We start from the raw sequence: 55251 nt of genomic DNA, 5'->3' as shown, positions 1-55251 counted from the left end.
GCGGCGGCAAGATCCGGCACGAACGCCAGTGCCCGGATCGACCAGGCCGCCGGACGGCCCAGAAGTCGACATTGCGCGTTGTAGAGGTCGAGCGAGACACCCTGCGGCGTCGTTGCCGCAGCAAGGCGAAAATCACCGCGCGCAATTGCGCTGACCGCCTCCACGACAGGATCGGGCCTGGCGCCCGAGGCCAGCGCCTTGCGCAGCGCGATGTCCCCGGCGCGCATCGAAGTCAGCACCTTGGGATCCGCACGAAAATCGTTGCACGCGGCCACAGCCTCGCCCTCGGGGACAAGGCCTCCGTCAGAACCAGGCGGATCTGCGCTACATGCGCCCAGACCAAGCACCACTGCACCCGCCAACGCACATCGGCGCGCAGAAACCGATCCCAGCAGGCCACGTAACATCGATGCAGGCTTTACCATCTGAAAGACATCCCGGGAGGACGAGTGGAAGGCATGAGCGCATAGCACAGGTGCCCCTGAATGAAAGGTACATCGCGCCCCTACCCGACAAGCCCATGCGAAAAGGGCCCCGATGCCAAGCACCGGAGCCCTTTCAATCTTCAACTCGCGGCTCCCGAAGGAGCGGCAGCCAGGTCAGTCGACCACGGCTACCATGTGCGGGAGCTTGGCAATCGCGCCACGAACCTCGGGGGTGTCCTCGAGCTCGACAACGCGGTGCATCTTGCCGAGGCCGAGACCGATGAGGATCTTCTTCTGGCTCTCGGGGCGACGGATCGGCGAACCGATCTGCTTGATCTTGATCTTGGCCATTGTCGCTTACTCCACGATGGCTTCAGCTGCGGCCTCGGCCTCAGCTTCGCTCGCACCGCCACGACCCAGGAGGTCGGAGACCTTCTTGCCACGACGCTGAGCCACCGCCTTCGGCGAGGACTGGTCGGTCAGGGCGTCGAAGGTGGCGCGGATCATGTTGTACGGGTTCGAGGTGCCGACCGACTTGGTCACGACGTCAGCGACGCCCAGGCTCTCGAACACGGCGCGCATCGGACCGCCGGCGATGATGCCGGTACCGGCCGGAGCCGTACGGACATTGACGCGGCCCGCACCGAAGTGGCCCTTGCCGTCATGATGGAGGGTACGACCCTCCTTCAGAGCGACGCGGATCATCTTCTTCTTGGCCGAAGCGGTTGCCTTGGTGATTGCCTCGGGAACCTCGCGAGCCTTGGCATGGCCAAAGCCGACGCGGCCCTTGCCGTCACCCACGACGACGAGTGCGGCAAAACCGAAGCGCTTACCGCCCTTGACGGTCTTCGAGACGCGGTTGATGTGAACCAGCTTCTCGATCAGCTCTTCGCCCTGCTCCTCGTCATCGCGACGGCCACGACGGTCGTCACGACGGCCACGGCCACCGCGCTCGCCACGGCCACGGCCGCCACGACCACGACCGCCATCACGGCTCTCGCGCTGCTCCTGGGGAGCACCGCCCTGCGGGTTGTCAGCCGCGATGGGCTGCTCACTGCTGGTGGTGTTGGTGTTTTCGTCAGCCATGCTCAGAACTCCAGCCCGCCTTCGCGGGCGGCATCGGCCAGCGCCTTGACGCGACCATGATAGAGGAAGCCGCCGCGATCGAACACGACCGAAGTGATGCCCGCCTTCTTGGCGGCCTCGGCGAGTTCCTTGCCCACGCGGATGGCGGCATCGGTGTCAGCGCCCTTGCCGCCAAGCGTGTTGGCAGCAGCGACCGTACGGCCCTGCGCATCGTCGATGATCTGGGCGTAGATGTGACGTCCGGTGCGGTGCACCGAAAGACGCGGACGGCCCGAAGCCGACGCGCGAAGGGCGGTGCGCACGCGCTGACGGCGGCGCTGGAAAAGGGAAAGCTTTGCCATTACTTCTTCTTCCCTTCCTTGCGGAAGATGTACTCGCCGCGGTACTTGATGCCCTTGCCCTTGTAGGGTTCGGGCTTGCGCCAGCGACGAATCTCGGCCGCGATCTGGCCGACCTTCTGCTTGTCGATGCCCGAGATCTCGACGGTGGTGTTATCCGGCGCCTTGATCTCGATACCTTCCGGGATGTCGATGTCGACATCGTGCGAGTAGCCGAGCTGAAGCTTGAGCTTCTTGCCCTGGACCTGTGCGCGGTAGCCGACGCCCTTGAGTTCAAGGACCTTCGAGTAACCTTCGGTCACGCCGCCAACGAGGTTGGCGACGAGCGTGCGCTGCATGCCCCAGTGGCTGCGAGCCACCTTCGACTGGTTGATCGGCGAAACGCCAACCGAACCTTCTTCGACGGTGTAGGTCACCTGGTCGGACACGCCCATTTCAAGCGTACCCTTGGGGCCCTTCACGGTCAGCACGTCGCCTTCGAGCTTGGCGGTAACGCCGGCCGGAATAGCAACCGCCCTCTTACCAATGCGGCTCATCAGAACACCTCCGCCAGCACTTCGCCACCGACGTTGTCGGCACGTGCTTCGGCATCCGAGAGCACGCCCTTGGGCGTCGAGACGATGGTGATGCCAAGGCCATTGCGCACAACCGGGAGTTCCTTGGAACCCGAGTAGACGCGGCGGCCAGGCTTGGAGACGCGAGCGATGTGCTTGATAGCGGGCTCGCCTTCGAAGTACTTCAGCTCGATGCGCAGCTGCGGGTGAGCACCGGTGGTGTCATCGCTGTAGCCGCGGATATAGCCCTCACGCTGGAGAACTTCGAGCACGCGCGCACGCAGCTTGCTGGCGGGGGAAAGGACGGAGTCCTTCTTCGCCTGCTGGCCGTTGCGGATGCGGGTGAGCATATCACCCAGGGGATCGGTCATAGCCATTGCTTATGTATCCCTTACCAGCTCGACTTGGTCACGCCGGGGATCATGCCCTTGTTGGCAAGATCACGCAGCTCAACGCGGCACAGGCCGAACTTGCGGTAGTAACCACGCGGACGACCGGTCGTGGCGCAGCGGTTGCGAACCCGGGTCGGGTTGCCGTTGCGCGGGATCTCGGCCAGCTTCAGGCGGGCGATGAGACGCTCGGTTTCGTCGAGCGAGGTGTCATCGGCAATCGCCTTGAGGCGTTCGTACTTACCAGCGTACTTCTTGACGAGCTTCTTACGACGCTCGTTCTTGTTCACGGAACTCAGTTTCGCCATGGACTTAAGCTCTCTTCCTCAGCGGCGGCTCACGCCGCCTCCTTCTCTTCCGCGGCTTCTTCAACCGGGAACGGGAAACCGAAAAGACGCAGCAGTTCGCGTGCTTCTTCGTCGGTCTTGGCGGTGGTGGTGACGATGATGTCCATGCCACGCACCTTCTCGATCTGATCGTAGCTGATCTCGGGGAAGATGATCTGCTCCTTCAGGCCCATCGCGTAGTTGCCGCGGCCGTCGAACGACTTGGCGTTCAGACCACGGAAGTCGCGGATGCGGGGCATCGCGATCGTGATGAGGCGATCGAGGAATTCGAACATGCGTTCGCGGCGCAGGGTAACCTTGCAACCGATGGGCATGCCTTCACGCAGCTTGAACTGCGCGATCGACTTGCGGGCCTTGGTGATCACGGGCTTCTGGCCGGCAATCTTTTCCATTTCGGCCGCGGCGGTCTGGACCTTCTTCTTGTCCTGGCTCGCCTCGCCCACGCCCATGTTGAGCGTGATCTTCTCGATCGAAGGCACTTCCATCACGTTCTTGTAGCCGAACTTTTCGGTCATCGCCTTGACGATTTCCGCATCGTACTTCGAACGCATACGCGGGGTGTACTTATCAGCCATCGATGGTCTCCCCGGTCTTCACAGCCACACGGACCTTCTTGCCGTCCTTCTCTTCGAAGCGAACGCGGGTCGGCTTGCCGTCAACGGCAACCGCGACCTTGCTGATCGCCATCGGAGCGGGATTGCGCTCGATGCCGCCCTGCGGGTTCTGCTGGGTCGGCTTGCGGTGGCGGGTGGCGACGTTCACGCCCTCGACCACGACCTTGCCGTCCTTGGGCATGACCTGGAGAACAGCGCCGGTACGGCCCTTATCCTTGCCCGACAGAACGACGACCTGGTCACCCTTCTTGATCTTCGCGGCAGCCATTACAGCACCTCCGGAGCAAGCGAGATGATCTTCATGAAGCCCTTGCCGCGAAGCTCGCGAACCACGGGGCCGAAGATACGGGTGCCGATCGGCTCCTCGCTCTTGTTGATGAGCACGGCAGCGTTGCTGTCGAAGCGGATGACGCTGCCGTCGGGACGACGAACGTCCTTACGGGTGCGCACGATGACAGCACGGTGCACGTCGCCCTTCTTGACGCGCGCGCGCGGCTGCGCTTCCTTTACCGACACCACGATGATGTCGCCGACGCCTGCGAAACGACGCTTCGAGCCACCCAGCACCTTGATGCACTGGACGCGCTTCGCGCCGCTGTTGTCCGCGACGTCGAGATTGGATTGCATCTGGATCATTGATCCGGTTCCTTCTCAACGGCTTGCCGGAACCAGTCCGGCAGTTCCAAAAAAGCTCCCCCGGCGGTTAAGCCGGGGGCGTCTCAAATCAGTTGGCGGCCTCTACGTCGAGATTAGCCTCGATGGCAACACCCTTTCCGGCCTGCAACGTGTCGAGAACCTTCCAGGTCTTCGACTTTGAGATCGGTTTGGTTTCCTCGATGCGGACGCGATCACCAATGTGGTACGCGTTCTCTTCGTCGTGGGCGGCATACTTCTTCGAGCGACGAATGATCTTGCCGTAAAGCGGGTGCTTCACGCGGCGCTCGACGAGTACGGTAACGGTCTTGTCGGTCTTGTCGGAAACGACGGTACCGATCAGAATACGCTTGGGCATCGTGTTTCCTCCTTACTTCGCCGCAGCCGAACGCTCAGCCTGGAGCGTCTTGATGCGGGCGATGTTGCGACGGACCTCCTTGATCCGGGCCGGTGCCTCGAGCTGGCTCGTGGCGGCCTGGAAACGAAGGTTGAACTGCTCGCGCTTCAGAGCGACCAGCTCTTCAGTGAGCTGGTCGTCGGTCTTGGCGCGGAAGTCTTCAGTCTTGGCAGCCATGAATTAACCCTCCAGGTGCGAGGTGTCGCCGAGACGGGCAACGACCTTGGTCTTGATGGGAAGCTTCATCGCAGCGCGGCTGAAAGCCTCAGCGGCGAGCGGGCCGGCAACGCCGTCCAGCTCGAACAGGATACGGCCCGGCTTCACACGCGCGGCCCAGTATTCCACCGAACCCTTGCCCTTACCCTGACGGACTTCAGCAGGCTTCTTCGAAACCGGCACGTCGGGGAAGACGCGGATCCAGAGGCGACCCTGGCGCTTGATGTGACGCGTGATCGCGCGGCGAGCCGCTTCGATCTGGCGGGCGGTGATGCGTTCCGGCTCGAGAGCCTTGAGGCCGTAGGAGCCAAAGTTCAGATCGGTGCCGCCCTTGGCAGCGCCCTTGATCTTGCCCTTGAAAGCCTTGCGGAACTTGGTCTTTTTCGGTTGCAGCATGGTGCTTACTCTATCCTAAGCCTCAGCGCGCCGGGCGGACGCCGGAGGTCTGAGCCTCCATCATCAGCCGGTCCTGCGCCGTCGGGTCGTGGCCCAGGATCTCACCCTTGAAGACCCAGACCTTGATGCCGATGATACCGTAGGCGGTCAGCGCCTCGGCTTCGGCATAGTCGATATTCGCACGCAGGGTGTGAAGCGGCACGCGACCTTCGCGGTACTGCTCGACGCGAGCGATTTCGGCGCCGCCCAGACGGCCACCGCACATGATCTTGATGCCTTCGGCACCCAGACGCATGGCCGACTGCATCGCGCGCTTCATCGCACGACGGAAGGCAACGCGGCGGATCAGCTGGTCCGCAATGCCCTGAGCGATCAGCTTGGCGTCGACTTCCGGCTTGCGGATTTCAACGATGTTCAGCTTCACTTCGCTCGAGGTCATGATCGAGAGCTTCTTGCGCAGCTTCTCGATGTCCGCGCCCTTCTTGCCGATGATCACACCGGGACGAGCCGCGTAAATCGAGATGCGGCACAGCTTGGCCGGACGCTCGATGACCACCTTCGAGATCGCAGCCTGGGGCGCGTTCTCAAGGATGAACTTGCGGATCTTGAGGTCTTCCTCAAGCAGCTTGCCGTAGTCCCGGCCTTCCGCAAACCAGCGGCTGTCCCAGGTACGGTTGATCTGCAGACGCAGACCGATCGGATTGCTCTTATGACCCATGGATCAGGCCTCCTCGACTTCGCGAACGACGATCCGCAGACGTGAGAACGGCTTGAGGATCCGGGTGCTCTTGCCACGACCACGGGTGTGGAAGCGCTTCATGGTGATCGACTTGCCGACCGACGCCTCGGCGACGACGAGAGCGTCGACGTCGAGGTTGTGGTTGTTCTCCGCGTTGGCGATCGCCGAAGCGAGAACCTTGCGGGCGTCCACGGCCATGGCCTTCTTCGAGAAAGCGAGGATGTTCATCGCTTCCTCAGCCTTCTTGCCACGGATCAGGGCGGCGACGAGATTGAGCTTCTGCGCCGAACCACGGATCGTGGTGCCGACCGACAGGGCTTCCTTTTCGCCGACGCGGCGGGGTGCTGCCTGCTTGCTCATTAGCGCTTGCCCTTCTTGTCGGCAGCGTGGCCCGGGAACGAGCGCGTGGGCGCGAATTCACCGAACTTGTGGCCGACCATGTCCTCGTTGACCGAGACCGGGATGAACTTGTGCCCGTTGTAGACGTTGAACGTCAGACCAACGAACTGCGGAAGGATGGTGCTGCGACGCGACCAGGTCTTGATCGGAGCAGCGCGGTTGCCGGCATCCTGCGCGACCTCGGCCTTCTTGAGAAGGTACAGGTCGACGAAGGGGCCTTTCCAGACGGAACGTGCCATCGTGTCTTACCTCTTCTTCTTGGCGTGGCGCGAACGGATGATCATCTTGTCCGTCTGCTTGTTGTTGCGAGTGCGGGCACCCTTGGTCGGCTTGCCCCACGGAGTAACCGGATGACGGCCACCCGAGGTGCGGCCTTCACCACCACCGTGCGGGTGGTCGACCGGGTTCTTGGCAACACCACGCGTCAGCGGGCGACGGCCCATCCAGCGCTTGCGGCCTGCCTTGGCGAGGGTCTGGTTCTGGTTGTCGGGGTTCGACACCGCACCGACCGTGCCCATGCAGTCGCCACGCAGGTAGCGCTGCTCGCCCGAGTTGAGGCGCACGATGACCAGGCCGCGGTCACGACCGACGACCTGGACGTAGGCACCGGCCGAACGGGCGATCTGGCCACCCTTGCCCGGCTTCATCTCGACGTTGTGGCAGATCGTGCCGACCGGCATCTGCGACAGGAGCATGGCATTGCCCGGCTTCGTGTCGCACTTCTCGGCGGCGATGACCTTGTCGCCAGCAGCAAGGCGCTGCGGAGCGATGATGTAGGCCTGTTCGCCATCGGCGTAGTTCACGAGCGCGATGAAGGCGGTGCGGTTGGGATCGTATTCGATCCGCTCGACAGTGCCTTCAACGTCCCACTTGCGACGCTTGAAGTCGATGTAACGGTACTTCTGCTTGTGACCACCGGCGATGCCACGCGACGTGACATGACCCTTGTTGTTGCGGCCACCGGTCTTGCGCTTGCCTTCGGTCAGAGCCTTGACAGGCTTGCCCTTCCACAGCGCCGACTTGTCGACGAGGACCAGGCCGCGGCGGGCGGGGCTGGTCGGGTTGTAATGCTTGAGTGCCATCGGATCAGCCCTGTACGCCTTCGGTGATGTCAATCGGCTGCTGACCTTCGGCCAGCGTGACAATCGCCTTCTTCACGTCGCTGCGGCGGTAGTCCTTACCGCGCCAGCGCTTGGTCTTGCCCTTGGTCACCAGCGTGTTGACGCTCTTGACCTTGCGGTCAAACAGCGCCTCGACGGCAGCCTTGATCTCGGGCTTGGTCGCATCGCCGGCCACCTTGAAGACGACCGCGTTGTTCTCGGAGAGAAGCGTCGCCTTTTCGGTGATGTGCGGTGCAAGGATCACGTCGTAGTGACGGATTTCTGCAGCGGTCTTAGCCATTGAAGCGCGCCTCCAGCTTTTCGACAGCGGCGCGGGTGAGCACCAGCGTGTCGTGCTTCAGGATGTCGTAGACGTTCGCGCCCTGGGCGGGGAGAACGTTCACGCCGATGAGGTTGCGAGCGGCCTTGGCGAAGTTGTCGTTGACGGCTTCACCGTCGATCACGAGCACCTTCTTGCCGAAGTTCGCCTTGGCGAGCTGACCGGCGAGGACCTTGGTCTTGGCGTCGGCAACGTCGAGCGTGTCGACGATGACGAGACCGGCCTTGGCCTTCGAGGAGAGCGCCATCTTGAGACCCAGCGCGCGCAGCTTCTTGTTCAGCGACTGGCCGAACTCACGGCGACGGGCACCATGGGCCTTACCACCGCCGATGAACACGGGAGCTGCACGGTCACCGTGACGAGCCGTGCCGCCGCCCTTCTGGCGACCCCACTTCTTGCCGGTGCGCGCAACGTCCGAACGTTCGCGGGTGGCGCGGGCGATGCCGCGGCGGTTTTCCATCTGCCAGGTAACGACACGGTGCAGGATGTCCGCGCGCGGCTCGAGGCCGAACACGTCATCCGACAGCTCGATGTCGCCGTTACCGGCGGAACCGTCGATATTGAGGACCTGAACCTTCACGACTTAGCCCTCCTGGCCTTCGGTCGCTTCGACAGCCGCGGTATCTTCCGCGGGGGTGTCAGCAGCCGAATCGTTGCTGTTGGCGGCCGTCTTGAGGCCGGCGGGGTACGGAGCCTCGGCGTGACGGGCGACCTTGACGGCGTCCGAAACGGTGAGCCAGGCATTCTTCGCGCCCGGGACCGAGCCCTTGACGAAGATCAGGCCGCGCTCGTCGTCCACACGGACGATCTCGAGGTTCTGCTGGGTGCGCTGACGGTCGCCCATGTGGCCGGCCATCTTCTTGTTCTTGAACACCTTGCCCGGATCCTGACGGTTACCCGTCGAACCGTGCGAACGGTGCGAGAGCGACACACCGTGGGTGGCGCGCAGACCGCCGAAGCCCCAACGCTTCATGGCGCCTGCAAAGCCCTTGCCCTGGGTGTGGCCGGCAACGTCGACGAGCTGGCCGGGCACGAAGTGCGAGGCCGCGATGGTCGAGCCGACTTCGAGCAGCGCGTCGTCGGCGACGCGGAACTCGGCAACGCGCATCTTGAGCGAAACTTCCGCCTTGGCGAAGTGCTCGCGCTGCGGCTTGGCAACGTTCTTCTGCTTGGCTTCGCCGGCACCGAGCTGAACCGCGACGTAGCCGTCACGATCGTTGGTGCGGACCGAAACCACCTGGCAATCTTCCAGCGCCAGAACGGTCACGGGCACATGCCGGCCGTCCTCCTGGAAAAGGCGGGTCATCCCGACTTTCTTGGCGATCACGCCAGTACGCATGATCTGTCTCCTCAACAGAGGCCTGCCCGGGCCCATCCCGAACAGGCGTGTCCAGCCCAATGATGTGATGCATGCCCCGTCCGGGCTGGAATGTTCCCTGCTCAAGGCCCGAATGGCCCGGCGGAAACGAGACGGGGGACGCATTCCCAGCTTCATCCCGAAGGAGGAAGCCAGAGGTATCCCTTGTGTCCTCTCGGGCCGAAGGCGCTGGAGGCTCTGTCTCTGCGCGTCTTGCCGCGCAAAGCCGATCTCGGTGGATCGACAAGGTTATCTGAACCCGAAGGCCCGAATTTCGCCCGATCGTTTAGCGTCCGATCAGAAAGACGGACGGGGTCACCTGAGGCGACCCCGAGCTGGATCAGGCCAGCTTGATCTCGACGTTCACGCCGGCCGCGAGGTCCAGCTTCATCAGAGCGTCGACGGTGGCAGCGTTCGGCTGCACGATGTCAAGCAGGCGCTTGTACGTGCGGACTTCGAACTGCTCACGCGACTTCTTGTCGATGTGCGGACCGCGGTTCACGGTGAACTTCTCGATCTTCGTCGGCAGCGGAATGGGGCCCCGAATGAGCGCGCCGGTGCGGCGGGCCGTGTCAGCGATTTCGCCAGTCGCCTGGTCGAGCACGCGGTGGTCAAACGCCTTGAGGCGAATGCGGATGTTCTGAGCTTCCATGTACCTGCTACCGATGAGAAAGAGCCAAAGGGCGCGAAGCCCTGTTAAATTCGAGCCGCGCAACTACACGCTGATGCGCGCTCTAGCAAGCCCTGATTTGCGATTTTCTGCGCCCTGCCCGGCCCATATCCAACAAGGCCATGGCGGCGCACGATTCTATCACGGGCAAGCCCCGCTGCGAAGCGATCACACCAGGCGCACCTGGGCGGCCCGGCCATCCACTCACGAAGCCTCAAGAGCTGCCCGCGACTCGCAGCCACAGCCCCGCAAACGCGAAGGCCCGGCCCTGCTTGCGCAGGACCGGGCCAATCACGTTAGTCGTCAAAGACCTGCGGATTAGGCAGTGATCTTGGCAACAACGCCCGAGCCGACGGTGCGGCCGCCTTCGCGGATTGCGAAGCGCAGACCTTCGTCCATGGCGATCGGCGCGATCAGCTTGACCGAGATGGTCACGTTGTCGCCCGGCATCACCATTTCGGTGCCCTCGGGAAGGATCACTTCGCCGGTGACGTCGGTGGTGCGGAAGTAGAACTGCGGACGGTAGTTCGCGAAGAACGGGGTGTGACGGCCACCTTCGTCCTTCGAGAGCACGTAGACCTCAGCCGAGAACTCGGTGTGCGGGGTCACGGTGCCCGGCTTGGCGAGAACCTGGCCACGCTCGACTTCGTCGCGCTTCAGGCCACGGATCAGGGCGCCGATGTTGTCGCCAGCTTCGCCCTGGTCGAGCAGCTTGCGGAACATTTCCACGCCGGTGACGGTGGTCTTCTGGGTGTCGCGGATGCCGACGATCTCGACTTCTTCGCCAACCTTGATGATGCCGGTTTCAACGCGGCCGGTGACAACCGTACCACGACCCGAGATCGAGAACACGTCTTCGACGGGCATCAGGAAGTTCTGGTCGGTCGGACGCGGGGGCTGCGGGATGAACTCGTCGACGGCAGCCATGAGCTCAAGGATCTTGTCCTTGCCGATTTCGTCGTCACGGCCTTCGAGAGCGGCCAGAGCCGAACCCTTGACGATGGGAATATCGTCACCCGGGAAGTCGTACGAGGAGAGAAGCTCACGGACTTCCATTTCGACGAGCTCGAGGAGCTCTTCGTCGTCGACCTGGTCAACCTTGTTGAGGAACACGACGAGAGCCGGAACGCCAACCTGACGGGCGAGCAGGATGTGCTCACGGGTCTGGGGCATCGGGCCGTCAGCAGCGTTCACCACGAGGATGGCGCCGTCCATCTGAGCCGCACCGGTGATCATGTTCTTGACGTAGTCAGCGTGACCCGGGCAATCGACGTGCGCGTAGTGACGGTTGGCGGTCTCGTACTCGACGTGCGCGGTCGAGATGGTGATGCCGCGCTCGCGCTCTTCGGGAGCCTTGTCGATGTTGGCGAAGTCGACGGCTTCACCGAAGCCGGCTTCTGCCAGAACCTTGGTGATCGCCGCGGTGAGGGTGGTCTTGCCATGGTCGACGTGACCGATGGTGCCGATGTTGCAGTGCGGCTTGTTCCGCTCGAATTTTGCCTTGGCCATCTTACAAACCTTCTTTCACAATGAACTTGAATCTGGGGAATTCGAGGCGGCTCCCACAGAATCGCAGGCGCCGCCCCTAGAACCATTCTTGCTCTTAAGCAAGCTTCTCCTTCACTTCTGCCGCGACGTTGGCCGGAACCTCGTCGTAGTGGCTGAAGATCATCGAGTACTGAGCGCGTCCCTGGGTGAACGAACGCAGCTGGTTCACGTAGCCGAACATGTTGGCGAGCGGCACGTGGGCCTCGACAACCTGCGCGTTACCACGGCTGTCGGTGCCCTGGATCTGACCACGGCGGCTGTTCATGTCGCCGATAACGTCGCCCATGAACTCTTCCGGGGTCACAACCTCGACCTTCATGATCGGCTCGAGGATCTTGATGCCCGACTTCTGCGCGGCTTCGCGCATGCAGCCACGGCCGGCGATTTCGAAGGCCAGGGCCGACGAGTCGACGTCGTGGTACTTACCGTCGATCAGCTCGATGTCGAAGTCGACGATCGGGAAGCCGATGAGCGCGCCGGTCTCGGCGGTCTCGCGCATGCCCTTCTCGACCGACGGGATGTATTCGCGCGGAATGTTACCGCCCTTCACCGAGTCGACGAAGTTGATGCCGGCACCACGCTCACCCGGGGTGAGCTTGACCTTCACTTCTGCGAACTGACCCGAACCACCCGACTGCTTCTTGTGGGTGTAGACCAGCTCGACGGGCTTGCCGAGGTATTCGCGGTACGCCACCTGCGGCGCGCCGACGTTGGCCTCGACCTTGAACTCGCGCTTCATGCGATCGACGATGATGTCGAGGTGAAGCTCGCCCATGCCCTTGATGATGGTCTGGCCCGATTCGTGGTCGGTCGAGACGCGGAAGCTGGGATCCTCGGCAGCCAGGCGCGACAGGGCGAGGCCCATCTTTTCCTGGTCGGCCTTGGTCTTGGGCTCCACCGACAGCTCGATGACGGGCTCGGGGAATTCCATGCGCTCGAGGATGATCGGAGCCTTCTCGGCGCACAGCGTGTCACCGGTCGTGGTCTCCTTCAGACCCGCAACAGCGACGATATCGCCGGCGTAAGCCTGATCGATGTCTTCACGGTTGTTCGAGTGCATGAGCAGCATGCGGCCGATCTTTTCCTTCTTGTCCTTCACCGAGTTCAGGTACGAACCCTTGGTGAGCATGCCGGAATAGATACGGCAGAAGGTGAGCGAGCCGACGAACGGGTCGTTCATGATCTTGAACGCCAGCGCCGAGAACGGAGCATCGTCGCTCGAGGGACGGGTCTGCTCTTCCTCGCTGTCGGGCAGGACGCCCTTGATCGCGGGAACGTCGATCGGGCTCGGCATGTAGTCGACAACGGCGTCGAGCAGGGGCTGCACGCCCTTGTTCTTGAACGCCGAGCCGCACAGCACGGGCACGAAGGCGCGCTCGAGCGTACCCTTGCGGATCAGCTTCTTGAGCGTGTCGACATCGGGCTCGGTGCCTTCGAGGTAAGCTTCCATGACATCGTCGTCCTGCTCGACGGCGGTCTCAAGGAGCTTCTCGCGGTATTCGGCAGCCTTGTCGGCCAGGTCCGCGGGGATGTCGGTGTACTTGAACGACGCGCCAAGGCCGTCGTTTTCCCACACGATGCCGCGCATCTTGACGAGGTCGACGACGCCCGACAGGTCGGCTTCGGCGCCGATCGGCAGGGTCAGGACCAGCGGGGTCGCGCCGAGGCGGTCGATGATCGACTGGACGCAGTAGTAGAAGTCGGCGCCGGTGCGGTCGAGCTTGTTCACGAAGCACATGCGCGGAACGCCGTACTTGTCAGCCTGACGCCACACGGTTTCCGACTGCGGCTCAACGCCGGCAACGCCGTCGAACACGGCGACCGCGCCGTCGAGGACGCGCAGCGAACGCTCAACTTCAATGGTGAAGTCGACGTGGCCCGGGGTGTCGATGATGTTGATGCGGTGCTCTTCACCTTCGCCGTCTTCCGCCTTCCACATGGTGGTGGTGGCAGCCGAGGTAATGGTGATGCCGCGTTCCTGCTCCTGCTCCATCCAGTCCATGGTGGCGGCGCCGTCGTGCACTTCGCCGATCTTGTAGGACTTGCCGGTGTAGTAGAGGATACGCTCGGTCGTGGTGGTCTTGCCGGCGTCGATGTGCGCCATGATACCGATATTGCGGTAGCGTTCGATCGGATGGCTACGTGCCATGGTGCAGGTTCCTTAGCAGGAGGGTTTGGAGGCGGATGCGGGCCCAAATAAACCCGTGCCTCCTGAATTGAAAGTGTGACGCGCCCATGACGCCGCCGAAACGGTGCCAAGGCGCGTCACGAAGCGTCTTACCAGCGGTAGTGCGAGAAGGCGCGGTTCGCGTCCGCCATGCGGTGCGTGTCTTCGCGCTTCTTCACGGCGTTGCCGCGGTTGTTCGCCGCATCCATGAGCTCACCCGAAAGGCGTGCCGACATGGTGGTCTCGGGACGGCCGCGGGCGGCCGAGATGAGCCAACGGATGGCCAGGGCCTGGGCGCGCTCGGGACGCACTTCGACGGGGACCTGGTAGGTCGCACCACCGACGCGGCGGCTGCGGACCTCGATCTGCGGCTTCACGTTGTTCAGGGCATCGTGGAACAGCTGGACCGGATCGGCCTTGGCGCGGGTTTCCATGGTGTCGAGCGCGCCATATACGATACGCTCGGCAGCCGACTTCTTGCCGTCGTACATGAGGTTGTTCATGAACTTCGACAGGACCAGATCACCAAACTTCGGATCCGGCAGGATTTCCCGCTTCTCGGGACGACGACGACGTGACATCGTTTTGAATTCCTTGTTCTTGCGGTCGGGCGCCGAAGCGCACCACCGACCGTGAAATGTCATGGAGCGATGCGCGATACGCACCGCTGCCGGATCACTTGGGACGCTTGGCGCCGTACTTCGAGCGCGACTGCTTGCGGTCCTTGACGCCCTGCGTGTCGAGCACGCCGCGCAGGATGTGGTAACGCACACCGGGAAGGTCGCGCACACGGCCGCCGCGGATGAGCACAACCGAGTGCTCCTGCAGGTTGTGGCCTTCGCCCGGGATGTACGAAATGACTTCACGGCTGTTGGTGAGACGCACCTTGGCGACCTTGCGAAGTGCCGAGTTCGGCTTCTTCGGGGTCGTGGTGTACACGCGGGTGCAGACGCCACGCTTCTGCGGGTTCTGCTCCATGGCCGGGACCTTGGACTTGGCCTTCTGCGGCTCGCGACCCTTGCGGATCAGCTGGTTGATAGTGGGCATCTATACTCTTCTTTCAAATGGGAGTGCGATGGATCCGGCCCGCACCGTGGCGCAAACCGGGCCACGGGACGGACCCTTCGCACCCCGGGTCTCAGGGCCGATGCAAGGCTGGAAAGGAAGAGTGTAAGCGCGTCGCGCGGAATATCGGCAAATTGCGCGCCAGCCTCTGAACCGAGACACCTGCGCGCTTCGCCGCATCCAGCGCGAGCCGAAAAACACTCCACCCGGCCCAGTTGGCACCGGATTACTCTGCTCGCGGGCTTCATGGCGGCTTGCGGACCGAATCGGACCATAAGGCAATCCGGAAGGATCCCGGCTTCCACCATCAAGAGGCTGGAAACCCACCAAAAACCACACACGTGCAGTGTTCAGCTCTATGCTGTTCCCCCGAACCGTGTCCGGAGGAGATGGGCGCCCTTACGCAAAAGCGGCGGTTCGGTCAAGGTCGGCATGGGCCAAGGCGCGCCGAAAACACGCATGGCCTGCAAGGGAGGCGCAGTCTACACGCCCTCCCCGCCCCCGTACGAAACAGCCCGGACCATCACGGCGTGAGCCAGATGACATACCTTCTGACAGCGTGACGGCAACTGGCGACAGCGACCCGGCCAAACCTGCGTTCATCACCAATTATTTCGCTTAATCTGTAATTTATCGAATTCTTTACAAATGGAGAATTAACCACGCGTCACTAGTGAAGCCGGAGTCCCGAAGCATGGCAATGCCGCCGTTCCTCAAACGCCTTATCGCCGAGCGCGACGGCAACACCATTCTGATGGTGGCGGCCGCGCTTCTGCCCCTGATCGCGATCATCGGAGGCGGGCTTGACATGAGCGTGGCCTATCTGGTCCGCGGCAAGCTGCAGAACGCATGCGATGCCGGGGTGCTCGCGGGACGCCAGATCATGGAAGGCTCGCGCTGGAACCGCACGGCCGAGGACGAAGCTGACCGTTTCTTCGATTTCAACTTCGAAGAGGGCTTGCTGGGGACGCGCGCGGTTGCCTTCGAGGCGAACCCGAACCCGGACGATAGCAACGAGATTCTGGGGACAGCGCAGGCAACCGTGCCGATGTCGCTCATGCGCATTTTTGGCTACAGCCAGACCGAGGTCACCGTCGACTGCAACGCCAAGCGCGACATGGGCCACAACGACGTCATGCTCGTGCTCGACGTCACCGGCTCGATGAACGATGCACCCAGCTCGGGCGGCTCGACTAAGATCCGGCGCCTGCGCTCGGGCGCCATGGGCCTTTACCGTGCGCTCGATGAAGATAACGGCTCGGTCACGCGCTTTGGCATCATGCCCTATTCGCACACGGTGAATGTCGGGCGTTCGCTGATGAACAAGGATATCCTCAAGGACCAGCCCTACGTCCACGTCGAGCGCGTGTGCAATTATTACGGCTACAACTGCTACAATCGCGCGGTCACGAAATGGGTCGACATCAACGAATCCTCCTGGAACATCGGGCGCGGTGGCGGCAACACGGGCGGCAACACGCAGAACTTCCGGACCAGCGGCGACGGCTGTATCGAGGAGCGCCCGTCGATCGGCAACACGCTCGATCCTTTCGAGATCGAGACAAGCGTCTCGCGCGCCGACATCGACACCCGTGCGGGCAACGCGGGCAATGAGCCCGAACTCCAGTTCGGACGCTACGACCCCGCCGTACAGGAAGCCGAGACCCAGTCGGGCTGCCCCTCCGAGGCGACGACGTTGCGCGAATACAGTTCCGAAAGCAGCTTCCAGACCGCCATCAACGACGCGACGGCCCGCGTCACGGGCGGCACCTATCACGACATCGGCATGCTCTGGGGTGCCCGCTTCATCTCGCGCACGGGCTTCTTCTCCAGCGACAACCCGACCGAGCGCGATGACGTGCCGGTACGCCAGCACATCGTCTTCATGACCGATGGCCGCCTCGACACCGACAAGGCCGATGGCTCGAATGACCTCTACAGCGCCTATGGCCTGCAACGCTTCCAGCAGCGCGTCCAGGGTTCTGGCGCGATGCGCAACCGCCATATCAGCCGCTTCGATTCGGCCTGCACGGTAGCCAAGTCGATGGGCATCACGATCTGGGTCATTGCGCTCGACGTGACCGACACCGGCGACATCGAATCGTGCGCCACCAGTTCCTCGCAGTTCTACACCAGCGACGGCTCTGACCTCGAACAGATCTTCGAGGACATCGGCCGCGGCATCGGCAACCTGAGGCTCACGCGATGAGACTGCCTCCCCTCCTGCGCCGCCTGAGGCGGGATCGCAGCGGCGTCACCGCCGTCGAGTTCGGACTTCTCATCGGCCCGCTCATGGTGCTCCTGACGGGCGCCTTTGATCTGGGCTACCAGTCCTACGTGCTCTCGGTCCTACAGGGCACGCTCTCGGACGCAGCGCGGCGCGCCTCGGTTGAAGAGCCCGAGTTCATGACCGAGGGGGACACGACCGAGGAGCGCGTGGCCGCACAGATCCGCCAGCAGCTCGCCAGCATTGCCCCCAATGCCAATCCGCAGATCACGATTAAGAACTACTACGAGTTCAGCGGCATCGGGAATGCCGAGAAGCTGATGACCGACGTCAACGGCAACGGCCGCTTCGATTACTACGACGGCGACTGCTGGCTCGACAGCAACGGGAACGGTGAATACGACCTCGATGCCGGGCGCGGCGGCATCGGCGGCGCGAACGACATCGCGTTCTACGAAGCCACGATCGAGGTCGACCGCCTGCTTCCCGTCCATCTTTTCACAGGCGGCGACGCGGCGGTTTCCCTCACCGCCAAGAGCGCCTTCCGAAACCAGCCCTACAGCGCCCAGGCCGTACCACCGGTCCTGTGCGGGGAGCGGCGCCGATGAGCCCCCTCCCGCCCCGCCTGCAGGAACTCGAAGCCGATGAGAGCGGCGTCGCGATCATCGAATTCGCCCTCATTGCGCCGCTCTTCCTGATGGTCCTGTGTACCGGCCTCGAACTCGCCAACTACGCCCGCGCGCAGCTGCGCGTGAGCGAGATCGCGATGAGCGTGGCCGACAACGCCGGGCGCGTCATGGGCGGGATCGACGAGGCCAACGTCCAGGAGGTCTTCGCCGGAGCCGCTTCCATCGGCGAGAGCATCGATTTCGAGGCGAATGGCCGCATCGTCCTCTCCTCGCTGGAGACCAACGGCCGCAGCGGACGCAATGCCGGCCAGATGATCCGCTGGCAACGCTGCTGGGGCGAGGGCGACTTCGATCCCGCCTATGGCACCCAGGGCACGGGCCGCACCAACGATGCGCTGTCACAAGGCATGGGCCGTAACGGGCACCGCATTGCCGCTTCCTCGAACACGGCGATCATGTTCGTGGAAGCCAGCTACACCTACCAGCCGCTGATCGTCGCCGCCTTGTTCGATACCGGCACGATCCGGTACGAAAGCGCCTTCAACGTGCGCGGGCGGCAGAACCAGGAGCTGAGCAACGCACAAGGCCTGACCGTCGCCCGCTGCGACTGACGCCTCATCGAGGCTTCGCATGAAAAAGGGGCGCCCCGATGCCGGGACGCCCCTTTTGTCTGTTCAGGCTCTTGTCTAGCGGGCGATCACGCCATGGCTGCGGCCGCTTCCTTGCTGGACGTCATCTTGCTGACAGCGAAGATGGCGAGCGTGGACGCGATGACACCCGGAATGATTTCATAGACGCCGGGTCCGCCCAGGAAGCTCGCGTTCCATTCCATGGCGATCCAGACGATCACGACCAGCGCGCCCACGATGAGGCCCGAGACAGCGCCCGCACCCGACATACCGCGCCAGGTCAGCGCAAGCAGGATCATCGGCCCGAATGCCGCACCAAAGCCGGCCCAGGCGTTCGAGACGAGCTGGAGCACCTCGCTCTCGGGATCTCCCGCGATGGCGATGGCCGCCAGCGAGACGATCAGGACCGCCACGCGCCCGACGTTCACGATCTCGCGCTCGGAGGCGTCCTTGCGCAGGAAGAGGCGGTAGAAGTCCTCGGCCAGCGAGCTGGACGAGACCAGCAGCTGCGAGGAGATCGTGCTCATGATCGCGGCAAGGAGCGCGGCAAGCAGGAAGCCGGTGATGAGCGGGTGGAAGAGCAGGTGCGCAAGCGCGATGAAGATCGTTTCGGGATCATCGAGTGGAATACCGTTGCGCTGCATGTAGGCACGGCCCGCAAGGCCCACGCCGAGCGCGCCGATCAGCGAGACCAGCATCCAGCCCATGCCGATGTTGCGCGCAACCTTGACGTCCTCGACACTGCGCACGGCCATGAAACGCACGATGATGTGCGGCTGCCCGAAGTAGCCAAGGCCCCAGGTCACCGCCGAAAGCCAGCCAATGAAGGTCAGGCCATGGGTAAGGCTAAGGAAGTTGGGGTCGATTTCGGTCAGCGTCACTTCCATCTGCGCAAAGCCATCGCCCTGCCCGCCCCAGAGCACCACGATCGGCATCAGGATCAGCGCGACGACCATGATGCAGCCCTGGCAGAAATCGGTGAGCGAAACGGCCAGGAAGCCGCCGATCATCGTGTAGGCCAGCACCACGCCCGCGGTCATCCAGATCCCGAACATGTAGTCACTCATGCCGACATCGCCGAAAAGCCCGGCAAAGCTGGTGACGAAGAGCTTGCCGCCGCCGACGAGTCCGGCCGCGGTATAGACGGTGAAGAACACGACGATGATGACCGCCGACACCACGCGCAGCAGCGTCGCCTTGTCGGGGAAGCGATTGGCGAGGAATTCGGGGATGGTCAGCGCGTTGCCGTAGGAGACCGTCTGCTCGCGCAGGCGCGGAGCCACCACTACCCAGTTGACCAGTGCGCCGAGGAAAAGGCCAATGCCGATCCAGGCTTCGACCAGCCCTGAAGCGTAAAGTGCGCCCGGCAGGCCCATAAGGAGCCAGCCCGACATGTCCGAGGCCCCGGCGGAGAGCGCCGCGACGGCTGGGTGCAGGTTGCGCCCGCCCAGCAGATAGCCTTCAGAGTCCTCGGTGGACTTCTTCCAAGCATAGAGACCGATGCCGAGCATCAGGACAAAGTAGAGGGTTAACGATATCAAGGTTCCTGTCTGCATAGGCCGAGGACATAGCCACCCGAGTCGCAAAACCCAAGGCGTGCACGGGAGAAAGCCCGAAATTGACAGGATCGCATCGTGGCAGACGACGATGCTTGCCGGATCGGCCCTACCCGCGACATATCCTTAGGCCGCACATACAATGCGTTTCATCGCGCTCCTTGTGAATTTTCTATTTTCCACTCGGAACTTGGCGCAGGCGCGAACGCGAACCAATCGCAATATTGCTGAAACTTTTCCAATTTGATCGGCACAATCGATCACACTTATCTGGCCTCCCCGTTTGGGCCCGCCCGCGCACGGGCCTACCCTTCCTCCAGCGCGCTGACACCAGCGCCGCGTTCGTCGCAACAGGTGGAGAGGCTCCATGCCCAAGAACACAAAGATGACCCTTCGCGCCGCCCTTCTGGGCAGTGCGCTCACCCTTCTGGCCCCGCAAGGCGCATTGGCCGCAGTCGAGAACGAAACCGTGATGGAAGAGGACACCTCGGTTCGTGCCAAGATCCACGGCATGACCAACGAGGACTGGTGGCCCCAGCGGCTCGACCTCGCCCAGTTGCGCCAGCACGAGGCGATGTCCAACCCCTACGGCGCCGACTTCGACTACGCCGCCGAATTCGCCAGCCTCGACCTGGCCGCGGTCAAGGAGGACATCCGCAAGGTCCTCACCACCTCCCAGCCCTGGTGGCCGGCCGACTACGGACACTACGGCCCGTTCTTCATCCGCATGGCCTGGCACTCGGCCGGAACCTACCGCGTCGGCGATGGCCGGGGCGGCTCGGACGGCGGCGAGCAGCGCTTCGATCCGCTGAACTCCTGGCCCGACAATGTCAGCCTCGACAAGGCCCGCCGCCTCGTCTGGCCGATCAAGCAGAAGTACGGGCGCAAGCTCTCCTGGGGTGACCTCATGGTGCTCTCGGGCACGGTGGCCCTGGAAGACATGGGCTTCAAGACGCTTGGCTTTGCCGGTGGCCGCGTCGATGCCTGGCAGCCCGACCTCGTCTACTGGGGCCCGGAAACCGAGATGATGGGCTCCGAGCGCTACACCAAGGACGGCAAGCTGCAGAAGTCTCTCGCAGCGACCACGATGGGCCTCATCTACGTCAACCCGGAAGGACCCGGCGGCAACCACGACCCGGTTTCGGCCGCGCAGGCCATCCGCGTCGCCTTCGGCCAGATGGCGATGGACGACGAGGAGACGCTTGCGCTCATCGCAGGCGGCCACACCTTCGGCAAGGCGCACGGCGCGCACAAGCCAGAGGACTGCCTGGGTGACGAGCCCACCGCGGCGGGTGTCGAGAGCCAAGGCCTTGGCTGGAAGAACTCCTGCGGCAAGGGCAACGCCGAGGACACGCTGACCTCCGGACTTGAAGGCGCCTGGTCAGCCGCCCCCACCCGGTTCACCACCCAGTACATCGACAACCTCCTCAACTTCGAGTGGAAGACGACCAAGAGCCCGGCCGGTGCCACGCAGTGGATCCCGACCGACCCGGCCGCCGCCAGCCTCGTCCCCGACGCCCATGTCGAGGGCAAGTTCCACGCGCCGATCATGTTCACCACCGACATCGCCCTCAAGCGCGATCCGGGTTTTCGTGCGGTACTCGAACGCTGGCAGCAGGACCCGAGCCTCTTCGCCAAGGCCTTCGCGCGCGCCTGGTTCAAGCTGACCCACCGTGACCTCGGCCCCGAGGCCCGCTACCTGGGCGCCGATGTGCCGGGTGAAACCTTCGTGTGGCAGGACCCGCTGCCCGAGCCCAGCTTCGCCCCGCTCAGCGACGCGCAGGCCGATGCGCTCAAGTCGACGATCCTGTCCTCAGGGCTCACCGTACCGCAGCTCGTGCGCACCGCCTGGGCCTCGGCCGCGACGTACCGGGGCACCGACATGCGCGGCGGCGCGAATGGCGCGCGCCTGCGGCTCGATCCGCAGACCTCCTGGGCGGTCAACGACCCGGCCGAACTGAAGATGGTTCTGGGCCAGTTGGAGAAGATCCGCGCAAGCGCGGCCGATGCAGGCTCGCCGATTTCGATGGCCGACCTCATCGTTCTGGGCGGTGCGGCCGCGATCGAAAAGGCCGCCAGCGACGCCGGACACCCGGTCAAGGTGCCCTTCGCGCCCGGCCGTGTCGATGCCACGCAGGACATGACCGACGCGGCGTCCTTCGCCTATCTGGAGCCCAAGGCCGATGCCTTCCGCAACTATTACAGCGAAGGTGCCAACTACGCGCCGGCCGATGCCATGGTCGACAAGTCCGACATGCTCGGCCTGACCGTTCCCGAAATGACCGTTCTTGTCGGCGGCATGCGCGCGCTCGGCGCCAACGCAGGCGGGTCCACGGCGGGGGTCTTCACCAGCCGTCCCGGCCAGCTTACCAACGACTTCTTCGTCAACCTGCTGACGATGGACACCGTCTGGTCGAAGTCGGCCACCCCCGGCCTCTATGAGGGCAAGGACCGCGCGAGCGGCGAGGCCAGGTGGACCGCGACCCCGGTCGATCTGATCTACGGTTCGAACTCGGAGCTGCGCGCGGTGTCGGAAGTCTATGCTTCGGCAGACGCTCAGGACCTGTTCGTGTCCGACTTCGTCGCGGCCTGGACCAAGGTGATGAACGCGGACCGCTACTGATCCCGTTTGGGCGGCGGGCAGATACGCCCGCCGCCCCCCTTTTGCACCGAGCAGATGCAGCGCCCGTCCACTCAGGCTCAGGCCTGAATAGAAAAAAATGCCCCACGATGGCGCACAAGGTGCAAACGAATGCTTTCTCGCAAATGCGGGGGTCGCGTTCCTATGCATGCATCGGGCAACGCCACGTCACGCTTCACGAACACCTTGAACAGTAGGGGCCTCGCAACTACGACGCGCCACCGTAATCTTCCAGGCTGTTCGGGAAACTTTTCAATGCGCTATCTTGCCCGCCCGCTTCTCCTTGCCGGTCTTGCCAGCTCCCTGCTGCTGACAACGGCCCCGGCCTCCGCACAGTTCGGAGACGTCTTCGGCGCGATCAAGAACCAGGTCGAGCAGGAAGTCGAGCGGCAAGTGCGCGGCACCGGCGGCAACACATCGGACGTGCAGGACAGTGCCGCAGGCAGCCAAAGCCTGCAGATCAACGAAGGCTTCGCCTTCACCCCTGGCAGCCGGACCATCGTCGCCACCGACTTTGCAGATGCACCGCTCGGCACGATGCCCGATGCCTGGAAGACCAACGGCTCGGGCGCCGTCGTCTCGGTCGGCGGGATCGCAGGCAACTGGCTCAAGCTCCAGCCCTTCGCCACCTACAAGCTGAACGAGAGCAAGGCCCTGCCCGAAAGCTTCACGGTCGAATTCGACGTGCTCACAGCGGCGGACACTGCGCGCGATGCTTCGGGATTCTATTTCGGCTTCGCGCGGGACAACAGCGTTGCCGATTACATCATGGACGCCCACAACCACGGCGCCATCGCGTCGGTCCACGTGAACTACACGGGCAGCAGCAACGTCTCCAGCAGCGCAACCGACTACTACCACGCCGAGCGCCTCGACCTGCGCCACTACGCCAACCAAGTCATGCACGTCTCCATCGCGGTCGAGGGCGAGATGCTACGGGTCTATCTCGACGATCAGAAGATTGCCGACACCCGCGCCTTCACAGGCCAGCTTCCGCGCTACTTCTTCATCAGCGCCCCCACCCGCACGCGCAACAACGCCCAGTTGCTGTTCGGCAACTTCCGCGCCGCGCACTAGCCGATCCTCCACCGCGAGAGCGAAAAGTGACAAGTTGCGTCAGATAAAATACCAATCACAATTGCGGGAACCGCCCCCCAAGGAATACAACAAGCCATTGATTTAATTACCCATCGCCACACCAGCATGACCAAATTGCAACACCCTTCGGCAAATACTTAGACACTACCGATAATCCCTATTGCGATCCGCCCCGGTCTGCCGAACCTTGCAACCGTCCAACGCGCCACCGTGGCTCGATGGGCACACGATACATATCCATCACAAGGCACCGGCCACCGAAGGCCGGGCCGTAATCCGCCGGTCGCGCCGTAGCGGGTCAGAAATGCACACTCGCGAAGGCAGCCGGCACAGCAGAACCGGGGCTTTTATGAGGATTGCACAAGTTTCGTCTCGCAAGGTGGTGCGCCGCAGCCTGCTTCTGGGCTCGGCGGCGGGGCTCGCGCTCCTGTCGGTCGAGGCCGGCGCGCAGGAGCGGCCGGGGCAGGCCTGGAACACCGCGCATGGCGCGGGCAGCGATGCCACCACCGTCTTCGAAGCCGCCTACCGCCAGATTCAGGCGCCCGACATCGTGAACGCGCCGCACATCGTGGTCGCGGACCCCGGCGACAGCACCACCAGCCTCGATCCCGAGGACGTGAACGGCGTTGGCCAGATGATCATCGACCAGCAGAACGGCTTCATCGGCCTGTGCACCGGAACCCTGATCAACCCGCGCACGGTGATCTTCGCGGCGCACTGCGTGAACGATCGCGATCCCACCACCTACGGCTCCACCACTGGCGGCGTGCCGATCGGCTTCGGCTTCGCGCAGGACAACTACAACGGCCTTCTCAACTGGTACTTCGGCGGCAACCAGACCAACCCGGACCTGGCTTTCTACAACGCGGACTGGGTGAACTATCATCCCGCCTCGCTTGAGCCCGATGCGATCTCGTTTCTCTATGGCGACGTCGCGATGGCCTCGCTCGACACGCCCGCCGCCGACGTACCGACCTGGGCGCTGATGTTCTCGCCGCTGCCCACGCCCGATGAAATCACCGACGAGAACGGCACCGGCTACCACGTCAAGATCACCGGCTATGGCCGCAACGGCTCGGGCTCGACGGGCGACACCGGCGGCATCGACTACCGCCGCCGCGCCGCCGAGAACATGCTCGGCGCTCTCGCCAGCCTTGACCAGCGCGACCTGTTCCTGTTCGGAAGCACCTCAGGGCTCCCGCAGAACCTCTACATGCTCGACTTCGACGACCCCCTGCGCGGAACGCCGGACGCGAACCCCTACGACTTCAACCTGTGGAAGGATGCGGCCACCCCCAACGAGGGCACGACCGCAGGCGGCGACTCGGGCGGTCCGCTGATCCTCGATGAAACCTACGACATCGACGTCGTCATCGGCGTGCTCTCGGGCGGCAGCCGCTTCTTCGGCCCCCAGCCCTTCAGCACCTACGGCACGATGAGCTTCTACCAGCCGCTCTATCTGTACTGGGACTGGATCGCGGCCAACAACCCCTACCGCTATGCCAGCGCTGTCGAGGGGGACGGAGCCTGGGAGGATCCCGAGCACTGGGTGACCATCACCGATCCCAACTACATGGTGCTCGACGCCGACGGCAACCTCGTCAACGGCGTGCCCGATGCCCCTGGCGCCGGATCAGCCGGCAGCCCGGATTCGTTTGGCCACGCCTGCTTCCAGCTGGGCGGCGACGACATCTGCGAGGACATGGCGACTGGTGACATCTACATCGACGGCGAACTTGTCGATGCGAGCACGCCGGTCACCACCGATGCCGGTGCGACCGTCGCCATCGGGGACCTGCTCGCCCGCGCCGACGACGCGGCTCAAGCCACGGACACCCCGTTTGTCCTCGACGCGCCCACCATCGCCAACGGCCTTCCCGGTGCGAGCGATTTCGTGCCGGACAACGATGCGGGCGATCCCGCGAACGGCGTGCGTCCGACCTACTACGACGTGACACTGAGCGCAGACGGTACAACGACGCTCTCGAGCGCGGTCACCATCGACCGCTTCTCCATGGACGGTGCGGGTGCCGCCCTCGACATCACCGAGGAGGGCTCGCTTACCTCGCTCATGTCGATCAACCAGTACCAGGGCATGGTGCGCGTTGACGGGGACCTCGCCACCAACGGCGATTACATGCTGATGACCGGCGGCCTGCAGGGTTCGGGCACGATCACCACGCCCTACTTCACCAACGTTGCCGGCGTGATCGCGCCGGGCGGCGTGGGCGAGATCGGCACGCTCACGTTCAATGGCAACGTGATCCTCTCCTCGGGCAGCACCTACCTCGTCGACCTTGGCCCTGCGGGCACTTCCGACCTGATCGCGGTCAACCCGACCATGCTGGACCCCGCCGACGTTCCGCTCGACGGCATGGCCGACATCGGCGGTCTCGTCATGTTCAGTCCCACCGGCATGGTGCGCTACGGCGACGAATACACCATCCTGACCGCCACGGGCGGCATCGAGGGCGAGTTCGACAACTGGAACGCGATCAGCGCCATCCTGACGCCCGAGCTGAGCTACACCGACACCGAGGTCCTGGTCACCATCGAGGCCGGGCTCTATGCCGATGTCATCGATCCCTCCTCGAACGTCCAGTCCGCCTACGCGCAGCTACTCGACCAGAACCGCGCGTATTACGGTAATCTTGCCGGGGTCTACGGGCCGCTCGACATGATGGGGATCGCGGGCATCCAGGGCACGCTCGAGGAGCTGGCCCCGCGCGAGCAGCCGCTTCTCCAGTCGATGGCGACCGCCGCACTCGACACCAATTCGCGCTTCCTGCGCGAACGTATCGCGACGGTGACCGCGGGCAATTCGGGAGGCACCCTCTCCTACTACGGCAGCCCCAGCGGCGCCCTGTCCGCGCTGGACACCAGCAACACCGCTGGCACGGCCCCGTCGATGGCGGGCGCGGGCGGCGCGCCGGGCTCAGTCATCGAGGGCGCCCTGCCCGACACGATGAGCGCCTTCGTGGCCGGTGGCTACATCGATGGCAAGAGCGATGGCGCCCCAACCGCCCGCCCTTATGCCGGAGACAAGTTCGACGGCTACTATCTTGCTGGCGGTCTCGAAATCTCGGACGGGGGCACCGGCTTCCTTGGCATGGCGCTCTCGTACACCCGCATGGAAGGTGATCCGGGCTATCCCACGCGCGATGTCACGGGCGACATGTTCCAGGTCAATCTCTATGGCGGCACGCGTTCGGCGAGTGGCTTTGGCATCGATGCTCAACTGAGCGGCGGCTTCTGGGACTTCAAGACGCAGCGCGACGTGATGATCGGCACCAGCGAATGGTCGCTGCGCGCCGACGATTCGCCTCTCGTGCTGAGCGGCGAGGCGGGCATCAGCCAGATGATCGGCATGGGCGGAGCAATGAGCTTTACCCCGCGCGTGGCGTTCCGCTTCGCTTCGGTCGACTTCACCCGCACCAAGGAAGTGGGAGGAGGTCCCGCCCTGCAGTACGATATGGACAGCTATGAGAGCGCCCAGGCGCGTGCCGGCGCGCGCCTCGCCGCCAACGGGGCGATCAAGCCCTACATCTCGGCGACCTATGTCCACGACTTCCAGGACAAGCCGGGCTTCTTCGGCGCGAACTTCGTGGGTGGCCGTGGCCCCGACGCCTTCTTCGCGCTGCCTGGCGATGACCAGGACTGGGGCGAAATCGGCGTGGGCATCACCACGGGTGGCCAGATCGCGGTTTCCCTCCATGCCGAGACGACCGTGTGGCGCAATGACCTGAGCTACCAGTCCTATCGCGGCACGGTCAGCGTCCGCTTCTGAGAATCCCCCCGTTCCGTTCGCGCGGTTTGCCGAGTGCCGCGCGAACGGACCTCAGGATCCGAAAAGGCGCGCAAGGATATATCTGTCCTTGCGCCCCTTTTCGTGTCCGTTGGCGAACCGCCAAGCCGCAGCCAATCAGTAAAGCCCACCCAGAACCCGCTCGAAGTGGGCATCGACATGGTCGTTGCAAGCGCAGGCCCGCTTGGCGAGGCCATCGCGGTCAAGCACCTCGATGCCGCCGCGCCGCGTGCGCAGCAGGCCATCGCGCTTGAAGCGCTGGAGGACACGGCTGGCGTAGCTGCGTCCGACCCCCATCATCGAGGCAAGCTGCTCCTGCGTCATCGTCACGCTGGGGCGGCCCATGCGCGCCACCGCGGCGACCAGCCACTTGGCCGCCCGCTGCTCGATGGTGTGGACCGCATTGCAGGCGATCGACTGGAAGACCTGCGCCATGACGCAATCACTGTAGCGGTTCATCAGGTGCGCGAGTGCCGGGTTGTCGCGCTTCAGCCGGTCGAGATCGCGCAGGGCAATGCGCTGGAAGACCCCGCCATGCAGCACGTTGGAACGGGCAAAGGCGGGCAGGTTGCCATGGCTGACCACCCCGCCCAGAGCGCCTTCGCGGCCGATCAGGATCGTCTCGACAGCCACGCCCTCGTCCATCTCGACAAAGTACGAACAGATCGCCGAGCCGGTCGGGAAATAGCAGTAATCGATGTTGGTACCCGGCTCGTAGAGCACCGCGCCGGATTCGAAGCGAACCTCCTCCACCGCCGAGGACAGCGCGTCGCGATCGCGCGCTTCCAGCCGCTCGAGAAGGGCGTTGTCGTTGTTCAGGGCCATAGCGTCCATAAGGTCTTCCCGACGCCTGCGCGCCGCCAGTCACATGTGTTGATCCCTGCCTAACGAGCCGCTCCCGTGCATGTTCCTGACACAAACTGTCACTTTCGACATGTGTGCGCTAATGCACAGACAGACGTCTCACGCGCTGCTATTGCGTGCCTCAGGAACATTTCTCGAACCTTGACGTTTGACCACACGAACGCCGCGCGCAGAACGCCGCGTCCGGTCGCGGTGCGTGGAACGCTCCCCCCTCACTTAGCGCTCCTTGCAAATGGCGGCGGTTCAACTATTCGATCATGCAATGGATTTCCCGACGTTGATGACAAAGGCCCGAAAGACTTCTTCATGCTGAGCCATCTGCGCGCAGTGACACGAGCTTCGCACGACCGGCTCGATGCAGCCTTCGGCGCCCTCGACCTGGGCGCCGCGGACGATTGCGCGCGATTTCTTGCGGCTCACGCCGTGGCCGTGAAGAGCCTTGACGCGCCGTTCCGCCGCTTCGTCGAGGAAGAGCTCGACATGCCCTGCCCGGACTTTCCCGCCATGCTCGCCGCCGACCTTGCCGAACGCGGCCTGTCCATGCCCGCCCTTCCCGCACCCGAACCCGATGCCTGCGTTCACGCCCCTTGCGGCGGCGCCGGAGTGGCCTACGTCATCGCCGGCTCGCGCCTCGGCAACGCGGTGATCCGCGCCGAAGGCTACCATGGCCGCGAGACGGGCCTGCCCTCGCGCTACATGGAAGACGATACCGGCCACGCCGTCTGGAAGGCCCTCAACACCTGGGCGCGCGCGCGCAGCTTCGGCCCGTCCGAAGAACGTGCGGTCGAAGCCGCTGCCCTTGCCACTTTTGCTCACTTCGAGACCGCCTTCGCCGTCGGGTCGAACATGGAGACACCTCGCGCCGATGGCTGAAGACCAACACCAAGTCGACCTCACCACCTGCGACCTGGAACCGATCCACATCATTGGACGGATCCAGAGTTTCGGCTGGTTGATCTCGTTCTCGAGCGACTGGATCATCAACCATGCCTCGCGCAACTGCGATGCCCTGTTCGGCCAGAGCGCGCAGGACCTGATCGGCCTCAACGCCGCGCAGTTCCTCTCGCCCAGCGCCATGCACGACATCCGCTCGCGCCTGCAGATCCTGGGCTCCTCGAACACGGTCGAGCGCATCTTCGAGGTCGACCTCCTCAACGACGGACGCCTCTTCGACCTCGCCGTGCACACCTCGGGCCGTTCCTTCGTGGTCGAGATCGAGGAGCACGAGAGCGGACGTCGCCGCGACTTCGTCTCTTACGTCCGCCCGATGATCGAGCGGATGCGCCAGACCGAATCGATCGAGAAGCTGTGCGCAAGCGCGGCACGCCACCTGCGCGGCCTTACCGGCTTCGACCGGGTCATGGTCTACCGCTTTTCGGAAGAAGGCGCAGGCGAAGTCATCGCCGAGAGCCTCAACGGCCTCGTCGACAGCTTCAAGGGCCTGCACTTCCCGGCCTCCGACATCCCCAAGCAGGCGCGCAAGCTCTACACCCGCAACCTGCTGCGCATCATCACCGACATCGATGATCCCACCGTGCCGGTCTTCCCGGCCACGGGGCCGACGGGCGATCCGCTCGACCTTTCGATGTCGGGCCTGCGCGCGGTTTCCCCGATCCATATCGAGTACCTGCGCAACATGGGGGTCAAGGCCTCGATGTCGGTCTCGATCATGCGCCGGGGCAAGCTCTGGGGGCTGATGGCCTGCCATCACTACAGCCCGCTGCGCCTGTCCTACTCGGTACGTACCGCAGCCGAACTGTTCGGCGAGTTCTTCGCCTACCTGCTCGAGCAGAAGGAAACCGACGCGGCCTTTGAACGCCGCGGCGATTCGATGAAGCTGCACGACGAGATCATGAGCCGGGTCGCCGGTGGCGGCTCACTGCTCGATGCCTTTGGTGACTTCAGCGAGTCGATCGGACGGGTGATCGGCTTTGACGGCGCAATCGGCTGGGTCGACGGCGAATTCATGGCCGACGGTCTCACCCCGACGCGCGCCCAGTTCGGCCAGCTTGCCCGCTTCCTCAACACCGCGGGTGCCAGCACGGTGTGGGCGACCGACAACATCACCTCGATCTTCGAGCCTGCGCGCGAATGGGCCGACAAGGCGGCGGGCGTCATGGCCCTTCCCGTCAGCCGCTCCCCGCGCGACTACATCGTCCTGTTCCGCAAGGAACAGCTGCGCGAAGTGAACTGGGCGGGCAATCCGGAGAAGTCGGTCGAACTCGGACCGAACGGCGCGCGCCTTACCCCGCGCAAGAGCTTCGATCTCTGGAAGGAAGAGCGCCGCGGCTATTCACGCCCCTGGACCGAGGAAGAGACGGCGGCAGCGGAATCGCTGCGCATCACGCTCCTTGAAGTCGTCTTGCGCATGTCGGACGCCGCCCACGCCCAGCGTGAACAGGCGAGCCAGCAGCAGGACATGCTGATCGCGGAACTCAACCACCGTGTGCGCAACATCCTCAACCTCATCCGTGGCCTGGTCTCGCAGAGCAAGGACGGCGCCAGCACCATCGACGAGTTCGCCGAAATCGTGGGCAGCCGCATCCATGCTCTCGCCCGCGCGCACGACCAGGTGACCGAGAAGGATTGGCGCCCGTCCTCCTTCTACGACCTCATCCGCACAGAAACCGCCGCCTACGCCAGCCACAGCACGGACCGCGTCGTGATCGATGGCCCCGATGCCCTTATCGCCCCCAGCGCCTTCACCACGCTGGCACTGGTCATTCACGAGCTGATGACCAACTCGTGCAAGTACGGCGCGCTGTCGGACAGCAAGGGCACGGTCCATGTCACCATCGCGCGCAGCGACGATGGCGCTCTGGAGATCGACTGGCGCGAGGAGGACGGTCCGCCCGTTACCCCGCCCACCCGGCGCGGCTTCGGCTCGACCATCATCGAGCGCACGATCCCGCACGAACTGGGTGGCAGCGCCTCGGTGATCTACCCCGAGGCCGGAATGCAGGCCTTCTTCCTCATTCCCAATGACCATGTCGCGACGTTCGAGACTCCCGGTGCGGACCCGCGCCAGGGCGTGGTCGACGTGCCCGAGGGGACCGATCTTCGCGCGCAGTTGCCCGAAGGCGCCGCACTTATCGTGGAGGACAATGTCATCATCGCGATGGAGGCCGAGGACCACATGCGCGCCTGTGGCTTTGCCGATTGCCGCGTGGCAGGATCGGTGGCGGCCGCGATGGACGTCCTTGAGCACACCGAAATCGCCTTTGCCATGCTCGACATCAACCTGGGCAAGGACACCAGCGCGCCGATCGCCGAAGCCCTGCGCGAAAGGGGCATCGCCTTCATCTTCGCCAGTGGCTATGGCGAGCGGACGCTGCCCGAAGGCAACTTCACCGGCGTTCCCGTGGTAACCAAGCCGTATGGCGAGCGCGACTTGCGCTCGGCTATCGCGCGGGCCAGCGTGGAACAGCGCTAAAAAGGGCGCATCCTCGGGAAACAAAAGCGTCTCCTGCCCGTTGTTATCGGCAAAACCGACAACCACAGGATTTGGAGACGCACCCATGGCAGACGCACGGATCTTCGCCGATCTCAAGGCCGACCACGACCGTCACCGCGACATGCTGGCCAAGCTCGGCGAAACGCACGGTGACAGCGAGGAGCGCCGCACGCTCTTCGCCGCGCTCAGCAAGGAACTGCAGGCCCACGCCGCGGCCGAAGAAGAATCGCTTTACGCGGCCATGCTCGCCGACCCCAAGCTGCGCGACGAAGCGCGCCACTCGGTCGCCGAGCACAAGGAGATCGACGATTTCCTTGCCGAGCTGGCCGACACCGACATGAGCAGCAACGCCTGGCTGATGACCTTCAAGGACATGCGCCATCGCTACCTGCACCACATCGAGGAGGAGGAGGAGGACATGTTCCCCGCCGCCGCCGAAGGCCTCACCGCCGAGACCGAAGCCAAGATCGCCAAGGTCTTCGAGAAGCGCAAGCCCAAGGAACTGGAACTCGCCGAAGACCAGGGCCCGGGCGACGAGCGCGAGTAAGCCTTAGAGACACTGGGCGAGCGCCACACCCCCACCGCGCTCGCCCCGTACCCCTGGGAGAGAGAGCGAGCCGTCATCCCCCCGCCGGAATCGCTCCTGAGAGGAGGCCTCTTTCGTCCTGCGGAAGAGGCCTTTTTTCATCGAGCGGGCTCAGCAGTGCCGTATCCCTCGCCACTCTTCCACCTGTCATGGCAATGCCAGCTCCCCTTCCCCGCCTACGCACGAAAAAGGGCGCCGTCCCCCTCGGAACAGCGCCCTTTTTCAAAGGCAGGATTTCCCCGCGCCTAGCGCGACGCCATCGAAAGCTTGTCGAGCCCAGCCGGACGGGACGTTTCCGGGCACCCATCCAACACGTAGCGGATGGCCGCGAGGATCGATTCTGGCCCGAATGGCTTCTGGACCACGCCCACCGCGCGCGAAGCCGGATCGCCGATTTGCGCTGGGTTGGCCGTAACGTAGATGACGTGGGCACCGAACTTGTCGCACAGATCACGCGCCACTTCCGGTCCGGTCAGCCCGTCACGCAAATTGAGATCGACAAGAGCGATGTCGGGCCGCACCTGATTCTGCGCCAGCGTATCGAGCGCAGCGCGTTCGCTCACGGTTCCGACCACCGCGTGGCCTCCATCCATGAGGATGTCTTCAAGCTGCAGGGCGAGCAGAAATTCGTCTTCGACGATCAGGATATTGGCCGCGTGGGGCATGGTACTGTCTGGGTCCGGCTGGGGGGAGCCCCCTCAAAGGGGGCACACCGAATGAATGGGAGATCAGGCCGCGATGCGGCGCAGCTCCTCGACGTTCGAAACCTTGCCCAGCTCGGCAAAGAAGGCGTCAATCGCCTCGCCGGTGAGCACGAATTCGTGGCGTGAGTCCGGCAGCTGGCCCGACTCGATGATCTTGGAAAGCATGGCACGCGCGCGGCAGATCCGGCTCTTCACCGTGCCCAGCGCGATATCGCAGATGCTCGCGATTTCCTCGTAGGAAAGATTGCCCGCGGCCACCAGGATCAGAGCCTCGCGGTAGTTGGCCGGAATCGCCTCCAGCGCGCGCAGCACGTCCGCCAGTTCGATGGCGCTTTCCTGGGTCGCGTCGGTGCGCAGGATACGCTCGGCGGCCAGTTCGTCGTACTCGCCATGGAAACGCGCGCGGCGGGCTTCGGAATAGAAGTGGTTGCGCAGGATCGTGAAAGTCCAGGCCTTGAAGTTGGTGCCCGCGGCATAGCGCTCGCGTGCGGCCCAGGCCCGCAGCATGGCCTCCTGCGCCAGATCGTCGGCCCGATCGCGGTTGCCACAAAGGCCCCGCGCAAAGGCACGCAGGTGCGGTGCGACGTCGGCAAGTGCGCGCTTGAACTCCCCGTCCGTAAGCGCTGTGGTTTCGCCGGCTTCGCTCAGCTGTGCGGTCATCTGGATTACCCTCCGTTGAATTCCGTTGTGAAGCCAACGTGATGCGGGCGCGAAAAGTTCCTGAATGCACACATCGAACGCTTCCGTGGCGACGAAGCGTTCCCTCTGCGCGATGAACTGAGTTTGTGCCATGCAACCGCGGTACGCCTTCAAAAAATTGCACCAGCACGGGAACATATGCCTTGCCCAAACTTTGAGGCCTCCGATCACGCTCGTGATCGGAGGCCTCTTGGGATCAGGTTGACGCCGGATCGCGGGGGGGGGGGGGGTGGGGGTGGTCTCCGGCGGCAACACAGGCGTAACGCCGCTTCCGGAAATTGGTTCCTGGAATTGGTCGCACGGAGGAAAAATTTTGATGTTGCTCTCAAGCCGGCTCCGCGCCAGACCTTGAACAAGGTCCGCGCGCCATAGCTGGCTCGGGAAAGGCCCCGGACGACCCTTCCGGTACAGCCCCTGCCCGATCGCGCCGCACCCGACGCCGCGCCCCTCTTTAGGGAGCAAGGACGGGTACACAGGAAATACAGATTGCAAGGACGAGGAATACGGATGTCCGTCTCAGATCAGATCGCACTGCAGCTTCCCTATCTACGCCGCTATGCACGTGCGCTCACCGGCTCCCAGCAGTCGGGTGACACCTATGTGCGCGCAACGCTGGAGGCGGCGCTGGCCGACACCGAGCTGCGCAGCGCCATCGCACAGAGCCGCGCGGCCCTTTATGGCGCCTTCACGCGGATCTGGACCACCGGCCACGTCGAAGGTGAACTCGGCGCAGACCTTGCCGAGAACCGTCACGAGCAGGCCGCCCAGGCCCGCCTCTCGACGATTGCCCCGACGCACCGCCAGGCCCTGCTCCTGAACACGGTGGAGGAATTCAGCCGCGAGGATACCGCCACGATCCTCGACGTCACGCCCGACGCCGTCGACGCCCTGATCGCCCAGGCCATCGCCGAGATCGAGGGTGAGAGCGCGACGCGCGTCCTCATCATCGAAGACGAGCCCCTGATCTCGATGCAGCTCGAAAGCCTGGTCTCGGACGTGGGCCACACGGTCGTGGGCACGGCTGCCACGCGCACGCAGGCTCTCGAAATGTTCGAGCGCGAGCCCGCCGGGCTCGTCCTTGCCGACATCCAGCTGGCCGACGGCAGCTCGGGTATCGACGCGGTGGAAGACCTACTCAAGTTCGGTGACGTGCCGGTGATCTTCATCACCGCCTACCCCGAACGCCTGCTCACCGGCGAACGCCCGGAACCCACCTATCTGGTGACCAAGCCCTTCAAGGAAGCAACGGTGCGCGCGGCGATCAGCCAGGCCCTGTTCTTCGGCTCGAGCAAGCCCCTGGGCTGATTTACCCGCTTCTACGTTCCTGCAAAAAGGGGCCATCCTATGAGGACGGCCCCTTTTTTCATGCCCGCAAGCGGCGTGCCTCAGGCCGCGAGCGACAGTTCCGCCTCGACCAGCGCCTGCGCATAGGCTGCGACAAGCGCGAGCGCAGGCGTGCGCGCCGTCGCGGTCGCTTCGGGCCCACTGCACCCATCGAGCCGTACGCTCGCGCAGGCCAGCCCCCCACGTCCCGCCTGCGAGATCATCGACGCACAGCGCGGCGGCAACAGCGCCAGCGCCGCATCGGCATAGGCATCCACGGAGAGAAACCGCGCGGCGCGCGCCTCCGCGCTCGCGCCCATGTCCTGATGTCCGCGCAGGAACTGCATCATCGCCACAAGGCAGGCGCCCTGCTGCTCGGCCTCGGCATCGCTGCAGACAAGCGCGATCTCGTCCGCCTGCGCAAGCCAACGGCTGGCCCTGGTGGTGCAACCCATGTCTCGTTTTCCTTCTGGTCTTGTTCTCGGCTCTGGTTGCGGCTGCGACCCGCTTTTGCGCTGCAGCATTACCAAGCCCCGAAAGCAATCCTCGGAGAAATACCTAAGAAGAAACTATATATCTGAAAACGAATGAAAAGTGGTACGCATCCGAATTTTTCTGGCAGCCCCCCCCCTTAAGGGCTATTGGCTGCGCAGGACGAAGTCGCGCGAGACACGCACCGGCACCTTGAGTTCACATTCGACGCCGCCCGGCTTGAACTCCAGATTGACCTGCGACTTCAACTCGTGCGCCACGATCTTCTCGATGAGATCGCGCCCGAACCCACGCTTGACCGGCTCGGTCACCGGCGGGCCGCCCTCTTCGCGCCAACGGATCGTTGCCAGATCATGGCTGATGAGAGCCCAGTCGACGTGAACCCGCCCTTCGCCGACACTGAGCGCACCGTATTTGGCCGCATTGGTCGCCAGCTCATGGATGGCGAGGCCCAGCGACATCGCATCGTTGGGCGCAAGCTTGATGTCCGGGCCCGACATCTCGACGTGGCTCTCACTGCCTTCCATGTACGGCGCCAGTTCCGAGGCCACGACATCGCCGAGCCCGGCAAAGCCCCAGTCCGATTGCGAAAGCAGGTCATGGGTCGCCGACAGCGCACGGATGCGCGCGGTCAGGCTGTCGGTGAAGTCGTCGATGTCCTTCGAGCGGCGCCGGGTCAGCGCGGCGATGGACAGGACATTGGCCAGCGTGTTCTTCACCCGGTGGTTGAGTTCACGTGTCAGCGAATCCCGGATCGAGGCCTGGCTGCGCAGCCATTCGAGCACCCGGCGATCTTCGGCCGCGCGCTTGGTGATGAGCCGCCCGATCGCCATGACCATGAGCGAGGCAATCGCCCCGAAAAACAGCGTGATGCGCGAAAGCGGCGAAAGCAGACCGCCCTTCTTGTCGCGCACCTGCAGCACCCAATGGTGCCCTGCGACCTCGAGGCGACGGGTCAGCATGGGGCCATCGGTCCCTTCGACGCGGTGTTCGGCGAGCAGATTTGCCGGGTCCACCTTCTCGTCATAGATCGCCATCTCGAGGCGCGAGCTGGAGAACAATTCGCTGGCCGAATCGAGAAATTCGCTGGCCTCGAACGGCGAATAGATGAAGCCCTTGACCCGCTTGCCCCCCCAGGTGTCGACAAGAACAGGCATGTAGATCAGGAACCCGGCCGAATCATCGCCGCGGCTGTTCTGGACCAGACGAACCTTACCCGAGGCAATCGGTCGCGCCAGCTCCATCGCCTTTTCCATCGCGGCGCGGCGCACCTCTTCGGAATACATATCGAAGCCGATCGCGCGCAGGTTGGCCGCGCTTGCAGGGCGCAGATAGACAATGGGCGCCACCAGCTCGTCATCCGGTTCCGGACGCGGATGGACGAGAAAATCGACACGCCCCGCCTCGGCCTCGGCCACTTCAAAGGCCGGCAGGTCCTTGCGCTCCACCAAGGGGGCCCAGCCGATCCCGAGCGACCCATAGAGATCGCCCTCATGCTGCATGTCCCCGACGAACTCGGCGAACTGGTCCTGGCTTACCTCCTCCTGCGTCGCGAAGAGCGCACTACCCGCGCGCAGCAAGGCAATCGTCTCGGTGGCACGGCGCTGCAGCGCGGAGGAGACCTCGGTCATGCTGCTTTCCAGCGCAAGGCGGCGCGTTTCGCGGTCGGCACGCTCGATCGCCATGACCGAGACGGCCGTCGTCACGCTTGCAATGATGAAAAGGAGGAACGGCCAGCCACGCGGATACTTGTGGAACCATGCCTGCTTTTCGACCCTGTCCAGCAGAGGCTGGTCAACCACCGTACATACCCCCAAGATCCGCACCGGCCGATCCTCGGCCGCCTCATGCGGTGTGAATTCGTCCGTGCCATGGCATGCCGCCCGCCTCCAGCCTACCCATTAAATTCTTCCAATTCGGCGGCACGTTGCGAGACACTCGTCATTCGGGAACCATGCAGCCTCCCAATGGTTCCGTGTGTAAGAGCAATTTGCGCAGCACTGCGCAGCTTCATCCGCCCGCAGGCCAGCCCGTTCGGGCAGCCCGGGCACCGAGAATGACACGAACGATCCGGGCGCGCCTTGCCCGGCACGCTGGGGGAAAATTGCGCGGCACGCTGCCCGCGCAAGGCTTGACCGGTGCGCCTGCGGGCCGCAAGGAGCTTTGAAGCAAGGAGTCAGCTTTGGACCACCCCAAATCGAATGGCCAACCCGGCAAGACACCGGGTCTCCCGCCGGAGGTGCGCCGCGACGGCGAGCCCGGCTGGGCCGGTGGATTGAGGAAGCTGTACAACTCCGTGGTGGACGAACCGCTGCCGGACAGCTTCCAGGACCTCCTGAAGAAGCTGGACGACGGCGACGATGCCTGAGCGGATCACGCCGACCTCGGGCGACGAGGCATTCCGCCGCGAACTCATGGGGGTGCTGCCGCACCTTCGCGCCTTCGCACGTGGCCTGTGCGGCCGTCACGACTTTGCCGATGATCTTGTCCAAGAGACGGCGGTCAAGGCATGGACCGCGCGCGAACGCTACCAGGTCGGCACCAACATGCGTGCCTGGACCTTCGCGATCCTGCGCAACCACTACCTGTCCGAGCTGCGCAAGTCCAAGCGCCAGACCGATGTCGAAGACGCCGACATGGAGCGCATGCTGGTCATGGAAGCCGATCAGGAAGGGCCGGTGCATCTGGGCGACATGGAAACCGCGCTCCAGAAACTGGCGCCCGAACGGCGCGAAGCCGTGCTGCTGGTGGGCGCTTCGGGCTTCAGCTACGAGGAGGCGGCCGACATTGCGGGCTGTCCGATCGGCACGATGAAGAGCCGCGTGGCCCGTGCCCGGACCGACCTCACGCGTATGCTGGCAGATGAACCGGAGAAGATCGGGGCGCGCTGAGAGCGCCCCGCACACCCAGGACGGGCCATGTCTTGCAAAGCGTTAACTGGGCAAGACACTTGCCAAGCAAGGGTCCGAGAGCTTTAGTACCTCCCTTGAAACGGGGGGACTGATGAAACGACTGGCGCTGGCGGCCTGCGTGGCCGCCACTTTTCTTCCAGGCTCAGTCATGGCGGCAGACTGGTACAAGGCGGCAAGCCCGCACTTCGTGGTCTATGCCAAGGACAGCGCCAAGGACCTGGAAACCTTCACCACCCGGCTGGAGCGCTTCCACCAAGCCATGGCGCTGGTGACCGGCGACACCGCTGAGCCACCCAGCCCGTCCAACCGGGTGACCATCTTCGTGGTCAGCGGCGAACGGGAGGTACGCCGCCTCCACGGGGGCGACGACAAGTACGTCAACGGCTTTTACGTGCCGCGCGCGGGTAAGTCGCTCGCCATCGTGCCGCGGCTCGGGTCAACATCCGGCACGCCCGATGTGGCCCTGATCACCCTCCTGCACGAATACGCGCACCACTTCCTGCTCTCGGGCCAAAGCCTGACCATGCCGCGCTGGATGAGCGAGGGCGCGGCCGAATTCTTCGCCTCCAGCACCTTCAAGCGCGATGGCTCGATCCTGATGGGGCGTGCCGCACAGCACCGCGGCTACGAACTGTTCAACGCCAAGAGCGTGCCCGTCGAGGACCTGCTCGATCCCGAACTCTACGAGGCGCACCGCGGCAAGGGCTACGATGCATTCTATGGCCGCAGCTGGCTACTCTACCACTACCTGACCTTTGCACCGTCCCGAAAGGGCCAGATGCGCGCCTATCTCACCCGTATCGGGCAAGGTGCCGGAGAACGCGCGGCGGCCGAGGACGTTTTCGGCGACTTTGAGACGCTTGAGGACGAACTCGACGATTATCTCGACCAGCGGCGCATCTCAGCCCTCAATCTCAGCCCGGAGAACCTTCCCGCCGCAACCGTGACAATCACGCGTCTACGTGAGGGTGAGGCCGAGATCCTGCCGCTCACCATCGAGAGCCGGCGTGGTGTCGACAGCGAGGCTGCCGCCGAAATCCTCACCGAGGCGCGTGAGATCGCGGCCCTGTACCCCAACGACCCGGCCGTCCTCTCCGAACTGGCTGAAGCCGAGTACGACACAGGCCACTACGATGCCGCCATCGCAGCGGCCGACCGGGCGCTCGCTGCCGACCCGCACACGGTCAACGCCTACCTCCAGAAGGGCTATGCCCTCTTTGCCAAGGCACGCGACGCCGAGGAGGCCGACGCGGCGGCCTACAAGGCGGCGCGCGCACCGTTCCTGGCGCTCAACAAGATCGAGAACGACCACCCGCTGCCTCTGGTCTACTACTACCGCAGCTTTGCCGAGGCCGGGGTCAAGCCGCCCGAACTCGCGGTGCAGGGGCTCGAGCGCGCAAGCGAGCTTGCCCCCTTCGATCTCAGCCTGCAGATGAATGTTGCCACGACCCTGATCGGCCTGGGCAAGGGCAACCGTGCGCTGCGCCATCTCCAGCCGGTCGCCTACAACCCCCACGGAGGCAGCCAGGCCAGGGCCGCACGCGCGCTGCTGGCCCGGCTGAACGCCGAGCCTGACTGGACAGGCGAGGACCTCGGGCAAGTCTTGTCGCTGGCCTATCGCTCCGACGACGTGAAGGCGGCGCACTAGCGGCCTTGCCAGACACTTTCAGAACCGCCGGGCAAGTGTGAGGCGCGGGGCGAAGAAGCCGCGCGTGTAGCCCGCATTGGCCCGGTTCGAGCGGCGGCGGTAGTAGAGAACACCGATCTGGAGCGCATCGATCCCGTGGCCGACCCAGTCCTCCAGGTCCGCCCCTGCCCCGACCTGCAGGTTGCGGTCACGCCGCGCGCGGTCCATCCCCGACCACGGCCGGTCATAGAGCCGCAGATCGTAGGCGGCTTGCACGAAGGGCCGGATCCCCGGGCCAAGCGGTCCGACCAGGACACTCGCCTGCGCGCGCGGGGTCCAACGGTTGCGGTCAGCACGGCTCGACCACAGGCGCCTGGCGCTCGCGGCAAGGCGTAGCTCGATGTCGGGCTCAGAGGCACTAAGGTGGGTGGCATAGACCGCCCCTGCCCCCACCGTCACATCCCGGCGCACTTCGCCTTCGAAGAAACCGGAAGGGTTTTTCGGGCAACTGCCATCTTCAGCACGGCACACGCTCCACACCTTGTCATGGAACATGTCGAGACGGAGGCGAAGCGTATCGGCGCGGGCCCCCGCGACCTCTCCGCCCAGCATGATCGGCGCGTTGCCGAGCACAGAATGGAGCCGCAGGCGCGACTGCGGACCGCGCTTCAGGTAATCGGGGCGGTAGTTGCTTTCGACTTCCGCGCTCACCTGACCCACCAGCGGCACCTCCCGGCGTGTGATGCGCAGGCGCAGCGCGTAGCTGCTCTGGTTCTGATCGCCGCTGCGTTCTTCACCGCCCGCTTCGCGGCCCGGTGTCGGGGCTGCCGTGAAGGCAATGGTGCCCTGCCACAGATCCGCCTGGGCCCCATGGGCAGACGCCGATACTGTCGCCAGCAGGCAAAAGGCAAGAACGAGAAAACCGCGCATGGCACTCCTGGAACGAGGATGGCCCTGTCCGCAGGCCTCGGGGAAGCTACCCCTGCCAGCAGCGACGTTGCTTGCGAAATTTCCCTTGGCGGCAGCAGTCTTGTCCCGTTTGCGTGCCTTTTGCCGTCAAACCTTCCGCAGGACCGCCGCCGCTGCCGCCAGCTCACGAAAAAGGGGGCGCTCCCCTTGCCGGGAGCACCCCCTTTTTTTCATGCGGTCCGGCCCGCGCCTGCCGGTATGGGCGGCGCGGTAACCGGGTTCGTCCGCGCTGCCTCAGGCCGGGTAGGTCCAGGGCGTGCCGCGGTCGAAGTTGTCGCTGGCGAACTTCCAGTTGATGAGGTTCTCCAGGACCGCCTTCACGTAGGCCGGACGCTTGTTCATCTGGTCGATGTAGTAGGCGTGCTCCCACACGTCGATGGTGAGGAGCGGGTTCACGTCCTCGGTGATCGCGGTGGCTGCGTCATGGGTCGAGATGACCTTGAGCTTGCCGGCGTCGACGACGAGCCAGGCCCAGCCGCTGGCGAAGTGGCCGACCGCTTCGTTGGTCAGCGCTTCGAGGAGCGCGTCCATCGAGCCGAAGTCGTTGGTGATCGCGGCCGCAAGGCTTTCGCTGGGCTCGGTCTTCTCACCCGACAGGCTCATCCAGTAGAAGCCGTGGTTGTAGGTCTGCGCCGCGTTGTTGAACAGGCCGCCCGAAGCCGACTTCGTGATTTCCTCGACCGACTTGCCGGCGTTCTCGGTGCCTTCGATAGCCGCGTTCAGCTTGTCGACGTAGGTCTTGTGGTGCGCGCCGTGGTGGATTTCGAGGGTCTTGCTCGAGATGTGCGGTTCGAGGGCGTCGTGCGCGTAGGGCAGCGGCATCAGCGAAATGGTCATGGCTAGTCTTTCCTGTTCTCTCGAGTTTTCGAACGCGTGGCCCCGAAGTCGAAGCCTTCGTGTGCGAAGCCCGGCCGCGTTCCGCCAGGCCTTACGCAAAACACAGCGCCTATGTCTGTGTTGCAGCGCCACAATTCAAGCGTGGAAATGTGGCATTTTAAACATTTTGAACATCTCGGGCGGCGAAGTCGCACCTGCGGGAAGCCCGGACGGCGAAAAGGGACAGAAGCCGTAAGCGGCTGCCGTCCCCTTTGGCCGGGTGGGCCCTTGGATCAAGGGCCCGTCCCTGTCCGGATTAACGCACCGAACCGCGACGGAAGAGGTTGACGATCGCCAGGAGGACAACCGCGCCGAGGAACGACGAGATCAGGCTCATGAGATCGAACGAACCGCTGGTGATGGGCGCACCGCCAATGAGCGGGGTGATGATGAAGCCGGCGATGAGCGCGCCGACGATGCCCACGACCACGTTCAGGAAGATGCCCTGCTGCGCGTCGGTGCGCATGAGGATCGAGGCCAGCCAGCCCAGGATACCGCCGACGAGAAGGATAAGAAGAAGTGTCATAGGTCCGTCTCCGAAAAGTCTGTGTCTGTTGCATCCTAAACGGAGTGCACCCCCCAAAGGTTCCGGTATTAGACATTTGCGCGATCGGCTTTTATTTTTCCGGAACGGCGGAAACCTGCGGCTGGGACCTGCGTTTTCGCGCGTCGGGCCAGCGCCCGTCCGCTCTTCCCCTTGCCCGACTTGACGCTGCAAGCCATTGCCCCCCAAGGAGGACTCGTTGTTTCCTCCTGCTTCGCGGAGTCGCGTTCCCCATGCTTGCGCAGAAGACCCGGTACGCCATCCGCGCCATGCAGCATCTGGCCGACCGGCATGGACAGGGCCCGATCCAGCTCACTGAAATCGCCGAGAGCCAGAACATCCCGGCCAAGTTCCTGACCGTGATCCTCTCCGAGTTGTCCCGTGCCGGGCTCATCGATTCGCAGCGCGGCAAGGATGGCGGGTACTGGCTGGCCCTTGCCCCGCAGGAGATCAGCTATGGCGACCTGGTACGCCTCGTGCGCGGTTCGGTAGCCCTCGTCCCCTGCGCCAGTCGCAACGCGCATGAGACCTGCAAGAACTGCGTGCCCGAAGCCGAATGCCGCACGCGCGCCCTCATGCTGCAGGTTCGCGACGCCACGGCCGAACTCCTCGATGGTATCCGCCTCTCCGATCCCATCGAACTGGCCCCACCCGCCTCACACGAAGCCGAGCCGTCTTGAGCTCGCGCGCGATCACGGTTTTGCATTTGCCCCTCGCGCGTTAGGCTGCCGGGCAAAAGACGAGGCGAGAGGACCCCATGCCCACCCCCATGGCCACCATCGACGAGACCCACGCTCCCGACCTTGGTTCGTGGGTGGACGGTGCCGACACGCACCCTGACTTTCCGATCCAGAACCTTCCCCTCGGGGTCTTTTCCGTGGACGGGCAGACGCCGCGCGGGGGCATCGCCATTGGCGCGATGATCCTCGACCTCGCTGCGCTGGCGCACAGCGGCCTCTTGGAAGGCGAGGCGCTGGCCGTCACTGAGGCCGCCTCGGGCCCCACGCTCAATCGCCTTCTGGCACTGGGATCAGGACCACGCCGGGCGCTGCGCCGCACGGTCAGCGCGCTGCTGGCGACGGGGTCCCCGAAACAGCCTTATGTGACGCCCCTCCTTGTCCCGGCACACCGCGCCGAGATGCACCTTCCGGCCCGAATCGGTGACTATTCGGACTTCTACGTCGGCATCCATCACGCGGCCGAAGTCGGCGCCCTGTTCCGCCCTGAACAGCCGCTTCTGCCCAACTACAAGCACATCCCCATTGGCTATCACGGCCGCGCCTCGACGATCCGGCCAAGTGGCCCCCCGGTCATCCGCCCCAACGGCCAGACCCGGGGCAGCGACGTCGACGCGCCACGCTTCGGCCCGACCCAGCGTCTCGACTTCGAACTGGAACTGGGGCTCTGGATCGGTCCGGGCAACACGCAAGGCATGCCCATCCCCCTTGCGCAGGCCTGGGGGCACATGGCCGGCCTGACATTGCTCAACGACTGGTCCGCGCGCGATATCCAGGCTTGGGAGTACCAGCCCCTCGGCCCGTTCCTTTCCAAGAGCTTCCACACCACTGTCTCGCCCTGGATCGTGACGACCGAAGCCCTGGCCCCCTTCCGGATCGCCCAGCCTCCTCGTGCCGAAGCAGACCCCGGCGTGCTACCCTATCTTCAGGATACACAGGATCAGGACAAAGGCGCGCTTGCGCTCGATCTCGAAGTCACGCTCTCCAGCGCCGCGATGCGCGCGCGCGGGGAAGAGCCGCAGGTGCTTAGCCACACGCAGGCCCTCGCGATGTACTGGACGCTGGGCCAGATGGTGGCGCACCACACGGTGAACGGCTGCGCACTGGAAAGCGGCGATCTGCTGGGGACCGGCACGTTGTCCGGCCCCGAGCCCGGCAGCAAGGGATCGCTTCTCGAGATCACCCGCGGAGGCGCACAGGTGCTGCAACTGCCGCGCGGAGAGACGCGCACGTTCCTGGAGGATGGCGACGAAATCGTGCTGAAAGGCCGCTTCATGGCGGAAGGCCGCCGAAGCATCGGCTTTGGCGAGTGCCGCGGAGTTATCGCGCCTGCGCCAGGAGTCTGAGAAAATTGGACTTTTTCAAGGAGCCACCGCCCCTTACCCTTATCTGCAATACTTCCCTCACCTCTCTCGCCCCGCATTGGCCGCAGGACAAGACCTGAACAGTTCGGGGAGCCCGAGGGCAATGGCCCTCGGACTGCCCCCTTCTGATTTCCCTGCCTTGCTGTTCAGCCCTTGGGCGTGACCCAAACCTCTACGGGCGTGATGAACTTGCCCGGTGCGGGCTTACCCACGTGAACGCGATCAGCAGTGACCTGCTCGCCATTCTCCAGGTGGAAGGTCACCCAGGGCTTGGGCATGCGCTCGAACTTCATCTTCTGGATGGCGAGGCCGGTGGTCGAATTCATGACGGTTGCGATGATACTCATGGCGCGCCGTTAGGCCTGGGCGTAGCGCCCCGTCCAGCTACTCCTGAAGGTTATCGACCGCCCTTTGCAGCCCCTCAGGCCGAGGCTGCCTCCCCCTTGGCTTCCAGCTCGGCCGTCTCGGCGGCATAGCGCCGCGCGAGCACCGCACAGACCATCAACTGGATCTGGTGGAAGAACATGACGGGCAGAATCACCACGCCCACCTGCGCCGCCGGGAACAGCACGCCAGCCAGAGGCACACCGCTCGCCAGACTCTTCTTCGAACCGCAAAAGAGCATGACGATGCGATCCTCGCGTGCAAAGCCCATGGCCCGGCCCAGAAGGTTCGTGGCCGTCATCACCACTGCCAGCAGAGCAAGCGCAATGACGACGATGAGCGCAAGCTCGCCCAGCGTCACCGTCTGCCACAGACCATCGAGCACGGCGGCCCCAAAAGCCGTGTAGACGACCAGCAGGATCGAGCCGCGATCGACATAGCCCACCATCTTCTTGTGGCGGGTCACGAAGCCCCCGATCACCGGCCGCAGCAGATGGCCCGCCACGAACGGCAGGAGCAGCTGCGAGGCAATGGCAATAACCGGATCGGCCGAGATGCCCTGGCTCTGGCCGGTAATGAACAGCGCGGTGAGAAGCGGCGTCACGAAGATGCCGGCAAGGTTCGAGAACGAAGCCCCGCACACGGCGGCGGCCACGTTGCCGCCTGCAATCGCGGTGAAGGCTATCGAGGACTGCACCGTTGAAGGCAATAGCGTGAGGAACAGGAGGCCCGTCCCCAGGTTCGCATCCAGTCCCGGAATGGCGCGCAAGCCAAGACCCAGAATCGGGAAAAGGACGAAGGTGATCGCCATGGTGGCCAGGTGCAGCTTCCACGCCTTGGCGCCCGCGATCACCGCCTCGCGCGAGAGCTTGGCGCCGTGCAGGAAGAACAGCAACGCAATGGCGACGTCGGTCGCCCTGTCGGCAATCTGCGCCCAGATGCCCTGCGCGGGAAAGAAGCTGGCGAGCACGACCATGCTGACAAGCGCCAGCATGTAGGGATCGAGATTGAGGCGTTTGACGAGGCTCTGCATGGCCTTGCGCTTAGCCGCCGCCGCCTTGCGGGGCCAGTACCTGTTTATGACACTGCGCGCATAGAATTTTGAGAGCACCCCGCGCAGGAGCGAGCCGGGCTCCTAGAGCCACTTGTTGGCGCGGTACCACTCGGCAGTCGAACGAAGGCCCTCGCGCGTCTCGATCTGCGGGCGCCACAGCGTCTCGGGCGGCCGCGCACCGGGCGAAACCACCCAGTCGGGATGCGCGAAATAGGCCGCGCGGTCCTTGGTCATCTTGGCCTTGGTGCCGCGCACGAAGTTGTCGAGGCTGGCCACGCGTTCGAGCGCCTTTTGCGACAGGCCGATCACCTTGGGACGGCGCCCCATGGCCTGCCCGATGGCGAGCGCCATCTCGGTGTGCTCCCAGCCCTCGGGCTTGCCGTCGTCAGGCTCGAAGGTCATGCGGTGGACTGCCTCGCCCGGCACGACCAGCGCGACCAGCAGGCGCGCCAGATCCTCGACATGAATCATCGAGGCGCGCCCCTCAGCCGGAACCGGGACAAGGCCCCAGCGCGCCGCCCGGAAGAGCTCCATCATCTCCTTGTCGCGCGGCCCGAAGATCGCGGGAGGGCGCACGATGGTCCAGTCGAGCGGGCTGGCCTTGAGGAGCTTTTCCGCACGCGCCTTAGACGCGCCATAAGCGGAAAGGCCCGGTTCGCGCGCCGAAAGCGAGGAGACGAAGACGAAACGCGGGATGCCCTTGGCCACCACGGTCTCGATCAGATTGAGCGTGCCTGCGACGTTCCCAGCCTCGAACCCCGCCGCATCGGGCGCGTTGGTCACGCCCGCCACGTGGATCGTCGCCTCGGCCCCGCGCGTGAGCTCCGAGAGCGCGGCGGTGTCCGAGAGATCGCCCGGCACCCAGGTCACACCCTCGCGGGGCTCATGTTCGCGCCGTGTAAGCGCGCGCACGCGATAGCCCTGGGCGAGCGCTTCTGTGAGAACACTGTGGCCGACAAAACCCGTCGCGCCGGTAAGCGCGACGATGGGGCTCTCGCTGTGCATGCGGTGTGTGGTCCTTCAGGCCTTGTCCCGTGCCCGAAAATCAGGCGACAGGTGGCACATACTTGATCGACATGAGGTCGCGATGAACGACGGAGGAACGCGGTGCGTAGCCCAGGACCGTCTGCTGTTCATTCGAGTGCAGGCGCCGAATCGCGTGGATCTCCTTGGCGTCGTACTCGGACAGGCCATTGGCGACAACGGTCCCTTCCGAATTGACGATGGAGACCGGATCGCCGCGGCGGAATCGCCCGTCGACATCGATCACGCCCTTGGCAAGCAGGCTCGCGCCCTCGTGGATCAGCGCCTTCATCGCGCCGTCATCAATGATGATCTTGCCCTTGGTGCGCAGGCGTCCGCCCAGCCACACCTTGCGCGCGCCCGGCTTGCTCGCCCCGCGGCGGCGGCGCGGCAGGAACAGCGTGCCCACGCCCGCCTCGTCGCGCGAGCCCATGACCCGCTCGACCGGACGTTCGTGGAAACCGTTGCCAATGACGACGCAGGCGCCTGCAATCGCGGCGATCTCGACGGCCTGGAGCTTGGAGACCATGCCGCCCGAACCCATGCCGGAATTCGATTCGGTGGACGCCATAGCCTTGATCTCAGGCGTGATGCCCTTGACCACTTCAAGACGCGTGGCGCCCGGCTCCTTGGGGTGGCGATCGTAGAGCCCGTCGATGTCCGACATCAGCAGGACCGAGCTGGCGCCCGCGGCCTGCGCGACACGCGCGGCTAGGCGGTCGTTGTCGCCAAAGCGCAGTTCCTGGGTGGTGATCGAATCGTTCTCGTTGATGACGGGCACCACGCCCGCATCGAGCAGGCGTTCGATGGTCGCGGTGATGTTGAGGTAACGGCGGCGATCTTCAAGATCCATCAGCGTCACCAGCATCTGCGCGGCGGTCAGACCGTGGTTGCCCAGAAGCTGGGCCCACATGCCCGAGAGCGCGATCTGGCCGACGGCGGCCGAAGCCTGCGCATCTGCAAGCGAGCCGCGCCCGCCCTTGTCGAGGCCGAGCGTACGCGCGCCCAGAGCCACCGAGCCCGAAGACACGACAATGACATTCTGCCCGCGCCGGCGCGCTTCGGAGATTTCACCGACAAGGCCGTTGAGCCAGACCGTACGGACCCCGTCATCGTCGACAAGAAGGGACGAACCCACCTTGATGACGAGACAGGGATTGAGTTCAGGATCGGCGAGGTCGGAAAGTTTGGTAATAGGCATAAGCTCGGCTTCTAGAAGAATTGCGCAAGAGTGCAAAGGTGGACCCAACGAACCGGCGCAGCGTACCGGCGTTTCGGCACGTGGAAGCCGCACGAAAGTCCCCTTTTCGTGCTGTGAGCAATTTTCAACGCAGCCACATCTGGGATGTTCCCTCTCACATCCCTCTTTTCGCACCTGCACAAGATCCGTCGCGGCCATTTTGACGCAGATCCTGCGCGCGAATGGCGAATCACCTGTCGGGCGACGAAGGCCGCAAATGCGGGCCTCTCCGGCCCAAACGAAGAGCGCGCAGGGGGCACCTGGCCTCCTGCGCGCTCTTCGCGTCAATCCATGATGGCGGCCCGGCCAGAGCCGATGCCCGTCTGGCTCAAGCGCCGAATCAGATCGGCGACCAGGGCGTCTCGTTGGCCTCTTCCTGCTCGCCTTCGGGACGTTCGGTCACCGTGGCGGCTGGCAGATGCTCGATCGCCGCATCGAGCAGCGCGGGAAGGCCCTGCCCGGTCACACCCGAGATCGGGAAGACCTCATGCGCACCGGCCTTGAGCAGCTCGCGCGCGTATTCGGCGGCGAGCTCGTCATCGACCAGATCGACCTTGTTGAGCGCGACGAGGCGCGGCTTGTCGGCTAGCTCGCCCGCGTAGGCTTCCAGTTCCTGCTCGACGACCTTCATCGCCTCGACCGGATCGTCGACCGAGATGTCGATGAGGTGAAGGAGAACGCGGCAGCGCTCGATGTGCCCGAGGAACCGGTCGCCGATCCCTGCCCCTTCCGCAGCGCCCGCGATCAGGCCCGGGATGTCGGCCAGCACGAACTCGCGGCCCTTGTGATAGACCACGCCCAGCTGCGGACGCAGCGTGGTGAAGGCGTAGGCCCCGACCTTCGCCTTGGCGTTCGAGAGCTTGTTGATGAAAGTCGACTTGCCTGCGTTGGGCAGACCGACAAGCCCCACGTCCGCCAGCAGCTTCAGGCGCAGCCAGACCCACATCTCCTCATAGGGGATGCCGGGCTGGTGCTGGCGCGGGGCGCGGTTGGTGCTCGTCTTGTAGCTGGCGTTGCCACGACCGCCCATGCCGCCTTCGAGCAGAACCTCGCGCTGGCCCGCCTCGACAAGATCGAGCAGAACGGTCTCGCCGTCCTCGTCCGAGATCACCTGCGTGCCCACGGGAACCTTGATGACCAGGTCGTCGGCCGCCGCGCCATTGCGGTTCTTGCCCATGCCATGGCCGCCGCGCTTCGCCTTGAAGTGCTGCGTGTAGCGAAAGTCGATGAGGGTGTTGAGGCCGGGGACGGCCTCGAACACGACGTCACCGCCCTTGCCGCCATTGCCGCCGTCGGGGCCGCCGTACTGGATGTACTTCTCGCGGCGGAACGAGACCGCGCCGGGGCCACCGGCGCCCGAGCGGATGTAGATCTTGGCCTGGTCGAGAAAATGCATGGGCTAGGGGTCCCAACGGTTCCAAAAAGGGGCACGTCGCGCGCCACGGTGCGCCCTATGCCCATAAACAAAAAACCCGGCCATGGCGACCGGGCGGCAATCCGGTTTGTACCGGATCGTGATCTGGCGTGTGGTACTGGTGGAGCCGAGGGGGATCGAACCCCTGACCTCGTCATTGCGAACGACGCGCTCTCCCATCTGAGCTACGGCCCCGTTCCAGTATCGCCCTGCCCCGAGCTTTGCCGAGGCAGGAGCGCCCCCTTAGCGAAGCTTGGGACGCTTGAAAAGCCCCCTTTTTCGCAAAACGCGCGCGTAAGGACCGCCTTCCCGCCACTTCGGGCCGGGCTGGCGGCTCTGCCTTACTGCTCGTAGGTTTCCTGGGCCCGAGCCGTCTGCTGCTCGAAACTGGGACGCACGGTGACAAGGCCGCCACCATAGGCCGATTCCCAGGCCGCCAGATCGGCACGGTACTGCTCGAAGGCGTCGAAGAATTCCTTGAAGGGCTTTTCCATCTTGGCCAACCCGATGAAGGACCAGGTCTCGAACTGGCTGGGATCGACCGTTTCCAGATCCTGCGTCACGCCCATCGCGGCCTCGCAGAAGCCGGTATCGACAGGGGGAAGCGAGAAGTAGTTGTAGACCTGGGTCTGGTAGCTCTCGCGCGCCTTGATTGCTTCGCGGCGGGTATGGCCCTGACGGAAGCTGCGGTCGATCGCCGCGCTCGCCTTGTCGAGCGAGGCATCATAGAGCGTCAGGAAGCGCTTGTAGCCGTTCAGGATCGGCGCGTACTTGGGCTCGATGCAATTGAGCGCGGCCACATTGTAGGCCGAACGCAGGTTCCACACCGCCTGCGGTGTGGAGATGCCGTAGTTCACGGTGTGACGTTCACCCTGCTCGTTCACCGGCGGAATATTCATGGTCAGCTGCGCGCCGTTGGGCGGCGTGGGCTTGGGCGGAATGACCACGACCGGCGGCGGTGGCGGAGCGGTCACGACGTGCTCCTTGGGGCCACAGGCGGCCAGGGCTGCGAGCCCCATCAGGCTTGCGCCACTCAGCATCCGCCGAAGCCCGGAAAGCGTGCTCTTCACCTTCGTACCCACCCTCAAGAAAGAAGTTACCTCGTTACCAACCATATTACGCGCTCTGTCCAACAAAGAAAATGCCCGGCGCGAGGTTTCGCACCGGGCATCGCATTGTTTCCACGCTTTACCGCTTTTGTGCGGCAAAGGAGGCTCTTCCCTCCTCCTCAGTCGCGCTGACCAAGGAAGTTGAGGAGGAAGAGGAACATGTTGATGAAGTCGAGGTAGAGCGTCAGCGCGCCCATGATCACGGCCTTGCCCAGGAATTCGGTGCCCTGCAGGTACTGGTACTGCATCTTGAGCTTCTGGGTGTCGTAAGCAGTCAGGCCTGCGAAGATCAGCACGCCCAGGATCGAGATCGCCATGTTAAGCGCGCTCGACTGCACGAACAGGTTGATGAGCATCGCCACAAGGATACCGACCAGGCCCATGATCAGAAAACGACCAAAGCCCGAAAGGTCCTTCTTGGTGGTGTAGCCGAACAGGCTCAGTCCGGCGAAGCCAGCGGCCGTCGCGAAGAAGGTCGTTGCGATCGATTCCCCTGTGTAGACGAGGAAGACCGACGAGAGCGACAGCCCCATGACCACGGCAAAACCCCAGTAGAGAATCTGCAGCGTCGAGGTCTTCATCTTGTTGAGGCCGAAGCTCATCGCGAGGACAAAGCCGAAGGGGGCCAGCATGACCACCCAGCGCAGCGGCGTGGTCAGAACCGAATAGGCCAGACCCGACGACGCGAAAAGCATCGCCACGATGCCCGTCAGCAGTACGCCTGAGGCCATGTAGTTGTAGATCGACAGCATGTACTTGCGCAGGCCCGCATCGTAGGTGGCGCGGCCAGCGGTGCGTCCATCAATCGGAGACGCACCGAAGCCCTGACGGGGCTGGGGGTCGTTCCAATTTGCCATGTTAAACTCCCTTGGGGGAAGCGCGCATGATGCCGCCTCCCGATACCTTGCCAATATCTGCCTTCACGGCACGGTTTTCAAGGAAAACCGGCGCCGCTTTCGTGTAACGAAATGTGTCGTGGGCACATAAGCGCCCCGCCGGGCTCAGTCCTTGGCGCGCGCTTCCTCGGCCATTTGCGCGCTGCGATTGCGCGCGGCGGTCAGCGTGGCGAGCATCAGCGCGTTCACCGCGCCGTCCTCGTCGAGCACGTTCATGCCCGCACGCGTCGTGCCGCCCGGGCTAGCCACCTTGTCCGCAAGTTCGCCCGCCGTGAGCGGGGATGCGCTCGCCAGCGAGGCCGCACCCTCGACCATCGCGGTCGCGAGACGCTGCGCCGTCCCGGGTTCCACGCCCAGCTCGGCCGCGCCCTTGGCAAGCGCGTCGATGAAGCGGTAGACATAGGCAGGGCCACTGCCCGCAAGCGCGGTGACGGCGTGGAACTGCTCTTCGTCCTCAAGCCATTCCGGCGTGCCCAGTGGCTCCATGAGCTTGGTGATCTCGGCCTTTTCCTCTTCGTCGAGACCACTCGAACCCAGCGCAATCGGGGACTTTCCAAGCGCGCAGGCAAGGTTGGGCATGATGCGAAGAACCGCATGAGCGCGCGGGAACTGCGCGGCAAGGCTGGCCAGTTCATTACCCGCCAGAATCGAGAAGACGGTCGTGCCCGACCCGACCAGCGGCTCCATCGTGTCGAGGACGGTGGGAAGAACCTGCGGCTTCACGCCGATCATCACGGCATCGAAATCGCGGCCCGTCGGGACCTCGTTCACCTGCTCGACACCCTCTGGCACGGGCTTGGGCGTGCGGTTGTAAACCGTGAAGGTCGAGGCCGGAATGCCACCGGCGAGCCACCCGTCCAGCATGGCCCCGGCCATGTTGCCGCAGCCGTAGATAAGGATGGATTCAAAGTTCGCCATGGTGCGTTTCCCGTTGTCTGCTGTCAGTCTAAATCGGGCTTCGACTTAGGGACGGGAACCGGATGGGGCAAGGCCAGCGCCGCACCTTGGTGGCGTCGCCAGCAGGGCGGGAAAGAGCCCCTCGCCTTTCCCGCTCAGTCCGAAATGGACCGGATCAGGCTTCGCCGTGCGCGTCCACGAGCGCCGCCACAAGAGCCTCCTGCGGCGTCTTATCGCCCCACAGGATGAACTGGAAGACCGGGTAGAAACGATCGCATTCCTCGATCGCAGCCTCGACCACCATCTGCGCCTGCCCCGGCCCCAGGAGGCCGTCCTGCCCCAGCATCAGCCCGTGGCGGTAGAGCACGACCGAACCGTTCGACCACAGATCGAAGTGGCCAACCCACAGCTGCTCGTTGATCAGCGCCAGCGCCTCGTAGACGTAGGCCCGCTTTTCTTCGGGAATGCGCAGCTCAGGCAGGCACAGAAGCTGCAGGACATGGTCCTCACGCCGCCAGATCGCCTGGAACTGGTAGGTCGTCCAGGCGCCCTTCAGCTCGGCCGAAATCTCGTCCTCGCTGGCATGGGCAATAGGCCAGTCGCGCGCCTCGAAGAGCGACGCCAGCATCTCCACGGGAGCGGCGTCGTCGTCGTGTCCGATAGTGTCGCGCACAATTCTCATATTGGCTAAGCAGCCCCCTATCCGCGTGTTCGGATAGAGGGATGCTTTGCCTGCCCCTGTCAGCACAATGGAGCGGCCTCCATCACCGGGGCAAAACCCGACAAGTCTGTTTACAGGATGTGGATAAGCGCACTGCGTGTCCGATCCCGGGACAGCTGTTCCCGCCCCGTTCCAAGGGCGGCGCTAGCGCGCTGTGCTCCCTTGGAAAACCTAGCCCCCGACGTCAAGCGCGTCGACGACCTGGCCCGCCGGGCTGGTCCAGACCAGCGCCCGACCGTTGCCCGCTTCGGCGAAATCATCGACGAAGCCGTCCGCCGCCTTGCGCGTGGCAAAGGGCCCGACGAGGATGCGATGGGTGCGGCCCATATCGGTGACATGCGCGTCCCGCCCCTTGAACAGCGCAGGATTGCGACGCGTGTAGCGCCGCCAGTCGAAGGCGATGGCATCGGTGTCGCGGCCAACGCCAATCTGCACCCAGATCCGGCTCGGATGCGCCGGTTTCTTGGGCTTGGGCGGAGGCGGAGGAGGCGCTGGACGCGCCGGTGTCACCTTGCGGATATCGACCGCGCCCGAGACAGGGGTATCGGGCGAACGCGGCTTGCCGAGGTCCGCGAAAGCCTCGCTGAGCGACATCTGTGCAACCGCCTCTTCGGCCGCGCTCGAGGGACCTTCGCCGCTGCGCGCTGGCAGCGCACCGGCCTGACTGGCCCCCACCTGACTTGCCCGCGCCAGGTCAAATCCGGGCACGGTCGAACGCGTGGGAATCGAGCCCCCCGAGGCCGGGCTTGTCGTCGCCGCGACAGCGGGTGTCGCAGTTGCCAGTGCGGCCGGGACCGAGGCCGCGGGGGGGGCTGAGGATGCAGACGCAGCTGGCGCCGCCATGGCGCCCGCCTGCTGCAGCGGCGCCGGGGTCGGTGCTGCGCGGGCAATCCGGTCACGCGCGGCGGCCGAGGCCGACGCCGAAACCGGAGGAAGTTCGCCATTGGCACCCAGCACAGGGCCACCATCGCCCGGGACTACTTCGATGCCGGGCTTGGGCTCGGGCGGCGCTACACGTTCGACCTCCGCTTCCGCCTCCGGCTTACGAACGGGGCGACGCGCGCTTTCACGCGGTGCGGTCTCGTCCAAATTACGTTCACCCAGACGCAGCGAGCGGCGTGCACGGCGCGCAGGGCGGCTCGGCGCTTGGGCCTCGGCTGCCCCTGCGGGCTTTGCCGTACCGACCACGGGCGCGCCCGAGCCCGCCGTAGCGGCAGGCACGAGGGGCTGAGCGGGTTCGTAGGCCGCGATCCGCGCGCTGTCGCGACCGATCTCCGATGCTCTGGGAAAGCGCCCCAGATTGGCGGCGGCGGCCTGCTGGGCCGCGGTCAGGCGCGGCATGTAACGCAGATAAGGCGCAACATCCTCAGCGAGCGGCGCGGGCAGAATGCGCTCGGCCAGCTTCACCGCCTCCTTCGCTTCCCCTGCAATCGCCAGCGTGAAAGCGCGCGTGCGCCAACCGGGCTTATCCTGCGCCCGCAAGAGCGGCATCAGCGTGTCTTCGGAACCCTTAAGATCCCCGCCGATCGCCTGGCTGACCGCAAGCCGCCTGCGTACCAGGTTTTCTTCATCCGACGTGAGCGCGCCCCCCGAAAGAACGCGGCGATAGAGCGCCTGCGCGGCGACCGTATCCCCGACCATGTCGTAGGCAAGCGCCTGATCACTCGCCAGAGCGGCCACCGGGCGCCCGGCCTTGCGCGCGTTCTCAAAATACGTGATCGCGCCGACCGGATCACCCGCCCGAAGCGTGGTGCGAGCCAAGCCTTCCGCGATCCTGCCGTCCCGCGGCGCCACCTCCTGCGCCCGCTCGAAGAAGCCCTTGGCCGCATCGAAATCACCCAGTTCACGCGCCGCGTTGCCCGCATCCAGCAACGCCTCCAGATCGTTCTGGTCGCGCGCCAGGCGGGTCAGCGCATCGCCGAGGCGCGCCGTGTTGGGATCAGGAAGCGCCTGGACCACCTCGCTGGCCTCAGCCG

59 protein-coding genes and 1 tRNA gene (2 of these 60 only partly in view) are annotated in these 55251 nt (G+C 64.5%); 15 read left to right on the top strand and 45 right to left on the bottom strand.

Annotation, left to right across the window (positions count from 1 at the left end; genetic code table 11):
* The 25 genes from LC060_RS05305 to rpsL form a co-directional block, all read right to left on the bottom strand.
* Positions 1-275: the start of an ankyrin repeat domain-containing protein gene (locus LC060_RS05305; RefSeq protein ID WP_226633318.1), read on the bottom strand. It extends 802 nt beyond the left edge of the window; the window shows 275 of its 1077 coding nt (coding positions 1-275); the start codon lies at positions 273-275; its stop codon lies off the left edge, out of view.
* A 324-nt stretch (positions 276-599) separates the two neighbouring features.
* The gene (rpmD, locus tag LC060_RS05300; protein ID WP_148627602.1) at positions 600-776 is read right to left on the bottom strand and encodes a 50S ribosomal protein L30; all 177 of its coding nucleotides are present in this window, start codon (positions 774-776) and stop codon (positions 600-602) included.
* Between the two features lie 6 nt (positions 777-782).
* Complete coding sequence (gene rpsE / locus LC060_RS05295; RefSeq protein ID WP_226633316.1) at positions 783-1511, bottom strand: 30S ribosomal protein S5; 729 nt, start codon at positions 1509-1511, stop codon at positions 783-785.
* A gap of 2 nt (positions 1512-1513) precedes the next feature.
* Positions 1514-1852: a 50S ribosomal protein L18 gene (gene rplR, locus LC060_RS05290; RefSeq protein ID WP_039388062.1), complete on the bottom strand. Its 339-nt coding sequence runs from the start codon at positions 1850-1852 to the stop codon at positions 1514-1516.
* The gene (gene rplF / locus LC060_RS05285; RefSeq protein ID WP_226633314.1) at positions 1852-2385 is read right to left on the bottom strand and encodes a 50S ribosomal protein L6; all 534 of its coding nucleotides are present in this window, start codon (positions 2383-2385) and stop codon (positions 1852-1854) included. The genes rplR and rplF overlap by 1 nt, the downstream gene beginning before the upstream one ends.
* Entirely contained in the window at positions 2385-2780 is a 396-nt protein-coding gene (gene rpsH, locus LC060_RS05280) for a 30S ribosomal protein S8 (protein ID WP_039388066.1), read from the bottom strand. Before rpsH ends, rplF begins: the two co-directional genes overlap by 1 nt.
* 14 nt (positions 2781-2794) lie before the next feature.
* Complete coding sequence (gene rpsN, locus LC060_RS05275) at positions 2795-3100, bottom strand: 30S ribosomal protein S14 (protein ID WP_039388068.1); 306 nt, start codon at positions 3098-3100, stop codon at positions 2795-2797.
* Positions 3101-3129: 29 nt separating this feature from the next.
* Positions 3130-3714: a 50S ribosomal protein L5 gene (gene rplE / locus LC060_RS05270; RefSeq protein ID WP_226633312.1), complete on the bottom strand. Its 585-nt coding sequence runs from the start codon at positions 3712-3714 to the stop codon at positions 3130-3132.
* Positions 3707-4021 (bottom strand): 50S ribosomal protein L24, encoded by a 315-nt coding sequence (rplX, locus tag LC060_RS05265; RefSeq protein ID WP_226633310.1) that lies wholly within the window; start codon positions 4019-4021, stop codon positions 3707-3709. The genes rplE and rplX overlap by 8 nt, the downstream gene beginning before the upstream one ends.
* Positions 4021-4389 (bottom strand): 50S ribosomal protein L14, encoded by a 369-nt coding sequence (gene rplN, locus LC060_RS05260; protein WP_039388073.1) that lies wholly within the window; start codon positions 4387-4389, stop codon positions 4021-4023. The genes rplX and rplN overlap by 1 nt, the downstream gene beginning before the upstream one ends.
* A gap of 88 nt (positions 4390-4477) precedes the next feature.
* Complete coding sequence (gene rpsQ, locus LC060_RS05255) at positions 4478-4765, bottom strand: 30S ribosomal protein S17 (protein WP_226633308.1); 288 nt, start codon at positions 4763-4765, stop codon at positions 4478-4480.
* Between the two features lie 12 nt (positions 4766-4777).
* Positions 4778-4981, bottom strand: a complete 204-nt coding sequence (rpmC, locus tag LC060_RS05250) for a 50S ribosomal protein L29 (RefSeq protein WP_039388078.1) — start codon at positions 4979-4981, stop codon at positions 4778-4780.
* Between the two features lie 3 nt (positions 4982-4984).
* Entirely contained in the window at positions 4985-5416 is a 432-nt protein-coding gene (gene rplP / locus LC060_RS05245) for a 50S ribosomal protein L16 (RefSeq protein ID WP_148627595.1), read from the bottom strand.
* A gap of 22 nt (positions 5417-5438) precedes the next feature.
* A complete protein-coding gene (gene rpsC, locus LC060_RS05240; RefSeq protein ID WP_148627594.1) occupies positions 5439-6134 on the bottom strand; it encodes a 30S ribosomal protein S3 in 696 nt (231 codons plus the stop codon).
* A 3-nt stretch (positions 6135-6137) separates the two neighbouring features.
* A complete protein-coding gene (rplV, locus tag LC060_RS05235; protein WP_213501118.1) occupies positions 6138-6515 on the bottom strand; it encodes a 50S ribosomal protein L22 in 378 nt (125 codons plus the stop codon).
* Positions 6515-6793 (bottom strand): 30S ribosomal protein S19, encoded by a 279-nt coding sequence (gene rpsS, locus LC060_RS05230; protein WP_226633307.1) that lies wholly within the window; start codon positions 6791-6793, stop codon positions 6515-6517. The genes rplV and rpsS overlap by 1 nt, the downstream gene beginning before the upstream one ends.
* Before the next feature lie 6 nt (positions 6794-6799).
* Positions 6800-7636 (bottom strand): 50S ribosomal protein L2, encoded by an 837-nt coding sequence (gene rplB / locus LC060_RS05225; protein WP_226633305.1) that lies wholly within the window; start codon positions 7634-7636, stop codon positions 6800-6802.
* A 4-nt stretch (positions 7637-7640) separates the two neighbouring features.
* Entirely contained in the window at positions 7641-7955 is a 315-nt protein-coding gene (locus LC060_RS05220) for a 50S ribosomal protein L23 (RefSeq protein ID WP_039388089.1), read from the bottom strand.
* The gene (gene rplD / locus LC060_RS05215) at positions 7948-8574 is read right to left on the bottom strand and encodes a 50S ribosomal protein L4 (RefSeq protein WP_039388090.1); all 627 of its coding nucleotides are present in this window, start codon (positions 8572-8574) and stop codon (positions 7948-7950) included. The genes LC060_RS05220 and rplD overlap by 8 nt, the downstream gene beginning before the upstream one ends.
* A 3-nt stretch (positions 8575-8577) precedes the next feature.
* Entirely contained in the window at positions 8578-9333 is a 756-nt protein-coding gene (gene rplC, locus LC060_RS05210) for a 50S ribosomal protein L3 (RefSeq protein WP_039388091.1), read from the bottom strand.
* A gap of 358 nt (positions 9334-9691) precedes the next feature.
* Complete coding sequence (gene rpsJ / locus LC060_RS05205) at positions 9692-10003, bottom strand: 30S ribosomal protein S10 (RefSeq protein WP_007011873.1); 312 nt, start codon at positions 10001-10003, stop codon at positions 9692-9694.
* Positions 10004-10339: 336 nt separating this feature from the next.
* Entirely contained in the window at positions 10340-11530 is a 1191-nt protein-coding gene (gene tuf / locus LC060_RS05200) for an elongation factor Tu (RefSeq protein ID WP_226633303.1), read from the bottom strand.
* A gap of 94 nt (positions 11531-11624) precedes the next feature.
* The gene (fusA, locus tag LC060_RS05195; RefSeq protein ID WP_226633301.1) at positions 11625-13718 is read right to left on the bottom strand and encodes an elongation factor G; all 2094 of its coding nucleotides are present in this window, start codon (positions 13716-13718) and stop codon (positions 11625-11627) included.
* Between the two features lie 128 nt (positions 13719-13846).
* A complete protein-coding gene (gene rpsG, locus LC060_RS05190) occupies positions 13847-14317 on the bottom strand; it encodes a 30S ribosomal protein S7 (protein ID WP_039388094.1) in 471 nt (156 codons plus the stop codon).
* 94 nt (positions 14318-14411) lie between these two features.
* Complete coding sequence (gene rpsL / locus LC060_RS05185) at positions 14412-14783, bottom strand: 30S ribosomal protein S12 (protein ID WP_007682177.1); 372 nt, start codon at positions 14781-14783, stop codon at positions 14412-14414.
* A 712-nt stretch (positions 14784-15495) separates the two neighbouring features.
* Here rpsL and LC060_RS05180 point away from each other — a divergent pair.
* From LC060_RS05180 to LC060_RS05170, 3 genes are read left to right on the top strand one after another with little or no spacing between them, the layout of a single operon-like run.
* Positions 15496-17010, top strand: coding sequence for a TadE/TadG family type IV pilus assembly protein (locus LC060_RS05180; protein ID WP_226633299.1), 1515 nt, complete (start codon positions 15496-15498; stop codon positions 17008-17010).
* The gene (locus tag LC060_RS05175; protein ID WP_226633296.1) at positions 17007-17636 is read left to right on the top strand and encodes a TadE/TadG family type IV pilus assembly protein; all 630 of its coding nucleotides are present in this window, start codon (positions 17007-17009) and stop codon (positions 17634-17636) included. Before LC060_RS05180 ends, LC060_RS05175 begins: the two co-directional genes overlap by 4 nt.
* Positions 17633-18268, top strand: coding sequence for a TadE/TadG family type IV pilus assembly protein (locus tag LC060_RS05170; protein WP_226633295.1), 636 nt, complete (start codon positions 17633-17635; stop codon positions 18266-18268). The genes LC060_RS05175 and LC060_RS05170 overlap by 4 nt, the downstream gene beginning before the upstream one ends.
* An 86-nt stretch (positions 18269-18354) precedes the next feature.
* Here the strand turns inward: LC060_RS05170 and putP are convergent, their stop codons facing one another.
* Positions 18355-19827, bottom strand: a complete 1473-nt coding sequence (gene putP, locus LC060_RS05165) for a sodium/proline symporter PutP (protein ID WP_319005401.1) — start codon at positions 19825-19827, stop codon at positions 18355-18357.
* Between the two features lie 382 nt (positions 19828-20209).
* On the opposite strand from putP, the gene katG reads away from it, so the two are divergent.
* From katG to LC060_RS05150, 3 genes are all read left to right on the top strand, one after another.
* Complete coding sequence (gene katG / locus LC060_RS05160; RefSeq protein WP_413465089.1) at positions 20210-22465, top strand: catalase/peroxidase HPI; 2256 nt, start codon at positions 20210-20212, stop codon at positions 22463-22465.
* Between the two features lie 273 nt (positions 22466-22738).
* The gene (locus LC060_RS05155; RefSeq protein WP_226633291.1) at positions 22739-23560 is read left to right on the top strand and encodes a hypothetical protein; all 822 of its coding nucleotides are present in this window, start codon (positions 22739-22741) and stop codon (positions 23558-23560) included.
* Positions 23561-23930: 370 nt separating this feature from the next.
* Positions 23931-27368: an autotransporter domain-containing protein gene (locus LC060_RS05150; protein ID WP_226633290.1), complete on the top strand. Its 3438-nt coding sequence runs from the start codon at positions 23931-23933 to the stop codon at positions 27366-27368.
* Positions 27369-27503: 135 nt separating this feature from the next.
* Here the strand turns inward: LC060_RS05150 and LC060_RS05145 are convergent, their stop codons facing one another.
* Entirely contained in the window at positions 27504-28220 is a 717-nt protein-coding gene (locus LC060_RS05145; protein ID WP_226633288.1) for a Crp/Fnr family transcriptional regulator, read from the bottom strand.
* 336 nt (positions 28221-28556) lie between these two features.
* Between LC060_RS05145 and LC060_RS05140 the strand changes: the two genes are divergently transcribed.
* From LC060_RS05140 to LC060_RS05130, 3 genes are all read left to right on the top strand, one after another.
* On the top strand, positions 28557-29123 hold the full coding sequence (locus tag LC060_RS05140) for a biliverdin-producing heme oxygenase (RefSeq protein WP_226633286.1): 567 nt from the start codon (positions 28557-28559) through the stop codon (positions 29121-29123).
* Positions 29116-31683 (top strand): HWE histidine kinase domain-containing protein, encoded by a 2568-nt coding sequence (locus tag LC060_RS05135; RefSeq protein WP_226633284.1) that lies wholly within the window; start codon positions 29116-29118, stop codon positions 31681-31683. The genes LC060_RS05140 and LC060_RS05135 overlap by 8 nt, the downstream gene beginning before the upstream one ends.
* A gap of 85 nt (positions 31684-31768) precedes the next feature.
* Complete coding sequence (locus LC060_RS05130) at positions 31769-32251, top strand: hemerythrin domain-containing protein (protein WP_226633282.1); 483 nt, start codon at positions 31769-31771, stop codon at positions 32249-32251.
* 284 nt (positions 32252-32535) lie between these two features.
* Here LC060_RS05130 and LC060_RS05125 read toward each other — a convergent pair whose 3' ends face one another.
* Complete coding sequence (locus LC060_RS05125; protein ID WP_226633281.1) at positions 32536-32955, bottom strand: response regulator; 420 nt, start codon at positions 32953-32955, stop codon at positions 32536-32538.
* 63 nt (positions 32956-33018) lie between these two features.
* Positions 33019-33654: a sigma-70 family RNA polymerase sigma factor gene (locus LC060_RS05120; protein WP_052321915.1), complete on the bottom strand. Its 636-nt coding sequence runs from the start codon at positions 33652-33654 to the stop codon at positions 33019-33021.
* Positions 33655-34200: 546 nt separating this feature from the next.
* On the opposite strand from LC060_RS05120, the gene LC060_RS05115 reads away from it, so the two are divergent.
* Positions 34201-34998 (top strand): response regulator, encoded by a 798-nt coding sequence (locus tag LC060_RS05115; RefSeq protein ID WP_226633279.1) that lies wholly within the window; start codon positions 34201-34203, stop codon positions 34996-34998.
* Positions 34999-35078: 80 nt separating this feature from the next.
* Here LC060_RS05115 and LC060_RS05110 read toward each other — a convergent pair whose 3' ends face one another.
* Both LC060_RS05110 and LC060_RS05105 read right to left on the bottom strand, forming a co-directional pair.
* Positions 35079-35471, bottom strand: coding sequence for a hypothetical protein (locus LC060_RS05110; protein WP_226633277.1), 393 nt, complete (start codon positions 35469-35471; stop codon positions 35079-35081).
* A 183-nt stretch (positions 35472-35654) separates the two neighbouring features.
* Positions 35655-37310, bottom strand: coding sequence for a CHASE domain-containing protein (locus LC060_RS05105; protein WP_226633275.1), 1656 nt, complete (start codon positions 37308-37310; stop codon positions 35655-35657).
* A 380-nt stretch (positions 37311-37690) separates the two neighbouring features.
* Between LC060_RS05105 and LC060_RS05100 the strand changes: the two genes are divergently transcribed.
* The 3 genes from LC060_RS05100 to LC060_RS05090 all read left to right on the top strand — a co-directional run bounded on the left by LC060_RS05100 (position 37691) and on the right by LC060_RS05090 (position 40068).
* On the top strand, positions 37691-37876 hold the full coding sequence (locus LC060_RS05100; RefSeq protein WP_039388108.1) for a NepR family anti-sigma factor: 186 nt from the start codon (positions 37691-37693) through the stop codon (positions 37874-37876).
* Positions 37869-38399, top strand: coding sequence for a sigma-70 family RNA polymerase sigma factor (locus LC060_RS05095; RefSeq protein WP_226633273.1), 531 nt, complete (start codon positions 37869-37871; stop codon positions 38397-38399). The genes LC060_RS05100 and LC060_RS05095 overlap by 8 nt, the downstream gene beginning before the upstream one ends.
* Before the next feature lie 112 nt (positions 38400-38511).
* Positions 38512-40068 (top strand): hypothetical protein, encoded by a 1557-nt coding sequence (locus LC060_RS05090; RefSeq protein ID WP_226633272.1) that lies wholly within the window; start codon positions 38512-38514, stop codon positions 40066-40068.
* Positions 40069-40086: 18 nt separating this feature from the next.
* On the opposite strand, the gene LC060_RS05085 is transcribed toward LC060_RS05090, so the two are convergent.
* The 3 genes from LC060_RS05085 to LC060_RS05075 form a co-directional block, all read right to left on the bottom strand.
* Complete coding sequence (locus LC060_RS05085) at positions 40087-40977, bottom strand: hypothetical protein (protein ID WP_226633270.1); 891 nt, start codon at positions 40975-40977, stop codon at positions 40087-40089.
* 273 nt (positions 40978-41250) lie between these two features.
* On the bottom strand, positions 41251-41853 hold the full coding sequence (locus LC060_RS05080) for a superoxide dismutase (RefSeq protein WP_226633268.1): 603 nt from the start codon (positions 41851-41853) through the stop codon (positions 41251-41253).
* Between the two features lie 295 nt (positions 41854-42148).
* Positions 42149-42418 carry a GlsB/YeaQ/YmgE family stress response membrane protein gene (locus tag LC060_RS05075; RefSeq protein ID WP_039388112.1) on the bottom strand — a complete coding sequence of 90 codons (270 nt, stop codon included), beginning with the start codon at positions 42416-42418 and terminating at the stop codon, positions 42149-42151.
* A 251-nt stretch (positions 42419-42669) separates the two neighbouring features.
* Here LC060_RS05075 and LC060_RS05070 point away from each other — a divergent pair, with 251 nt between their 5' ends.
* Together LC060_RS05070 and fahA are read left to right on the top strand one after the other, a co-directional pair.
* Positions 42670-43116 (top strand): RrF2 family transcriptional regulator, encoded by a 447-nt coding sequence (locus LC060_RS05070; RefSeq protein WP_039388113.1) that lies wholly within the window; start codon positions 42670-42672, stop codon positions 43114-43116.
* 77 nt (positions 43117-43193) lie between these two features.
* Positions 43194-44519, top strand: coding sequence for a fumarylacetoacetase (gene fahA / locus LC060_RS05065; RefSeq protein ID WP_226633266.1), 1326 nt, complete (start codon positions 43194-43196; stop codon positions 44517-44519).
* A 164-nt stretch (positions 44520-44683) separates the two neighbouring features.
* Here the strand turns inward: fahA and LC060_RS05060 are convergent, their stop codons facing one another.
* From LC060_RS05060 to LC060_RS05010, 11 genes are all read right to left on the bottom strand, one after another.
* Positions 44684-44884 carry a hypothetical protein gene (locus LC060_RS05060; protein WP_199904325.1) on the bottom strand — a complete coding sequence of 67 codons (201 nt, stop codon included), beginning with the start codon at positions 44882-44884 and terminating at the stop codon, positions 44684-44686.
* Positions 44885-44958: 74 nt separating this feature from the next.
* Positions 44959-45954 (bottom strand): bile acid:sodium symporter family protein, encoded by a 996-nt coding sequence (locus LC060_RS05055; RefSeq protein WP_226633264.1) that lies wholly within the window; start codon positions 45952-45954, stop codon positions 44959-44961.
* A 102-nt stretch (positions 45955-46056) separates the two neighbouring features.
* Positions 46057-46980: an NAD-dependent epimerase/dehydratase family protein gene (locus tag LC060_RS05050; protein ID WP_226633263.1), complete on the bottom strand. Its 924-nt coding sequence runs from the start codon at positions 46978-46980 to the stop codon at positions 46057-46059.
* A gap of 40 nt (positions 46981-47020) precedes the next feature.
* On the bottom strand, positions 47021-48199 hold the full coding sequence (gene proB / locus LC060_RS05045) for a glutamate 5-kinase (protein WP_226633260.1): 1179 nt from the start codon (positions 48197-48199) through the stop codon (positions 47021-47023).
* A 379-nt stretch (positions 48200-48578) separates the two neighbouring features.
* Complete coding sequence (gene obgE, locus LC060_RS05040; protein ID WP_226633259.1) at positions 48579-49634, bottom strand: GTPase ObgE; 1056 nt, start codon at positions 49632-49634, stop codon at positions 48579-48581.
* Between the two features lie 137 nt (positions 49635-49771).
* Positions 49772-49847 (bottom strand) — tRNA-Ala (locus LC060_RS05035).
* A gap of 146 nt (positions 49848-49993) precedes the next feature.
* Positions 49994-50692 (bottom strand): hypothetical protein, encoded by a 699-nt coding sequence (locus LC060_RS05030; protein WP_226633257.1) that lies wholly within the window; start codon positions 50690-50692, stop codon positions 49994-49996.
* 188 nt (positions 50693-50880) lie between these two features.
* Positions 50881-51618, bottom strand: a complete 738-nt coding sequence (locus LC060_RS05025; protein WP_226633255.1) for a Bax inhibitor-1/YccA family protein — start codon at positions 51616-51618, stop codon at positions 50881-50883.
* A gap of 144 nt (positions 51619-51762) precedes the next feature.
* Complete coding sequence (gene proC / locus LC060_RS05020) at positions 51763-52575, bottom strand: pyrroline-5-carboxylate reductase (protein ID WP_226633253.1); 813 nt, start codon at positions 52573-52575, stop codon at positions 51763-51765.
* A gap of 154 nt (positions 52576-52729) precedes the next feature.
* A complete protein-coding gene (locus tag LC060_RS05015) occupies positions 52730-53236 on the bottom strand; it encodes a YbjN domain-containing protein (RefSeq protein ID WP_226633251.1) in 507 nt (168 codons plus the stop codon).
* A 210-nt stretch (positions 53237-53446) separates the two neighbouring features.
* On the bottom strand, positions 53447-55251 hold the 3' portion of the coding sequence (locus tag LC060_RS05010) for a tetratricopeptide repeat protein (protein ID WP_226633249.1). Its footprint extends 139 nt past the window's final position; the window shows 1805 of its 1944 coding nt (coding positions 140-1944); its start codon lies beyond the right edge, outside the window; it ends in the stop codon at positions 53447-53449.

It is taken from the genome of Novosphingobium profundi (assembly GCF_020524485.1).
GTDB lineage: Bacteria > Pseudomonadota > Alphaproteobacteria > Sphingomonadales > Sphingomonadaceae > Novosphingobium > Novosphingobium profundi_A.
This window is presented reverse-complemented; position numbering and strand designations above follow the sequence as displayed.

Bases quoted from the DNA above. Each gene is read 5' to 3' on its own strand.
- fahA (WP_226633266.1), top strand. From the start codon at position 43,194: ATGCCCACCCCCATGGCCACCATCGACGAGACCCACGCTCCCGACCTT.
- LC060_RS05155 (WP_226633291.1), top strand. From the start codon at position 22,739: ATGCGCTATCTTGCCCGCCCGCTTCTCCTTGCCGGTCTTGCCAGCTCC.
- LC060_RS05015 (WP_226633251.1), bottom strand. From the start codon at position 53,236: ATGAGAATTGTGCGCGACACTATCGGACACGACGACGACGCCGCTCCC.
- rpsQ (WP_226633308.1), bottom strand. From the start codon at position 4,765: ATGCCCAAGCGTATTCTGATCGGTACCGTCGTTTCCGACAAGACCGAC.
- LC060_RS05110 (WP_226633277.1), bottom strand. From the start codon at position 35,471: ATGGGTTGCACCACCAGGGCCAGCCGTTGGCTTGCGCAGGCGGACGAG.
- proC (WP_226633253.1), bottom strand. From the start codon at position 52,575: ATGGCGAACTTTGAATCCATCCTTATCTACGGCTGCGGCAACATGGCC.
- rplV (WP_213501118.1), bottom strand. From the start codon at position 6,515: ATGAGCAAGCAGGCAGCACCCCGCCGCGTCGGCGAAAAGGAAGCCCTG.
- LC060_RS05135 (WP_226633284.1), top strand. From the start codon at position 29,116: ATGGCTGAAGACCAACACCAAGTCGACCTCACCACCTGCGACCTGGAA.
- rpsE (WP_226633316.1), bottom strand. From the start codon at position 1,511: ATGGCTGACGAAAACACCAACACCACCAGCAGTGAGCAGCCCATCGCG.
- LC060_RS05050 (WP_226633263.1), bottom strand. From the start codon at position 46,980: ATGCACAGCGAGAGCCCCATCGTCGCGCTTACCGGCGCGACGGGTTTT.
- rplB (WP_226633305.1), bottom strand. From the start codon at position 7,636: ATGGCACTCAAGCATTACAACCCGACCAGCCCCGCCCGCCGCGGCCTG.
- rplC (WP_039388091.1), bottom strand. From the start codon at position 9,333: ATGCGTACTGGCGTGATCGCCAAGAAAGTCGGGATGACCCGCCTTTTC.
- LC060_RS05120 (WP_052321915.1), bottom strand. From the start codon at position 33,654: ATGACCGCACAGCTGAGCGAAGCCGGCGAAACCACAGCGCTTACGGAC.
- LC060_RS05220 (WP_039388089.1), bottom strand. From the start codon at position 7,955: ATGGCTAAGACCGCTGCAGAAATCCGTCACTACGACGTGATCCTTGCA.
- rpmD (WP_148627602.1), bottom strand. From the start codon at position 776: ATGGCCAAGATCAAGATCAAGCAGATCGGTTCGCCGATCCGTCGCCCC.
- LC060_RS05085 (WP_226633270.1), bottom strand. From the start codon at position 40,977: ATGCGCGGTTTTCTCGTTCTTGCCTTTTGCCTGCTGGCGACAGTATCG.
- rpsL (WP_007682177.1), bottom strand. From the start codon at position 14,783: ATGCCCACTATCAACCAGCTGATCCGCAAGGGTCGCGAGCCGCAGAAG.
- rpmC (WP_039388078.1), bottom strand. From the start codon at position 4,981: ATGGCTGCCAAGACTGAAGACTTCCGCGCCAAGACCGACGACCAGCTC.
- rpsJ (WP_007011873.1), bottom strand. From the start codon at position 10,003: ATGGAAGCTCAGAACATCCGCATTCGCCTCAAGGCGTTTGACCACCGC.
- rpsH (WP_039388066.1), bottom strand. From the start codon at position 2,780: ATGGCTATGACCGATCCCCTGGGTGATATGCTCACCCGCATCCGCAAC.
- LC060_RS05080 (WP_226633268.1), bottom strand. From the start codon at position 41,853: ATGACCATTTCGCTGATGCCGCTGCCCTACGCGCACGACGCCCTCGAA.
- tuf (WP_226633303.1), bottom strand. From the start codon at position 11,530: ATGGCCAAGGCAAAATTCGAGCGGAACAAGCCGCACTGCAACATCGGC.
- obgE (WP_226633259.1), bottom strand. From the start codon at position 49,634: ATGCATTTTCTCGACCAGGCCAAGATCTACATCCGCTCGGGCGCCGGT.
- LC060_RS05180 (WP_226633299.1), top strand. From the start codon at position 15,496: ATGGCAATGCCGCCGTTCCTCAAACGCCTTATCGCCGAGCGCGACGGC.
- katG (WP_413465089.1), top strand. From the start codon at position 20,210: ATGCCCAAGAACACAAAGATGACCCTTCGCGCCGCCCTTCTGGGCAGT.
- rplN (WP_039388073.1), bottom strand. From the start codon at position 4,389: ATGATCCAGATGCAATCCAATCTCGACGTCGCGGACAACAGCGGCGCG.
- LC060_RS05070 (WP_039388113.1), top strand. From the start codon at position 42,670: ATGCTTGCGCAGAAGACCCGGTACGCCATCCGCGCCATGCAGCATCTG.
- proB (WP_226633260.1), bottom strand. From the start codon at position 48,199: ATGCCTATTACCAAACTTTCCGACCTCGCCGATCCTGAACTCAATCCC.
- LC060_RS05175 (WP_226633296.1), top strand. From the start codon at position 17,007: ATGAGACTGCCTCCCCTCCTGCGCCGCCTGAGGCGGGATCGCAGCGGC.
- rplX (WP_226633310.1), bottom strand. From the start codon at position 4,021: ATGGCTGCCGCGAAGATCAAGAAGGGTGACCAGGTCGTCGTTCTGTCG.
- LC060_RS05145 (WP_226633288.1), bottom strand. From the start codon at position 28,220: ATGGACGCTATGGCCCTGAACAACGACAACGCCCTTCTCGAGCGGCTG.
- LC060_RS05125 (WP_226633281.1), bottom strand. From the start codon at position 32,955: ATGCCCCACGCGGCCAATATCCTGATCGTCGAAGACGAATTTCTGCTC.
- LC060_RS05140 (WP_226633286.1), top strand. From the start codon at position 28,557: ATGCTGAGCCATCTGCGCGCAGTGACACGAGCTTCGCACGACCGGCTC.
- rpsN (WP_039388068.1), bottom strand. From the start codon at position 3,100: ATGGCGAAACTGAGTTCCGTGAACAAGAACGAGCGTCGTAAGAAGCTC.
- LC060_RS05055 (WP_226633264.1), bottom strand. From the start codon at position 45,954: ATGCAGAGCCTCGTCAAACGCCTCAATCTCGATCCCTACATGCTGGCG.
- rpsC (WP_148627594.1), bottom strand. From the start codon at position 6,134: ATGGGTCATAAGAGCAATCCGATCGGTCTGCGTCTGCAGATCAACCGT.
- rpsG (WP_039388094.1), bottom strand. From the start codon at position 14,317: ATGTCACGTCGTCGTCGTCCCGAGAAGCGGGAAATCCTGCCGGATCCG.
- LC060_RS05090 (WP_226633272.1), top strand. From the start codon at position 38,512: ATGAAACGACTGGCGCTGGCGGCCTGCGTGGCCGCCACTTTTCTTCCA.
- rplF (WP_226633314.1), bottom strand. From the start codon at position 2,385: ATGAGCCGCATTGGTAAGAGGGCGGTTGCTATTCCGGCCGGCGTTACC.
- rplR (WP_039388062.1), bottom strand. From the start codon at position 1,852: ATGGCAAAGCTTTCCCTTTTCCAGCGCCGCCGTCAGCGCGTGCGCACC.
- LC060_RS05025 (WP_226633255.1), bottom strand. From the start codon at position 51,618: ATGGCAAATTGGAACGACCCCCAGCCCCGTCAGGGCTTCGGTGCGTCT.
- rpsS (WP_226633307.1), bottom strand. From the start codon at position 6,793: ATGGCACGTTCCGTCTGGAAAGGCCCCTTCGTCGACCTGTACCTTCTC.
- rplE (WP_226633312.1), bottom strand. From the start codon at position 3,714: ATGGCTGATAAGTACACCCCGCGTATGCGTTCGAAGTACGATGCGGAA.
- LC060_RS05170 (WP_226633295.1), top strand. From the start codon at position 17,633: ATGAGCCCCCTCCCGCCCCGCCTGCAGGAACTCGAAGCCGATGAGAGC.
- LC060_RS05095 (WP_226633273.1), top strand. From the start codon at position 37,869: ATGCCTGAGCGGATCACGCCGACCTCGGGCGACGAGGCATTCCGCCGC.
- LC060_RS05060 (WP_199904325.1), bottom strand. From the start codon at position 44,884: ATGAGTATCATCGCAACCGTCATGAATTCGACCACCGGCCTCGCCATC.
- LC060_RS05075 (WP_039388112.1), bottom strand. From the start codon at position 42,418: ATGACACTTCTTCTTATCCTTCTCGTCGGCGGTATCCTGGGCTGGCTG.
- LC060_RS05030 (WP_226633257.1), bottom strand. From the start codon at position 50,692: ATGCTGAGTGGCGCAAGCCTGATGGGGCTCGCAGCCCTGGCCGCCTGT.
- fusA (WP_226633301.1), bottom strand. From the start codon at position 13,718: ATGGCACGTAGCCATCCGATCGAACGCTACCGCAATATCGGTATCATG.
- LC060_RS05130 (WP_226633282.1), top strand. From the start codon at position 31,769: ATGGCAGACGCACGGATCTTCGCCGATCTCAAGGCCGACCACGACCGT.
- LC060_RS05150 (WP_226633290.1), top strand. From the start codon at position 23,931: ATGAGGATTGCACAAGTTTCGTCTCGCAAGGTGGTGCGCCGCAGCCTG.
- rplP (WP_148627595.1), bottom strand. From the start codon at position 5,416: ATGCTGCAACCGAAAAAGACCAAGTTCCGCAAGGCTTTCAAGGGCAAG.
- LC060_RS05115 (WP_226633279.1), top strand. From the start codon at position 34,201: ATGTCCGTCTCAGATCAGATCGCACTGCAGCTTCCCTATCTACGCCGC.